Below are 55136 nucleotides of genomic sequence, written 5' to 3' on the forward strand. Positions count from 1 at the left end.
AGCCAGGACGGCCAGCAGGGCCTTGCCCGCGAACTGGCGCGCATGAACCTGCCCGCCAACATCTATACCCAGTGGTACTGGAAGGTCGACCTGCACAACCTGTTCCACTTCCTGCGCCTGCGCGCCGACGCCCACGCCCAGTACGAGATCCGCGTCTACGCCGAGGCGATCTGCGACGTGGTGAAGGACTGGGTCCCCTACGCCTGGGCCGCGTTCGAGGATTACCGCCTGGGCGGCGTGACGCTGTCGGGCAAGGCCGTTGACTGCCTGCGGCGGATGCTTTCGGGGGAAGAGGTCACGCAGGAGACCAGCGGCATGAGCAAGGGCGAGTGGCGGGAGTTCATGGGGGTGGTGAGGGGGTAGATGAAGACCATCTTCACACAAAGACATGGGGTAAGGTGTAAGCTGTTCGGGGAGGCACACCACTATGGCTAAGGGGCGTTCAGTCAGACTCTATCTTGTCGATGGGACTGCAACGGGCATTCTGACTGCTGAAATAATGAATTGGACCGGCCACGTCTTGGCAGCCCCTAGGACCAGAATTGAAGATGCTCTCTCCAGGAGCGAGTTGCGGAGAACCGGTGTATACTTCCTCTTTGGACCTGATGAGGAAGTGTCAGACGTAAACCGTGTCTACGTTGGTGAAGGTGATGAGATTGCAAAGAGAATTTATCAACATAACAAGGAGAAAGTCTTTTGGGAGAGGTTTATTGCTGTCACCAGCAAGGATATGAACCTCACCAAAGCTCATGTCCGGTACCTGGAGGGAAGACTCTTGCAACTTGTGCAGGAAGCAAAAAAGGCAAAACTAGCAAATAAGGACCTGCCGCAATTCGACCTCCTTCCGGAGGCTGACAAGGCGGATATGGAGGCGTTTCTTGAGGAGATCCAGCTTGTGCTTCCAGTTATTGGAGCGGACTTTCTTCGCCGACCCACGGTCAACGTCAAGCCGAAGTCCATTTCGGATTCCGCTCCAGCTAGCTTAGAGAGCCAGAATCAGGAGGGCAACGAACACGTACTCTTCGTGCTTTCAAACTCAAATGCTGGTATCGAGGCGACTGCAAGAGAGATATCCGGGGAGTTCGTCGTGCTTTCAGGGTCTCGTGGTTCGCTCAAGGAGAAGTCTTCATTTCACGATCGTATCAAGGCTATTAGAGACGAAGCACTTGAGACGGGGAGAGCGCGAAAGATTAATGATAGAAACTTTGTTCTTGATGAGGATATCTCTTTCTCTAGTCCAAGTGCGGCTTCAGTCTTTTTGTTCGGGACATCAAGAAATGGAAGAGCAGATTGGATTGTGAGCGGAAACAACAAGAATTACGGGACGTGGAAAGAGGAGGTGATCGACGAGCGGGCTAAACACATGGTGCTGCAGTTGTAGTCAAAGCACGCACCCCACGCCGGATCACCCGTAGGGCGGGGTTCACCCCGCCGAACCCGGCCGCGGATGGCGGGGTGAACCCCGCCCTACCGCGCTGACGCAGGCGCTTCATTCGTTACGCCCCACGCCCCCACCATCCCGCCACCCCCGCGCCACCCCCTCTCCCTATCCCCGCCACAATCCCGCGCCATGGTTTTCGTCGTGTGAGTGGTCCTAGGGGTCGTGCAAATGCGAGTGTTGTCCGCCGTCGTTTCATTCCTTGCGTTCAATGCCCTCGGCGTTCTGCTGATGCAGTCCGAGCCGGGGCATGAACCTGCGCTTCTGTCTGCGATCCTCGGGTCGTGGATGGACCTTGCGCAGGTCGTCAAGACATATGGATATCAGCCCGTGGGCCTTAGCTTCATGGCGTTGGGCCTTTACATCGCGCTGGTCTGCCTTGTCCTGTCGCAGCCCCGCGGCCGCTGGTGGCCCGAGCGTCTGCGCGACGTCTCCTCGCGCCGTGCCGTGCCCCCCGACCCGCTGGGCGGTACCCGGGGCTGATCCGGGCCCGATCCGGGACTTTGCGCGCACCAGGTCCGCCACCGGACAGGGCACGCGGCCCGTCCCGCGACAAGTTTATCCACGGGCCGTCATGATCCTGTTACATTCAGGGTCATGCGCCGCCTTGCCCTGATTCCCCTTGGCCTTCTCGCCCTGTCTGTGCTTCTGGCTGCCCCGGCGGCGGCCGAAAGCCCGATCGCCGAGGTGGTCTGCGCCCCCTCGGCCGAGATGCGCGACCGGCTGACCCGCGACTATGGCGCCAGCCTGTCGGGGCAGGGCCTGCGCGACCATGACAGCGTGATGGAGCTTTGGTCCTCGGCCCGGGGCGACTGGACGCTGGTCGTGGCCTACGCCAGCGGTCTGCGCTGCATCGTCGCCATGGGCGAGGCCTGGGATACGATCCCGGCCCGCGACCCCGCCTGACTCAGCCCGCCTGACGCACCCCGCCTGACACGCCCGGCCAGCAAAGCGGCGCCCGACGCGCCATGCGGCGCCCCGTCGGGGATGGGCGAGGTCAGGGCAGGGAAAAGTCGCAGGGGAAAGCAGACGTGCCCTCGGCTGGGGCGACAGGGCCAAGGGTGCGGCGCACGGGGCGCGCTGGTCCCCCAGGGGGCGGGGCGCCCGCGGGGGGCGCACCCGCATGGGGCGTCAGAGCAGCTTCAGATCGCCCGCGGACTTGCGTCCGTCGCGGCCCTCGATCATTTCGAAGCTGATCTTCTGGTTGTCGGCAAGTCCGGTGAGCCCGGCCCGCTCGACCGCCGAGATGTGGACGAAAATGTCCTTGCCGCCGTCATCGGGTGCGATGAAGCCATAGCCTTTGGTGGTGTTGAACCATTTTACGGTTCCGGTGGGCATAGGCCCTCTCCTTTCGATCGTCATCCGCGAAAACTGCACGCGGACTTCTGCAGCCACGTCTTCCAAGTTACGGCCGCATTCCCGAAGAAGCAGAGCGACTTGAATGTATTGGCGTGAAAATACTTGGCGCGGCCGCGAAAAAAAACAAGCCGTCGCTGCGGGGCCCGCGCATTTCGGCGCGCGGCTGCGCGTTCAGGCGGCAGCGCTGCGTGATCTTTGCCCGTCCTCGCGCCGGGACCCTGCCGTGAGACGGGCCAGAAGCCGGTCGGCCGAGAGCGGCCCCGCGCCCTTCAGCACCAGCGTGAGCAGAAGGAACACCCAGAGCGCACGTTGATCGGCGACGATGGCATCGGCGGCGCGGTCGAACCAGCCGCCGATGTCCGCGCCGCCAAGTCCGTGGCCGGTGATGTCGACCCAGGTCTGCACCGCCACGAACCCGATCATCCCAAGCGCGGCAAGGCGCGTGAGAAGGCCAAGGACGATCAGCAGCGGCAACAGGAACTCGGCCCAGGTCCCCGCGACCGCGATCGCCCAATGCCCGACCCCAAGCTGCGAGACGTCATATCCCGCCGCCTCGACCGCGCGGGGAAAGATCTGGATGTAGGCCCCGTCCGAGGGGCGAAGAAAGCCAAGCACCCCATCGCCCAGCTTGGTGCGCGCCGCGTTCCAGAAATAGATCAGCAGGACCCCGGCGAAGGTCAGGCGCGCCAGAGTGGGGATCAGCGCCGTCGACACCGCGTCAAGGCGCGCGGCGACCGACTGGTGGGCGGCGACAAGGGCGTTCATGGGGCGGTCTCCTCGAGGGCGGCGAAAGCGCCCGCCGTGATGAGGCGGGCTAGGGTGTCGGCGGGGTCGAAGCCGTCGCCGCCGGCCTCGATCGCCGCGCCCAGGGCGGCACCCTCGGCAAGGTCGCGGACAAGGGCAGCGCCCCCGTCGGGCAAAAGCGTCTGCACCGGGTCGAAGCCCGGGCGTGTGATCAGCACGGTCTCGGCCCCGGGGGCGGGTTTCGGGGCGCCGGGCACCATGTTGCGCGCCCAGATGCCGTGGATCGGCCAGGGCGAGGCGACCACGCGCACCGCCGGATGCAGCCGCGGGCGCGCGGACAGCAGGCGGTCGGGCGAAAGCGCGGTGAAGGCTTCGGGCCCCAGCGTGTCGGCATCGGCGGCGTGGTAGCTTTCGCGCAAGCACAGCTCGAGCCGGGCGATGTCCGGCAGATAGGGCAGGTGCGCAAGCTGCGGCAGGGCGGCCAGGAAGCCCGGCATTTCAGCCCCGTAAAACATCAGCACGGGCGAAGACGGCGGATGGGCGCGCAGGAACAGACCGGCAAGGCCGCGAAAGTTCGCCTCGCCCAGCAGCTTCGCCAGAACCGGAAAGGCGGTCGTCAGCGCCTCGGTCAGGCTGACGGCCACGTTGTTGCGATAGACCGAAAAGCGCCGGCCCGCGGGCGCCCCGTCCGGGGCCAGAAGCCCCTCCGGCACCGCGCGCGCAGGGTCGAGAAGCGCCGTGGCGAAGGCGGATTGACCGGCGCTCATGCCAGGGCCCCGGCCGGCGCGGGGCCTGCAAGAACCCGCCCGGCGCGGGCCGCCTCGGCCCGCAGGGTCGGCCAGTCGGGCACGTCGTTGTCCCATTCGATCAGCGTGGGTTTCCGCCCGCCGAGCGCGATCGTGTGGGCATAAAGCGCCCAGACCGGGTCGGCGACCGCGCGCCCGTGGCTGTCGATCAGCAGCGGCGCGCCCACGTCGTCGGCGTCTTCGTCGTGGCCGCCCAGGTGAATCTCGCCCACGGCGTCAAGCGGGAAGGCGTCGATATAGGCGACAGGGTCGACCTGCTGGTTGGTGGCCGACACGAAGACGTTGTTGACGTCAAGCAGCAGGCCGCAGCCGGTGCGGCGGACAAGCTCGGTCAGGAAGTCGACCTCGGCCATCTCGGTCTCGGCGAAGGCAAGGTAGGTCGACGGGTTTTCAAGCAGCATCCGCCGTCCCAGCGCCTCCTGGACCTGGTCGATGTGGTCGGCCACGCGCGCCAGCGTGCGGGCGGTGTAGGGCAGGGGCAGAAGGTCGTTCAGGAAGCCTGTATCGTGGGTCGACCAGGCAAGATGTTCGGAAAAGCTGGCCGGTTTGAGCCAGCGCACGAGGCGCGCAAGCCGGTCCAGGTGTCCGGGGTCGAGCGGCCGCTCTCCCCCGATCGACAGGCCCACGCCGTGGACCGAGATCGGGAAGCGGTCGCACAGCGCACGAAGCTGTGCGATCGGCCGGCCGCCGTCGCCCATGTAGTTCTCGGCGTGGATCTCGAGCCAACCGACGGCGCCGGGGTCTTCGAGGATCGCCGCGAAATGCTGCGGCTTGTAGCCGACGCCGGGGGCGGTCGGCAGGGACGGGCCGGGGATGTGGCTTGTGTCGAGCATGGGCACCACCGAAGGCAGGGGGCGTCCCCGGTCGCGCGTCGACCGGGGACTGGGGCAGGTTTACGCGGGCAGGTCGCGGTCAAGGGCCTCGAGCGACCCCATGCGGCCGTCCGGCAGCTCGATCTCGGTGCAGGTGCCGGCATCGACCAGCGTCCAGGCGTTGCCCTGGTAGTCGACGGTCGAGGTGCCGGCGCAGGTGGTGCCGGGGCCGGCGGCGCAGTCGTTCTGGCCGGCAAGCGAGACACCGAAGCACTTTTCCTTTTCCTGGGCATGGGCCGGAACGGACAGGCTGGCGGCAAGGGCGGCGGCGACGGCGCCGGCAACGGCAAGGGTCTTGGCGTGGTTCGACATCAGTTCAGTTTCCTCTGTTCATGATCCATAGCCGCCGGCATTGCGGCGACTGGTCGCAGTGGTAGTCAGGTCATTTGATCAAATGCCAGTCACGGGCGCGTGCTTGACGCACCCGTGTCCTGTTGAAACATCGCAATAAATTCGGTTGACGCAAGGGAACCGGATCGCCGGCCCCCGTAGGTCAGCGCAGGTCGGGAGGGGTCGCCTCGGCGGCGAGTTCGCCCACGACCGCGTCGAGCGGGCGGGTGGACGTGTCCTTCTCGCCCAGGCGGCGGACCGAGACGGTGCGGTCCTCGACCTCGCGGTTGCCGATCGCCAGGATCACCGGAACCTTGCCCACCGAATGTTCGCGGACCTTGTAGTTGATCTTTTCGTTCCGCGTGTCGGCCTCGGCCCGGACCCCCGCCGCGACCAGCCGGTCCACAACCTCGTGGACGAAGGCATCCGCGTCCGACACGATCGAGGCCACGACGACTTGCCGCGGCGCCAGCCAGAATGGCAGCTTGCCCGCGTGTTCCTCGATCAGGATGCCGATGAACCGCTCGAACGAGCCCAGCGTCGCGCGGTGCAGCATGACCGGGCGATGCCGTTCGCCGTCCGCGCCAATGTAACTTGCGTCAAGCCGTTCGGGCAGGACGAAGTCGACCTGAAGCGTGCCGCACTGCCAGTCACGCCCGATCGCGTCCGTCAGCACAAACTCAAGCTTCGGTCCGTAGAACGCCCCTTCGCCGGGATTGAGCGCATAGTCGTAGCCCGCCGCGCGGGTGGCGTTCGCAAGCGCCGCCTCGGCCTTGTCCCAGACCTCGTCCGATCCGGCCCGCGCCTCGGGCCGGTCCGAGAACTTGATCTTGAAGTCCGAGAAGCCGAGGTCGCGGTAGATCTCCGACAGAAAGCCGATGAAGCGCTTCGTCTCGCCCTCGATCTGGTCTTCGGTGCAGAAGATGTGGGCATCGTCCTGCGTGAAGCCGCGCACGCGCATAATCCCGTGCAGCGCGCCCGAGGGTTCATAGCGGTTGCACGATCCGAACTCGGCCATGCGCAGCGGCAGGTCGCGATAGCTTTTCAGGCCCACGTTGAAGATCTGCACGTGGCAGGGGCAGTTCATCGGCTTCAGCGCGTTGATCGTCTTTTCGCGGGCATGTTCCTCGTCGACTTCGACGATGAACATGTTTTCCTGGTAATTGGCCCAGTGGCCCGATTTCTCCCACAGGACGCGGTTGACGACCTGGGGGGTGTTGACCTCGACATAGCCGCCCGCGCGCTGCTTGCGGCGCATGTAGTCCTGCAGTGTCGTGTAGATCGCCCAGCCGTTCGGGTGCCAGAAGATCTGCCCCGGCGCCTCTTCCTGCATGTGGAAAAGGTCCATCTCGCGCCCGAGCCGGCGATGGTCGCGCTTCTCGGCTTCCTCGAGGAAGGTGAGGTAGGCCTTCAGGTCGTCGCGGTTGCGGAAGGCCACGCCGTAGATGCGCTGAAGCATCGGACGGTTCGAATCGCCGCGCCAGTAGGCCCCTGCCACCTTCATCAGGCGGAAGGCGTCGGCCGGCACCTGGCCCGTGTTCTGAAGATGCGGCCCCCGGCACAGATCCTGCCAGTGCCCGTGCCAGTACATGCGCAGCGGCTGATCGCCCGGGATCGCCTCGATCAGTTCGACCTTGTAGGGTTCGCCGTTGGCCTCGTAGAAACGGACCGCGCGCTCGCGGTCCCAGATCTCGGTGGTGACGGGGTCGCGGCGGTTGATGATCTCCTTCATCTTCGCCTCGATCGCGCCAAGATCCTCGGGCGTGAAGGGCTCGGCCCGGTCGAAATCGTAATACCAGCCGTTGTCGATCACGGGTCCGATCGTGACCTTCACCTCGGGCCAGATCTCCTGCACGGCGCGGGCCATGATGTGGGCCAGGTCGTGCCGGATCAGCTCGAGCGCCGGCGCCTCGTCCTGCATCGTGTGGATCGCGATCGAGGCATCGCCGGGGATCGGCCACTGCAGATCCCAATGCGCGCCGTTCACGGTCGCGCTGATCGCCTTCTTGCCCAGCGAGGTCGAGATGCCGGCGGCCACCTCGGCCGGCGTGACGCCCGCCTTGAAGCTGCGCGCATTGCCATCGGGGAAGGTCAGGGAAATATCGGCCATCGGCCAGTCTCCTCGTCGGTTTGGCGCCCACGGAACGCCCGGCTGCGGGTATGTCTTGGCGCGGGTTTGTCGCATGCTCTGTCGGCTGTCAAGGACACCGCGCCCGGGTCGCGGTTGCCGACAGGCGCGCGCACGGCCTAGTCTGGGCCCATACCCCGGAGGCCGGAATGTCCTATTCTCTCCTGCGCCGCGTCGCCCTTGCCGCCGCCATGGCCGCGCTGGCCGCCTGCGCGTCCTTCGAACCCGTGTCGCGTCAGGACGGAACGGCGTCGCGTCCGCCCTCGGAGTTCCAGACGCGGCTCGATGCGCTGGGCATTCCCCTCGACCTGCCCGAGGGCAGGGCCATCCTTGTCAACGTCCCGGCCTTCGAGCTGATCGCCTTCGAGGACGGAACCCCCGTCTTCCGCAGTCGCATCATCGTGGGAACGCGGTGGAACCCGACCCCGCTGATCGACACCTATGTCAGCCGGGTGACCTTCCGCCCCTCGTGGCGGCCGACACCGGCGATGGTCGCCAGCGGCGAATACCGCGACGAGGTCCGCCCGCCGGGCCGCGACAACCCGCTTGGCCTGCTGGCAGTCCGGCTCGAGCCCGGTCTTCTGGTCTATCTGCACGACACGAACCAGCGGCAGCTCTTCGAGCGTGACATGCGCGCGCTGTCGCATGGCTGCATCCGGGTCCAGCGCTGGGACACGCTTGCCGCCTGGGTCCTTGGTCGTGAGGAAAGCTGGGTGCGCACCATGGCCGAGACACCCCCGTCGAAGGACGTTCCCGCCCCGCCGATTCCGGTGCTGATCAGGTATCTTCCAGTCTTCCCGGCCGAGGACGGGACGGTTCTGCGTCACCCCGACATCTACGGCCTCGCGGCCGGATCGGGGGCGCCCAGGGTATCGGGCAAGGACGCCTCGGCTGCCTGTGGCGGGCCGTGATCCTGCGCCGCAATGGCCCTAATCGTCGACCGGCGTCCACGTGGCGTCGGGATCGTAGACCGTGATGCCTTCGGCGATGGCAAGCGTGTCCGCGCCAAGGTCGGCCTGCAGGATTTGGCCGTTCTCGCTGACAAGAAAGCTCATCACGCCGGTTTCGCCGGGGATGGCCGGGACCGCCAGCATCGCGTGTCCCGCAACCATGTTGCCGTTCACGACATAGCTCATCGCGCCCCCGGGGGCGGAAGGCCCCTGACCGTCGAGCAGGCGGAAGTAGTATCCCGAAAGCGGGATCGGCGGCTGATCGCCGTCGGCGTCGGCATAGCCGTCAAGAGATGCCTGGGCGATCCGCACGCCCAGCGGGCTTTCGGCGTCGGCCCAGAACAGGCCGTCACGATCTTCGGCGCTCGAGATGATGTAGCGCGCGAATTCCATCACGCCGTCGCCGTCCCGGTCGGCCAGGCGGAATTCGGCCTGCACGTCGACGTAGGCATCGAGGAGATCGATCACGTCAAGCTCGTTCGCTCCGATTTCACGGGCCGCCAGTTCGGCCGCTCCGGCCTCCATGTCGAAGGACCAGCCGTCGCCGGCCCGCGCGATCGGGATCGGGAAGGGCCAGTCTTCGGCGCCCAGCGACAGGGTATAGCTTCCCTCGTCTTCCGGAACCAGGCGGAACCCCTGGCGGTAGAGGTCAAGAAGCCTCAGGCGATTGGCAAGGTCCTCGGCGCGGTTGCCGGAATACACAAGGTCTTCGGATTCGGGGCCGAAGATCGTCAGGATCTCGTCGCGCGATCCGCTGCGCAGGGCCGAGCCCACGGCCTCGACCGCGTCGAAGGGCGAGGCATAGCGTGCGGGCTCGGCGCCGGCAGCGACGGTGAAGATGGCGATGGCAGCGGCCGACGTGGAAAACAGGGCTGTCCGGGTCATGGTCTTACCTCCGCGTCCGCTTGTGACCACCGCCCCGTTGCGACGCGGCATGCGCCTTCGGGCCGGGTGAGCGCTTGGCCAGCGCGGTTGGCTTCTTCACGGCCGCGGGCCGCTGGACCGATGCGGGCTTCTGAACCGACGCGGGGCGCTTGATTTCGGCCGGGCGGGCGCTGGATGCCGGCGCGGTGTCCCGGGTGCGGGCGATCGCGTCGCGCTTTTCGCCCGAGGGACGCTGCGACGGGCGATCGACCTGCGGCAGCCGCTCGGAACTTCCGCCGCCCGGACGGATGACGGCCGGGCCGGTGGATGCGCCGCCGGGGCGCGAGATATCGGCCGCACCGGTGCGGTCCGAAAGCCGCTCGCGCAGCGCGTCCGAGTTGCTGTCGCCCTTGTTGATCGGCAGCCGGGTTCCGCCCCCTTCGGGATCGCGTCGGTCGGCGATCTTGTCACGCGCGTTCTCCGTGCGGTCCGGATCGGGTTTCCAGCCGCCAAGGTCGATGTTGCCGTCGCCGATCGTCACATCGCCGTCCACATCGATGTCGATATCCGGATCGCGGATGATCGGGCCACCGCCCCAACCGCCGCAGTTGCGGCATCCCCAGTAGTCGTTCCAATCGTCGTCATCGTCGAAGATTGCATCGACCAGAAGGAAGGTTCCGAAGGTCACCGCGCCCACCATCAGTGCATCGTCGAGCGAACTGTCATAAACCACCTGCGGGTCGTATTGCGGCACATAGACCACTTCGGGGTCGGCCGGCTGGATCACCACGGTCTCATCGCTGTCGACCTCGACCACCTGTTCGTCGCTGCTGAGCAGCGCGCCGGTGTTGATCGCCTGAAGGCGCATGGTCTGGACTGCGTCCATGACGCCGTCGGTCTGGGCCTCCATCGCCGCGCCCATGGTCTCGGTCCATTCGATGTGCTCGGCCATGTCGGCGACGACGTCCGGAAAGCCAGTCGCCAGAACCTCGACGCTGGGATCCCAGCCCTGCGCCTCGATCTCGGGGCGAAGCGCCTCGGGATCGGCGCCGTCATTCTGCAGAAGGAAGCGGTCGGCCTTGACGATCTCGAGAGGTTGCGTCGCGGCGACAAGGATTTGGATCAGCAGCGTGTCGGGATAAAGCGCAACCGGGGCGACCAGCGTCTCAAGCTCGGCCTGTGTCAGAAGCTCCGCGTTTTCGGCCTCGGCCGCGCCGGTGGCCTCGGTCTGCCCCCAGGCCGTACCGGCCATCGGCGCGGTGGCCAAGGCCGTCGACAGGAAAAGCGCCAGTCGCTGCATCGGTGATTCCCCCTCTGTGCCGCCTGATCGTGACACGGCTGCCGCCTGTAGACTCCATCATTTGGGGATTTGGCCGCCCCTTGCCGGTTTTCTTTCGCCAAGAGTTGCGGGAATTGCGCTTCCGTCCTGCGCCCACCCATGGCAACCAAGGCAAAACAGGGAGACGCGATGCCAGCCCCAAAGACGTTCGAGACCCCAATGGGACGGCGGCTTGCCTATCACGCGACACCCGGGCAGGGGCCGGGGGTCGTGTTTCTTGGCGGCCTTCGATCGGACATGGAGGGCAGCAAGGCCCTGTTTCTCGAGGACTGGGCGCGCAAGGCGGACCGGGCCTTCCTGCGGTTCGATTACTCCGGCCACGGGCAATCCTCGGGCGAGTTCACCGAAGGCTGTATCGGCGACTGGGCCGAAGACGCGCTGGCCGCGATCTCGGCGCTGACCCGGGGGCCGCAGGTTCTTGTCGGCTCGTCGATGGGGGGCTGGATCTCGCTTCTTGTGGCGCGTTCGGGCAAGGTGCCGCTTGCCGGCCTTGTCGGGATCGCCGCCGCGCCGGATTTCACCGAAGACGGCATGTGGGCCGAATTCACCGACGGCGAACGGCGCGCTCTGATGACCGACGGCCGGGTCGAACGCCCGTCCGAGTATTCGGACGAGCCCTACATCATCACCCGCCGCATGATCGAGGATGGGCGAAGCCATCTGGTCCTGCGCAGCCCGCTTCGGTTCGATATGCCGGTCCGGCTTCTGCAGGGCTCGGCCGATACGGACGTGCTGCCCGCGGTGGGGTTGCGCCTGTTCGATCATCTTGAGGGTCCTGACATCCGCCTGACCCTGGTCAAGGACGCCGATCACCGGTTCTCGACACCGGACTGTCTTCAACTGATCCGCGCCGCCGTCGAGGACGTGCTGGCCCGAGCGGCGGACGGGGCATGAGGCGTTGGCTTTGGCGTTTCGGCGCCTTCGCCGCCGTGCCGGTGATCGCCCTTGTCCTTTGGCCGGCCGAGCCGGTCGACACCGCGATCGAAGCCGATCCGTCGGACATCGCGGCCGTGGGGGCAGGGGGACTCGACGCCTGGCTTGCCGCGGAAGAGGCGCGGTTCGACGACATCACCCCGGGTGTCGAGAAGCGGATCGTCTGGGCCACCGCCCCGGGCGCCGCCACCGACGAAGTCGTGGTCTATATCCACGGCTTCTCGGCCACCTCCGAAGAACTGCGCCCTGTCCCCGACCGGGTCGCCCAGGCGCTGGGGGCGAACCTGTTGTTCTGGCGGCTGGCCGGGCATGGGCGCGGCGGCGACGCCATGGCCGAGCCGCGTGCCGGGGACTGGATCGAGGACATGGCCGAGGCGCTGGCCGTCGCCGATCTGTTGGGGGACCGCGTCACGGTCATCGCCACCTCGACCGGCGGAACGTTGGCCGCCATCGCCGCGACGCTGCCCGAGACGCGCGGGGCCTTCGACCGCCTCGTGATGGTCTCGCCGAACTTCCGGATCGCCGCGCCCGTCGCGCGCGTCCTGACATGGCCGGCGGTCCGGCACTGGGGGCCGCTCGTCGTCGGGGCCGAACGTCGGTTCGAGTCGCTGAATGCGGCGCATGGACGCTACTGGACCACGCGCTATCCCACGGTGGCGACGGTTCCGATGGGGGCGCTTGTCGCCCACGCCCGTGCCCTTGACTATTCGGTGGTCGCGATCCCCGCGCTCTTCGTCTTTTCGGACGCCGACCGCGTCGTGTCGGCCGCGGCCACGCGCGAGGTTGCCGCGCGTTGGGGGGGCGACGTCACGCTTGCGCCGCAGGTTCCCGGGCCGGGGGACGACCCCTTCGCCCACGTCCTCGCGGGCGACATCCTGAGCCCGTCGCTGACGCCGGGTGTCAGCGCGCTGATCCTCGACTGGATCGCCGCGCACTGACGACGGCGCTTCCGACAGCACCCGCGACTTGACCCGTGTCAAGGTGGGCGGGGGACTGGCAGTCCAGACTGTGCGGGCAAAGAACAGGAGAACATCCCATGTCGCATGTGCCGCACGATCTTGCCACCGATTTTCCCGAGCATGCCCAGCGTATCCACGAGCTCAAGATCGGCAACACGCACTTCGCCCGGCTTCTTGGCGAATACGAAGAGGTGAACGGCGCCGTCCACCGGGCCGAGACGAATGTCGAACCGATGTCGCCCGATGCCGAGACCGAGCTGCGCAAGACGCGCGCCGCGTTGAAGGACGAGCTTTACCGGATGCTCACGGCGCCGGCCTGAGGGGGCTCTGCCCCCGCCGCCCCGCCGGCGGCGGGGCGCCTCCCCCGGAGTATTTCCACAAGAGAAGACCTGCGGGTCATCCGGTGACCTCGTAGGGCAGGATGCCGCGCCGGTCGGGGTCGATCGTCAGCCGACGCTCGAGCGGCGGCACCGATCGCTGGTGGCAGCGGGTCCGTTCGCAGATCCGGCAGGAGATGCCGATCGGCTCGAAGGCTTCGGGCGCGGTCAGGTCCATGCCGTCGGCATAGACCAGAGCGGGGGCATGGCTGATCTCGCAGCCCAGCCCGATCGCGAAGCGCCGCACCGGCGCCCGGAACGACCCCGCCGGCTTCGACACGTCGCGGGCGAGGCAGAAATACCGCACGCCGTCCGGCGTCTCGGCCAGCTGGCGCAGGAACTGGCTTGGGGTTTCGAAGGCGCGGTGGACGTTCCAGAGCGGGCAGGCGCCGCCGAAGCGGGCGAACTGAAGGCGTGTGGCGGAGTGCCGCTTGGTGATCGTGCCGGCCTGATCGACGCGGACGAAGAAGAAGGGCACGCCCTTGGCGCCGGGGCGTTGGAGGGTCGACAGGCGGTGCGCCACCTGCTCGACCGAAGCGCCAAAGCGAAAGGACAGCCGTTCAAGGTCGTGGCGCATCTCGCCGGCGGCCTCGAGGAAGGCAGCATAGGGCAGAAGCGCAGCCCCGGCAAAGTAGTTGGCCATCCCGACCTTGGCGATGCCGCGGGCCGCTTCGGACTGGAAACGCGCCAGGTCGAGCGTCGCCTCGATCAGGTCGTTCTGCGCCAGCAGCGCCCACTGGTGCAGAAGCTGGAAGCGCCGTGTCGCCGGGTCGGCGTGCGCCGACAGCGTCAGCGTCTTGGTGACCGGATCATAGGCGCGCAGCGTTTCGGTTTCGGCAAGGCGTAGCGCGATCCCGCGTTCGGCCAGCGCCGCGGTGGCGACTTCGGCCACGGGCCCCTTCTGCGACAGCCGTTCGGCCGCGCGGTCGACGGCATCCACATAGTTGTCGCAGTAATGGAAGAAGTCGCGCACCTCTTCCCACGGGCTTTGCGCCCGGTCGGTCCCCTCGCGCCCCAGCGCCTCGTCAAGGGAGGCAAGCCGTTCGTGGCCCTGCCGGTAGGCGCGGTGAAGCGCCACGAAGGCGCGGGCAAGCGCGGGCGCGTTCGTGGCGGCAAGGCGCAGGTCGGCCAGCGGCGGCGGGGCGTCGCCGAAGACCGGATCGGCCAGCACCTCGCGCATGTCGCTGACCAGCCGCTCGCTGTCGCCCGAGGAAAGCTCGGTCACGTCGAAGCCGAACTCCTGGGCGAGTCCCACCAGCACGGCCGACGACACCGGGCGGTTGTTGTTCTCCATCTGGTTGAGATAGGGAAGCGAGACGCCCAGCGTCTCGGCAAAGGCCTTCTGCGTCAGCCCGAGGCGGGTGCGCAGCTCGCGCAGCCTGGCGCCGGCATAAAGCTTGCGGGGGGGCATTGGCGTCCTTTGCAAAAAGCCATTCGGCGATTTGCAAAGAATGCCCGTGCCCTAACCCTCTGCCAAGTGCCTTTCGCGCCGGATCACGTAACGGATCGCGCCAAGCGACATCAGGCTGGTGATCAGCATCAGAAGCTGAAGCGGCAGACTTGTGGTGCCCCAGTGCAGGACCACGCCCGCCAACACCGACAACGCGGCGCCGCCCCCGATCAGGAAGGCGCTGCCCAGCCCCGAGGCCGTGGCCGCAAGATGCGGCCGGACCGACAGCATGCCGGCGGTCGCATTGGGCATCACCATGCCGTTGCCAAGGCCGACGAAGGTGCAGAAACCGAAGAACACCAGGGCCGATCCGAAGCCCGAGGCGGTGATGGCAACCGCGGTCGACAGACCGATGCTGGTCACCAGCGTGCCATAAAGGATCATGGCATTCACGCCGAAGCGCACCGAATAGCGGCCCGACAGGAAGTTGCCCAGCGCATAGCCGACGGCCGGCGCGCCGAAGCCCACGCCCGCCCAGAAGGCGTCGAGGCCATAGACATCGCTCGCCACGTAGGGGGCGCCGCCGAGGAAGGCGAAGAAGGCGCCCGACGCGAAGGCGGCGGCCAGCACATAGCCCCAGAAACGGCGCGCCGTCAGAAGCTCGGGGTAGTCGCGGATCTGGGCGCGGAAACTCGTGGCGCGGCCTTCGGGGGCGGTTTCGCCGAGGTCGACCCACGACAGCGCCAGGATCAGCAGGCCCGAGACCGCGAGGAAGGCGAAGGTCGCCTGCCAGCCGAACCGTTCGTCGAGCGCGCCGCCGATCATCGGGGCGAACATCGGCACAAGCGACATGCCCATCGTGACGTAGCCGATCATCGAGGCGGCCTCGTTCTGCGGATACATGTCGCGGACGACGGCGCGCGAAAGCACGAAGCCCGCCGCCACCGCGCCCTGCATCATGCGGAAGGCCAGGAAGATCTCGACCGTGGGGGCAAGGATGCAGCCCACCGTCGCCAAGGTGAAGATGGCCAGCGAGGCCAGCACGACCGGGCGGCGGCCATAGCGGTCGGCGAAGGGGCCGATCAGAAGCTGCAGCACCGCCGTTGTCGCGAGGTAAAGCGATACCGACAACTGCATCACGCTGTAGGGCGTGTCGAAATGAACGCTCATCGCCGGAAGCGAGGGCAGGAAGGCGCTCATGTTCATGGCGCCGATCCCGGCCAGCAGGACGAGCGTGGTGATGTGCGGCGGGGTGCGGCGGTCGAGAAAGCGGACCGCCCTTGGCGTGTTCATGACGCCGGGTTATCGCCGCCACGCGGGCTTGTCCATGTGCGTCGCCGCACGGGCTTGTCGCCGCGCGTCGCCGCGCGGGGCGTGGGCAGCGTCATCGCATGACCATCTCGACGCGCCGGTTCATCTGTCGCCCCGTCTCGGTGGCGTTCGAGGCCACCGGAGACAGTGCCGCCACGCCCGCGGGCACGATGCGGTCGCGCGCGATGCCCCGTGCGGCAAGCGCCTCGACCACGGCTTCGGCGCGTTCGCGCGACAGGACGAGGTTGGCCTCGAAGCTGCCGACATTGTCGGTATGTCCGACGATATAGACGCCGATCTCGGGCGCGTCGAAGAGAAGCTTCGCCATTTCGTCCAGCGCCGGCGCGCTTTCGGGCGTGAGGACCGAGGTGCCGAAGTCGAAATAGATGTTGTCGAGCGCGATCCGGCCGGTGTCGTCAAGCGCCGTGCGCATGGCGGCGGCGTCGATCATCCGCGCCTCCATCGCCCGCGTCTGCACGATGTCGAGGTGAAGGATCGCGCGCTCGAAGGTTTCGGGGAAACGCTTGAAATTGTTGCGCGCCACATAAAGCCCCAGGGACGTCGAGCCGTCCGCCGACCGGGCTGCCAGGTAGTGGTCGTCGGACAGACCGGTGAAGGCATAGCGGCTGAGATCGCCCAGCGTCTCGAGCCGCCGGTCCTGTGTCCAGAGGATGCGGCTGCCCATCGCCTCGTTGCGGCCGCAGTCCGCACCCGAACACTCGAACAGAACGGTGAAGCCCGCAGCCGTCAGCGCGTCGCGGTAGTTGCGGACCACCTCGAGCGGACTGCGGCCTTCGGGCGCGGCGTAGAGGCGGCGCAGATACCGGCCTTCGAGGCGTTCCTCGCGTTCGCCGCGCCAGACGTCACCGTCCTTCACGGCCGGGCCGGTGGGAAGGGCGAAGGCCGCGAAGGCCTGTTCGTCGCCGCCGATCAGGCAAGCGCCCTCATAGACCGGCAGGCCGTCGGCCGGACCAAGGGAAATGGCCGGACATTCGGTCTGGGCAAGCGCGGTCTGGGCAAGCGCCGTCTGGGCAAGCGCGGGCAGGGCGAGACATGCGGCAACGGCAGCAATCATGAAGCGTTGAGGCATCGCGGCGGACTCCGGCCAATCGGTTGTTTGCGGAATTACGGCGGAGGGAGCGCGTCGTGGTCAAGTGAAAACACAAGCCGGAAGTATCTGCAAATTAGCGATCATTACTTTGCAGAACTTTGCAAATTCGCGAGAAAGTCCTTCCCGATCTGCGCGGCGCGGGCTAGCCAGCCAGCAGGACCCGGGGAGGGGTACGGACCCGCGAGGAGGACGCCATGAAGATCCTGCAGGAACTCGAGCGGCGGCGGGCGGCCGCCCGTCTTGGCGGCGGCGAAAGGCGCATTGCTGCGCAGCATGCCAAGGGCAAGCTCACCGCGCGCGAACGGATCGAGCTTCTGCTTGACGAAGGGTCGTTCGAGGAATTCGACATGTTCGTCACGCACCGCACGACCGACTTCGGGATGGCCGACCAGAGGCATCCGGGCGACGGCGTGGTCACGGGGTGGGGCACGATCAACGGCCGCATGGTCTATGTGTTCAGCCAGGACTTCACGGTGCTTGGCGGCTCGGTCAGCGAAACCCACGCCGCCAAGATCTGCAAGATCATGGACATGGCGATGCAGAACGGCGCCCCGGTGATCGGCCTCAACGACTCGGGCGGCGCCCGCATCCAGGAAGGCGTGGGCAGCCTTGCCGCTTATGGCGAGGTCTTCCAGCGCAACATCGAAGCCTCGGGCGTGGTGCCCCAGATCAGCGTGATCATGGGGCCCTGCGCGGGCGGTGCGGTCTATTCGCCCGCGATGACCGACTTCATCTTCATGGTGAAGGACAGCTCGTACATGTTCGTGACCGGGCCCGACGTGGTGAAGACCGTGACCAACGAGGTCGTCACCGCCGAGGAACTGGGCGGCGCATCGACCCACACGCGCAAGTCCTCGGTCGCCGACGCGGCCTTCGAGAATGACGTCGAGGCGCTGATGGAAGTGCGGCGCCTGGTGGACTTCCTACCGCTGAACAACCGCCAGAAGCCGCCCAAGCGCCCCTTCCACGACAATCCCGAGCGGATCGAGGAAAGCCTCGATACGCTCATCCCGACGAACCCCAACCAGCCCTACGACATGAAGGAACTGATCCTGAAGGTCGCCGACGAAGGGGACTTCTTCGAGATCCAGGAGGGCTACGCGCGCAACATCATCACCGGGTTCATCCGGCTCGAGGGATCGACCGTCGGGGTCGTCGCCAACCAGCCGATGGTGCTGGCCGGCGTCCTTGACATCGACAGCGCGCGCAAGGCCGCGCGCTTCGTGCGCTTCTGCGACGCCTTCGAGATCCCGATCCTCACCTTCGTCGACGTGCCGGGGTTCCTGCCCGGAACGACGCAGGAATACGGCGGGGTCATCAAGCACGGCGCCAAGCTGCTGTTCGCCTATGGCGAGGCCACGGTGCCCAAGGTGACGGTGATCACCCGCAAGGCCTATGGCGGGGCCTATGTGGTGATGGCCTCGAAGCATCTGCGCGCCGACATCAACTATGCCTGGCCCACCTCGGAGATCGCCGTGATGGGGTCGAAGGGCGCGGTCGAGATCCTCTTCCGGTCCGAACTGGACGACCCCGAGAAGATCGCCGAGCGCACGGCCTATTACGAAAACAACTTCTCCAACCCCTTCCGCGCGGCCGAGCGCGGCTTCATCGACGAGGTCATTCAGCCTCGCTCGACCCGCCGCCGGGTGGCGCGCGCCTTTGCCGCGCTCAAGGCCAAACAGCGGCAGATGCCGTGGAAGAAGCACGACAACATCCCGCTATGAAAGGCTGCGTGATCATCCGATCCGGCACGGGGTCCAGGAAGCGTGTCTTTGTTGCCGCGCCTGACGTTTCATTTGCGGAATTCGTCTATGATTCCAAGGCGCCATGCGCTAGCTTCGCCGCGGACGCTGCCAAATGCGTCAGTAAACCGGACGAGGGGTGTGCGGGCTGGCCTTGCCAGACGACCGCCCGTAACGAACAGAGGAGCCTGAAATGTCGACGAGCGCCAAAGCAATTATCGCGATGTTCCTTTTCACGGTGGTCGCGGCTTGCGCCCAGCAGGAAGAGGTTGTCGTTGTCGAGCCCGCGCCGATCGTGGAAGAGCCGACCAGCAACAAGTTCTGATCTGGTCCGCGTCACGGCGCCTGAAGGCGCCGGGCGCGTCACCACGAGCTTGCGCGCCCGGAATTCGCAGGTCGAATTCCGGGCGTTTGCGTCTGGAGACCGGCCATGCTGAAGCATCGCGGGTTTCCCGGACGCCTTCCCGGGACTGACTTCCAGTTCACCATCCGCCGCGCCAACCCGAAGGGCGCCACGCCGATCATCCGCCGCGACCGGCATGCGGACCGCAGGCCGGCCGACCGGCGCGCCGATCTGGCTTTCGTGGCCGCGCTCTGGGATCATTTCGGGACCGAGCCCTTCGAGCGCGGCAACCTCGATGCGGGCCGGTTGTCCTGGCTGTTCGGGCGCGAGGTCGTCGCGGTCGATGATCCGTTCGACCCGACCGACTACGAGGCACGCCTTCGCATCGACGAAGCCCGCGCCCGGGCAAGCTTTCCCGAGGCCTTCGAGGACGAGGGATCGGCATGATCCTGCCGGGCCCGTGCGATCCACGGCAATTCCCTGCCGGTGCCTGCACGGCGTCGATCTCTCCGTTTGCGCGGGCGCGCCGTTTGGGGGAACCTCGGGCCGAGGCGGTCGTCTTCAGCACCTCGACTGCCTCCAATCGTCAATACCGTTACCCTTCCCCCTACCTGCGGTCTGGTCCCTCCCGGGCCAGGCCGCACCCGTCGTTCCGGCCTATCGCGGCAATTCCGGGACGCTCGGGATTCCCCATCGGCGTTCGATCGTCTATGCTTTGCGGCGCGGCACCCACGTTCCCACAGAGGGACGGCGCCGCGAGGCACAGGCAAGGAGACACGATCACATGCAACGCAAGGCAACAGTCGCGGCGTTCGCCGGACTTCTCGCCCTGTCCGCCTGCGGCGAAACGGTGGGCGAACAGGCGATCATCGGGGCGGCGGCCGGCGTGGGCACGGCCCTTCTCATCGACGGCAACATCGGCGCGGGTGCCCTTCTGGGCGCGGGCGTCAATCTGCTTGTCTGCAGCCAGAGCGGAAGCTGCTGACGCCGAAATCGGGGCGGCGGGCCTGACGGTCCGCGCCGGAACGAAAGCCGCCGCGGGTCCGGCCCGCGGCGGCTTTTCCATTGCCTGCGCCGCGATGCCGCGCGCGGGCCGTCAGGGGGACAGGGATGTTTGACAAGATCCTCATCGCGAACCGGGGCGAAATCGCCTGTCGCGTGATCAAGACCGCGCGGAAGATGGGCATCGCCACGGTCGCGATCTATTCGGACGCCGACGCGAATGCGCTGCACGCGCGCATGGCCGACGAGGCGATTCACATCGGCCCGCCGCCGGCGAATCAATCCTATATCGTCATCGACAAGGTGATGGCCGCGATCCGCGAAAGCGGCGCGCAGGCGGTGCATCCCGGCTATGGCTTCCTGTCCGAGAACCCGAAGTTCGCCGAGGCCCTTGATGCCGCGGGCGTGGCCTTCATCGGCCCGCCGAAGACCGCGATCGAGGCGATGGGCGACAAGATCACCTCGAAGAAGATTGCGGCCGAGGCCGGCGTTTCGACCGTGCCCGGATACATGGGGCTGATCGCCGACGCCGACGAGGCGGTGAAGATCAGCCGCGAGGTCGGCTACCCGGTGATGATCAAGGCCTCGGCTGGCGGCGGCGGCAAGGGCATGCGCATCGCCTGGACCGACGCAGAGGCGCGCGAGGGCTTCCAGTCCTCGAAGAACGAAGCCGCGTCCAGCTTCGGCGACGATCGCATCTTCATCGAGAAGTTCGTGACCCAGCCCCGCCACATCGAAATCCAGGTGCTGGCCGACCGCCACGGCAACTGCGTCTATCTGGGCGAACGGGAATGCTCGATCCAGCGGCGCAACCAGAAGGTCATCGAAGAGGCCCCGTCACCCTTCCTTGACGCCGCCACCCGCAAGGCGATGGGCGAGCAGGCCGTGGCCCTGGCGCAGGCCGTCGGCTATGCCAGCGCAGGCACGGTCGAGTTCATCGTCGATGGCGACCGGAACTTCTATTTCCTCGAGATGAACACCCGCCTTCAGGTCGAGCATCCGGTGACCGAGCTGATCACCGGCATCGACCTTGTCGAGCAGATGATCCGGGTGGCCGCGGGCGAGCGTCTGCCGTTCGCCCAGGACGACATCCGCCTGCATGGCTGGGCGATCGAAAGCCGGCTTTACGCAGAAGACCCCTATCGCGGCTTCCTGCCGTCGATCGGGCGGCTTTCGCGGTATCGCCCGCCCGCCGAGGTGGCCGAGCCCACGCGCGCCGTGCGCAACGACACGGGCGTCTTCGAGGGCGGCGAGATCAGCATGTTCTACGACCCGATGATCGCCAAGCTGTGCACCTGGGCGCCCGACCGGGCCGGCGCGATCGCCGAGATGCGCAGCGCGCTTGACGCCTTCGAGGTGGAAGGCATCGGGCACAACCTGCCGTTCCTGTCCGCGGTCATGGATCATCCGCGCTTCGTCTCGGGCCAGATCACGACCGCCTTCATCGCCGAGGAATATCCCGACGGCTTCGAAGGGGTCGAGCCTGCGGGCCGGACACTGCACCTGCTGGCCGCGGTCGCGGCCTTCATGAAGATGCGCAAGGAGGAACGCGCCGCGCAGATCTCGGGCGCGATGGAGCACCACAAGCGCACCGTGGGCGGCGACTGGGTGGTCTTCCTGGGGGGGGCGAGGATCCCCGTGACCATCGACGAGACCGGCGAGGGCACCCAGGTCGTGTTCGAGGACGGCACGCACCTGCGCCTGACCTCGGACTGGGTTCCGGGGCGGACCCTGTTCCGGGGGCGGATCGGTGACGAGGAGATCATCGTCAAGACCGAACTGATCGGCGTCGGCGCGCGGCTTCGGTATCGCGGGGCGGACTTCCGTGCGGTCGTGCGCACGCCCCGTCACGCCGAACTTGCGGCGCGCATGCCCGAGAAGGTTCCGCCCGACACCTCGAAGCTGCTTCTCTGCCCGATGCCGGGGCTTGTCGTGCGCATCGATGTCGAAGTCGGGCAGGAGGTGCAGGAAGGTCAGACGCTTTGCACCGTCGAGGCCATGAAGATGGAGAACATCCTGCGCGCCGAGCGCAAGGGCGTGGTGGCGAAGATCCACGCCGGGGCCGGCGACAGCATGGGCGTCGACGACGTGATCATGGAGTTCGAGTGACCGCCGCGGCGATCCCCTACCGCCCTTCGCGGATCTCGCGCCGGCGCAGCGGCATGCTGTCGATCGAGCGGCTGATCTCGCGCACGTCCCAGGGCACGGGCTTGCGCAATTCGATCCGGCCGTCCTTGTCGAGTACGGCCAGCATGAAACCGCGCGGGCGCAGCCTGAGCCGCCACTCCGACCGCGCCTCGGGATCGGCGTCGACGATGATCACAACGTCGCGGATCGCAAGTTCCTCGGGCCGGGCCTGCAGAAGCGTGATCTGGCGCTGGAAGTCGGGGTTGCGCGCGGTCTCGGCGAAGACGACGACCGGGCGCGCAAGCCACAGGAATTCGTCGATGCCGACCTCGGTCGCCTCGAAGATGGTTGTCTTGTCGGCCTCCCAGCGTTCGGCCGCTGTCAGGGCGCTGTCGGTGGCCAGGGCCGCCGCGGGAATCGCAAGCGCGACGAATAGTGCTGCCAGACGTTTCATCCTGCCTCCTTACATCCCGCATATAGGGGGCGGCGCCGGGAAATCGAAGGTCTTTCGGTCGCATGGCGACCCCGTGGCCCGGCATCACCAGCTTCAGACCGAAAGGGCACCGACATGAGCGACTGGAAGGCACTGGCCGAGAAGGAGTTGCGCGGCCGCCCCCTGGGCGATCTTGACTGGCAAACCCTTGAGGGGATTCGCATCAGGCCGCTTTACACCGCGGCCGACCTCGACGGGCTGTCGCATCTGGACGGCCTGCCAGGGTTCGCGCCCTTCACACGCGGCGTGAAGGCCACGATGTACGCCGGGCGGCCCTGGACGATCCGGCAATACGCGGGCTTCTCGACCGCCGAGGAGTCGAACGCCTTCTACCGCAGGGCGCTTGCCGCCGGGCAGCAGGGCGTCAGCGTGGCCTTCGACCTGGCGACCCATCGCGGCTATGACAGCGACCACGAGCGTGTCCTCGGCGATGTGGGCAAGGCCGGCGTCGCCATCGACAGCGTCGAGGACATGAAGATCCTTTTCGACGGAATCCCGCTTGACCAGGTCAGCGTGTCGATGACCATGAACGGCGCCGTGATTCCCGTTCTGGCCAGTTTCATCGTCGCCGGCGAAGAGCAGGGCGTGGCCCGGGCAGAGCTTTCGGGAACGATCCAGAACGACATCCTCAAGGAGTTCATGGTTCGCAACACCTACATCTACCCGCCAGAACCAAGCATGAGGATCGTGGCGGATATCATTGAATTCACGTCGAAAGAGATGCCGAAGTTCAACTCGATCTCGATCTCGGGCTACCACATGCAGGAGGCCGGCGCGAACCTTGTGCAGGAGCTTGCCTTCACGCTGGCCGACGGGCGCGAATATGTACGCGCGGCCATCGCGCGGGGCATGGACGTGGACGCCTTCGCGGGGCGACTGAGCTTCTTCTTCGCGATCGGGATGAACTTCTTCATGGAAGTGGCCAAGCTGCGCGCGGCACGGCTGCTGTGGCACCGGATCATGTCCGAGTTCCAGCCGAAGAAGCCGCAGTCCTCGATGCTGCGCACGCATTGCCAGACAAGCGGCGTGAGCCTGCAGGAACAGGACCCCTACAACAACGTGGTCCGCACCGCCTACGAGGCGATGGCGGCGGCGCTGGGCGGCACGCAGTCGCTGCACACCAACGCGCTGGACGAGGCGATCGCCCTGCCAACTGAATTCTCTGCGCGAATTGCACGCAATACACAGCTGATATTGCAGGAGGAAACGGGAATTACCCATGTCGTCGATCCGCTGGCGGGCTCGTATTACGTGGAAAGCCTGACGGCCGAGTTGGCCGACCGGGCCTGGGCCCTGATCGAGGAGGTCGAGGCCATGGGCGGCATGACCAAGGCCGTGGCAAGCGGCATGCCCAAGCTTCGGATCGAAGAGACGGCGGCCCGGCGGCAGGCGATGATCGACCGTGGTGAAGAGGTGATCGTCGGCGTCAACAAGTACCGCAAGGATCGGGAAGATCCGATCGACATCCTCGAGATCGACAACGCGCAGGTGCGCGCGGCGCAGGTCGCGCGGCTTGAGGCTGTGCGCGCAGGGCGCCACGACGACGCCTGCGCATCGGCCCTGACGGAACTGACGCGGCGGGCGGCCGAGGGCGGCAACCTTCTGGAGGCGGCGGTCGAGGCGGCGCGCGCGCGCGCAACGGTAGGAGAGATTTCGATGGCGATGGAAAAGGTGTTCGGGCGGCATCGCGCCGAGGTGAAGACCCTCGCCGGGGTCTATGGCGCCGCCTACGAGGGCGACGAGGGCTTCGCGGCGATCCAGAAGGATGTCGAGGCCTTCGCCGAAGAGGAAGGCCGCCGGCCGCGAATGCTGGTGGTGAAGATGGGCCAGGACGGCCACGACCGGGGCGCCAAGGTCATCGCCACGGCCTTTGCCGACATCGGCTTCGACGTGGACGTGGGGCCGCTGTTCCAGACGCCCGACGAGGCGGCGCAGGACGCGGTCGACAACGACGTGCACGTCGTCGGCGTTTCGAGCCAGGCCGCCGGCCACAAGACGCTGGCGCCGAAGCTGATCGAGGCGCTGAAGGCGAAGGGGGCGGGGGAGATCATCGTGATCTGCGGCGGCGTCATTCCGCAGCAGGATTACGAGTTCCTGCGCGCGGCGGGCGTCAAGGCGATCTTCGGACCGGGCACCAACATCCCGGCGGCGGCGGCGGATATTCTTCGGCTTATCCGCGCGGCGCGCGCAGCGTGAAGCGCGCCTCCGGCGGGAGTATTTGACAAGAGAAGACGCTGCAGGGGCAGGGCGCGGACATGGGCGGGCTGACGCTTGAGATGCTGGGTGACGGGCCGGTCTACGGGCCGGAAGGCGGCGGCGGCCTGCCCGCGCTTGTCATCCTGCACGGAGCGGAAGGGCCGATGGCGGGCTGGTCGCACCGCTTCGCGGCGATCCTTGCCGCGCAGGGGATGCTGGCTTTGCCGGTCTCCTACGGCGAGGGCACGATCTTCGGCGCGGGGCCGATCCGCGAGGTCGATCTGAGGGGCGTCGTCGCCGCGGGCGCGGCGCTGGCGGGGCATCCGCGCTGCGGCGGGCGCGTTGGGCTTCTGGGCTGGTCGCGGGGCGGCGAGGCGGCGATGCATGTCGCGGCCCTGGGCGCCGAGGCCGCGCCCTTCGCGGCGATCGCGGCCCATGCCCCCGCGGACCGCTGCATCGCAGCCTTCGATCCCGTGTCCTGGCGCCCGGGCCTGACGCCCGATCTGGTCGATCCGGCGGCCCCCCGCGCCTGGGTCTGGCCCGGGCGCGAGGCCGAGCTTGTCCCGGGCAGGGAGATCGCCGTCGAGCGTTTCGCCGGCCCGATGTTCCTGTCCGTCGGCGACGCCGACGAAATCTGGGACCATCGCATGACCCTGAGGCTTGCCGAACGACGCCGGGCCGCGGGCCGTCCGGTCGAGCTTGCCGTCTGGCCGGGGCAGGGGCATGGCCTTGGCTTTGACGTGGAGCCCCGTCTCTGGGCGCGGCTCGGTGCATTCTTCGGCGCGCATCTGACGGGGGCGGCATGACGGTTCTGACGCTTGATCATTTCGCGGTGGCGGGCGAAACGCTTCGGGCGGCGGTCGCCCATGTCGAGGCGGCGCTGGGCGTCGAACTTCAGCCCGGCGGCGTGCATGTCGAGATGGGCACGCACAACCGGCTTCTGTCGCTGGGTCCGGGGCTTTACCTTGAGGCCATCGCAGTCAATCCCGAGGCGGCGCATCCGGCACGGCCGCGCTGGTTCGACCTTGACCGGTTCGCCGGCCCGCCGCGGATCACCAACTGGATCGCCCGGACCGATGACCTGGCCGGTGTCCTCGAGACGGCGCCCGAAGGGATGGGCGTGCCGGTCTCGTTCACGCGGGGCGCCTACCACTGGCAGATGGCGGTGCCGGGCAGCGGGCGGCTTCCGTTCGATGGCGCGGCACCGGCGCTGATCCAGTGGGAGGGGGCGCTTCACCCCGCCGACAAGTTGCCGGACGCGGGGTGCCGTCTGCGCCGGCTGCGCATCGCCCATCCCGAAGCCGGGGCACTTCTGGCGGCCTTTCCCGCGCTTGCGGGCCTCGCGCTGGTCGAGCTTGCCTACGGGCCCGAGGTGCGGATCGAGGCCGAGATCCACACGCCATCAGGGCTTCGGGTGCTCGCATGACACCGCGCGCCGCGGATGCCGGGGACGCGGCGGCGATCGCGGAGATCTGGAACGCGATCATTCGTGACACGCTTGTGACCTTCAACCCGATCGAGAAGTCCCGGACCGAGGTCGAGGCGCTGATCGCGGCGCGGATCGGGGCGGCAGGCGGGACCTTCGTGGCCGAGATCGGCGGCCGCGTGGCGGGGTTCGCGAGCTACGCCCAGTTTCGCGGCGGCGCGGGATATGCCCGCACGATGGAGCACACGATCCTTCTGGCGCCGGAGGCGCGGGGACAGGGATTTGGCCGGGGCCTGATGGCGGCGGTCATGGAGGACGCACGCGCCAAGGGCGTGCATTCGCTTTTCGCCGGCGTGAGCGGCGCCAACCCCGAAGGCCGTGCCTTCCACTGCGCGTTGGGGTTCCAGGAGGTCGCCGTGCTGCGCGAGGTGGGCTGGAAATGGGGCCGCTGGCATGACCTCCACCTGATGCAGAAACGGCTGTAATCCCCGCCGCGGCGCGGCTAGGCTTCGGATCATGTCGATCTGGACACGCATAGCCGACGCCCTGTCCGCGCTGGTCTCGGGCGAGACGCTGGCGGCCGTGTTCGACAAGCTCCGCACCCCGCCCGAGCGCACCGTCGCCTTCGCCATCGCGGTGATCGCTCTGGGGGCGAAGATGGCCAAGGCCGACGGGCTTGTGACGCGGAACGAGGTGTCGGCCTTCCGCGAGGTCTTCGAGATCCCGGCCGGCGAAGAGGCGAATGCGGCGCGCGTCTTCAATCTGGCCCGGCAGGACGTGGCCGGCTTCGAGGAATACGCCGGGCGCATCGCGGGGATGTACGGCGAAGGCGACAAGGCGCTGTGCCACATCGTCGAAGGGCTGTTTCACATCGCGGTGGCCGATGGCGACTATCACCCGAACGAAGACACCTTCCTGCAGCGGGTGGCCGAGATCTTCGGCCTGACCGAGCGCGAGTTCCGCGCGATCCGGACGCGCTTCGTTCCGAACACCCCGCCCGACCCCTGGGCCGTGCTGGGCGTGGAACCGGGAACCCCGCTCGATGAGGTGCGCGCCGCCTGGCGGGCGCTTGTGCGCGACGGCCACCCCGATCAACTCGTGGCGCGCGGCCTGCCCGAAGAGGCGGTGAAACTGGCCCAGGCGCGGCTTCAGGCGATCAACGCCGCCTGGGACGAGATCGCGGCGGGCCGGGCCTGAGCGAATGCGGCTGGCCACCTATAACGTCGAGTGGTTCGCCAATCTCTTCGACGACGACGGATTGCTTCAGGCCGATCACGGCTGGTCGGGCCGGCAGGATGTGCGCCGGCGCGACCAGGCCGAGGCGCTTGGCATCGTCTTCACCGCCCTCGACGCCGATGCGGTCATGGTGATCGAGGCCCCCGACGGCAGCCGGCGGCGGTCCGGCACCAAGGCGCTCGAAAGCTTCGCGGCGGCGTTCGGTCTGCGACAGCGCCGGGCCGTGATGGGGTTCCTGAGCGACACCCAGCAGGAGATCGCGCTTCTTTTCGACCCCGACAGGCTGTCGGCGCATCACGACCCGCGCGGCGGCACGCCCGGAGAAGGCGGCGTTCCGCGCTTCGACGAAAGCTTTCGGATCGACCTTGACATCGACGCCAAGCCCGAACGGGTGAAGTGGTCGAAGCCGCCGCTGGAACTGGCGGTGACGACCCAGACCGGCACGACGCTGCGGATGATCGGGGTGCACGCCAAGTCGAAGGCGCCGCACGGCGCCCAGGGCAAGGAAGCCATCATGCGCGCGGCGATCGAGAATCGCCGCAAGCAATTGGCCCAGTGCATCTGGCTGCGTCTTCGTGTGGAAGAGCATCTTGCCGCCGCCGAGCCGCTGATCGTCATGGGCGACTTCAACGACGGTCCCGGACTTGACGAATACGAAAAGCTCTTCGGGCGGTCGGGCGTCGAGGTGGTGATGGGCGAAGACGGAAAGGAACAGCTTCACGATCCCCACGCCCGAGAGGCGATGACCCGGCACTTCAGCGCGCCTGCGACCGCGCGCTTCTTTCTTGCCGACGAGGGGCGATGGCTGTCCGCGCTTCTCGACTATATCATGGTATCTCCCGATCTTCTGGACAGGCAGCCCGCCTGGCGGATCTGGCATCCCTTCGACGATCCGGCCTGTTACCGCACGCCGGAACTGCGCGAGGCGCTTCTGACCGCGTCCGACCATTTTCCGGTGACGCTGGATATCGACCTCTGAGGCTTAAAGACGCCGGCCCGATCGCCTATATTGGCGGGATGAGACAGCTTGTCATGATGACGGCCCTCTGGCTGGCCGCCGTTCCCGCCGCCGCGCAGGACAGCGACATCGACGAGGGCAGGGACCTTCTTTCCGAAGGCACGCGCCTTCTGTTGCGCGGCCTCCTGGCCGAGATGGAACCCGCCCTGCGCGGGCTTCAGGGCGCGCTTCGCGACCTCGACGCCTATCACGCACCCGAGATCCTGCCCAACGGCGACATCATCATCCGGCGCAAGACCCCGGAAGAACGCGCGGTGCCCGCGCCCGACCCCACGCCAGACGGCGCCGACGGGATCGAGCTTTAGGCGACCTTCGTCGTCACCTGCGTGGCGCCCAGCGACTGGGCGAGCGAATTGAAGCGGGCTTCCACCACCTCGCCCCAAAGCGGGGCCGAGTTGGCGGTCAGCCGCAGTTCCAGCACCTTCTTTTTGGGCATCCAGGACAGCTCGCCCAGGTGATTGGTCGAACTGGCCGAGAACATCGCCCCGAAGCGCATCGCCTTGCCAAGGATCTCGGCCTCGCGCAGGTCGGTTTCGGTCAGCAGGCCGAACAGCGGCTCGAAGCGTGATCCGGCGCGGCTGTTCTTGTAGCGGTGCAGAAGGGCGAGGCCGATGAAGATGCGTTCCTGGTGTGTCAGCCCGCCCAGGTTCGCCCGTGTCGCGTTGTCGAAGCAGACCTCGTGGCGATAGTCGGGATGCGCGCGCCAGCTGACGTCGTGCAGCAGGCAGGCGGCCTTGATGATGCGGCGGCGCTCGTCGTCTGCGCGCGGGAAAAGCGGCAGGATGAACTGGTAAAGGCGCTTGCCGAAGCCTGGAATCCGGGCGTCCTTGGCTTCGGCGAAGCGGCAGGCCTCGATCAGCGGGTCGCGGTCGCGAAGCTCTTTCGGCATCTGTTCGTAGAGCATCCCTTCGCGGATGCCATAGCTCGACAGCGCGATGTCGTGCGGCTTGAACGCCTTGACCAGTTCCTTCAGGACAAGGCTTGCGATCGGCACAAGCTCGATCCGCTCGCTGGACAGGCCAAGGCGCAGGCGCAGCTCGTCGATGTTGCTGTCGGCGATGTAGGAGACGGTCTTGGTGACGTCGGCGCGGCTCATCCGGTATTCGTGCAGGACCGACAGCGGATAGTTCCGCCGATCCATGTCGATCCGGCCGATGGCGCGCCAGGATCCGCCGACCAGGAACAAGCGGTCGGGCTGGGGTCCCATCCTGTCCTTCAGTTCGGCCACGCGCTGCGCGATCACCTTGCGCAACGCCTTCTTGCCGCCGGGAAGCGAGCGCAGCAAAAGCGGCCCAAGGCGCGAGGTCACCCGCTTGCCGACGCGGCCGTCGTGAAGCTCGGCCAGTTCCATGGACGACCCGCCGATGTCGCAGACAAGGCCATAGGCCCCGGGCCAGCCCAGAAGGACGCCCTGCGCCGAAAGCCGCGCCTCTTCCTCGCCGTCGATGACGTACAGCCGAAGACCCGTGGTCGCCTCGACCTCGGTGCGGAAGGCTTCGCCGTCTGCGGCCTCGCGCACGGCGGCGGTGGCCACCGCCGTCAGCGGGGCGATTCCCATTCCTTCCGCCAGCGTCTGGAAGCGTCTCAGGGCGGCCAGCGCGCGCACCTTGCCTTCGGGGTTCAGCTGGCCGGTCTCGGCCAGCCCGCGGCCCAGGGCGCACATGATCTTTTCATTGTAGAAATAGGCTGGGCTGCGCGCCGCGCCGTCGAACACCACAAGCCGGACCGAGTTCGATCCAACATCGACGACGCCCACGCGCGACAGTGACCTTGCGGCCATGTCCCGGAAGAGCGGGCGACCGAACGGGCCCCAGTCGTCTTCTGCGGCCTCTCCGCGTCCGTCCATTCGTTTCCCCCCGGATGGCGGCTTGGGTATCGGGCGGCAGACTGCATCGCCCGGCCGGACAGGTCAATCGTCGCCGTGGGCCAGTTGTGGCACATCCGCCGCCCCGGCCGACCCGCGCCCGGAAAGCGACGGGTTTTCCATGAAGAAGCGATGGCAGTTGAACGGCGTGCCGTCGGTCGTCGTGCCCGGGCGGCTGTAGCTGCCATCGGGCGCCAGCACCCAGCTTTGCGCCACGTCGGCAAGGTTGGCCGCCATGATCTGGCTCATGATCTGGGCCTTGACGGTGTTGTTGTGGATCTCGACCAGGGTCTCGACCCGGCGCGACAGGTTGCGATCCATCCAGTCGGCCGACGAGATGTAGACCCGCGCCTTCTTCGACGGCAGCCCGTGCCCGTCGCCGAAGCAGACGATGCGCGAATGCTCCAGGAAGCGGCCGACGATCGACTTGACGCGGATGTTCTCGCTCAGGCCCTTGATGCCGGGGCGCAGGCCGCAGATGCCGCGCACGACTAGGTTGATCTTCACGCCGGCCTGGCTGGCAAGGTAAAGCGCGTCGATCACGTCGGGTTCGATCAGCGCGTTCATCTTGGCCCAGATTTCGGCCTTGCGGCCCTGAAGGGCGTGGTCGGCCTCGGTCGCGATCCGGTCGAGCAGCGTGGACTTGAGGTTCAGCGGCGAGATCGCAAGGTTTTCAAGCCCGTCGGGCTGGGCGTAGCCCGACAGGTAGTTGAAGACCTTTGTCGCGTCGCGCCCCAGCGAGGCGTCGCAGGTGAAGAAGCTGAGGTCGGTATAGATGCGCGCCGTGATCGGGTGGTAGTTCCCGGTTCCGTAATGCGTGTAGGTGACAAGCTTGCCGCCCTCGCGCCGCACGACGGTCGAGATCTTGGCGTGCGTCTTGAGGTTGATGAAGCCATAGACGACATGCGCGCCCGCGCGTTCCAGCCGCCGCGACTGCCGGATGTTCGCGGCCTCGTCGAAGCGCGCCTTGAGTTCGACCAGTGCGGTCACCGACTTGCCGTCCTCGGCCGCCTCGCACAGCGCCTCGACGATGGGGCTGCGGTTCGAGGTGCGATAGAGCGTCTGCTTGATCGCCAGAACGTTCGGGTCGCGCGCGGCCTGCTGGAGGAAGCGCACCACCATGTCGAACGTCTCGTAGGGGTGGTGAAGCAGCATGTCCTTCTGGCGGATCGCCGCGAACATGTCGCCGTCGTGGTCCTGCACGCGCTCGGGCACGCGGGGCGTGAACGAGGGCCACAGAAGATCGGGACGGCTGTCCAGCACAAGTTCGCCCAGGTCGGCCATGCCGATCAGGCCGTCGATCGGGATCACCTCGTCCTCGGTGACCTCGAGTTCCTCCATCACCACCGACTTGAGGGCTTCGGGCGCGTCGGCCGAGATCTTCATCCGCACGACCTCGCCCCGGCGGCGGCGCTTCAGCGCGACCTCGAATTCCCGAACCAGGTCTTCGGCTTCTTCCTCGAGCTCGAGGTCGCTGTCGCGCAGGATGCGGAAGCTGCAGAATGCCTTCATCTGGTAGCCGGGGAACAGCCGGTCGAGGTGAAGAAGCAGAAGCTCCTCAAGCGGCAGGAACCGGTGACGGCCGTCCTCGGACGGCAGCGGCACGAAGCGGTCGATCTGGTGCGGGATGGGCAGCAGCGCCAGCAGAAGCCGCTTGTCGTCGCGCCGCTGAAGCTGCAGCGCAAGCGAGAAGCCTTCGTTCGGGATGAACGGGAAGGGGTGCGCGGGGTCGATGGCCAGCGGTGACAGGATCGGGAAGACCTGATCGCGGAAGACATCGTCAAGATAGGTGCGGTCGGCCTTGGTCAGACGCTCGCGTGTCAGAAGGGCGATGCCCTCGCCCTCCATCTCCTTCTTCAGCACCTCCCAGACCCTGAGCTGTTCCTGGATCAGGCGCCGGGCATCGGCATTGATCAGCACTAGCTGTTCGGCCGGGGTGCGCCCGTCGATCGCGGGCGTGGTGTTGCCGGCACGGGCCAGTTCGCGCAGGCCGGCGACCCGGACGGTGTAGAATTCGTCAAGGTTGGTGGCCGAGATCGACAGGAAGCGCAGCCGTTCGAGCAGCGGAACCTTGGGGTTCGACGCCTCTTCGAGAACGCGCCAGTTGAACGCAAGCCACGACAGCTCGCGGTTGAAGAACCGGCTCGGGCCGCCAAGGTCGGCCCCCTCGAGTGCCGCGGGCGCCGGAAAGGGCGAATTCAGGAAATCACTGGTCATCGTGCTAAGATCATTGAACATGGCTGTGGCAGAAAGATGGTGGTCAGTCGCCCGGATTGCCAGTTTCGCCAAGGATTTCCGCAACGAAGGGCCGGGTAATCGCCCGTTTCTGCGCCAGCGCCTTCTGATCGATGCGCGCGACGATCGCCTGCGCCGCGGCGAACGAGCGTTCGATCCGCGACGCGAGGTAGGCGACCACGGCGGGGTCGACGGCAAGCTGCCGGTCGTCGAAGAACTTGAGAAGAAGTCCCGACAAGAGCGTGTCGTCTGGTTCGTTCAGCCGGGCAAGGCCGGCGGCCTGAAGGCGGCTGGCAAGATCGGGCAGCGACAGGCGCCACTGCGCTGGCGCCCTGCGCGCCGTCAGAAGCAGCCAGCCGCCGCTTTCCTGCAGCAGGTTGTGAAGCCCCAGAAGCCGAAGCTCGGTCTCGGGGTCGTCGATCCGGTCGGCATCCTCGATCGCGATGCGGGCCTCGGGCGCGAGTGGCCGTCCAAGCACGCCGGCAAGCGCATCCGTCGCCAGAATCGTGGCCCCGGACTCGGCCGCCCAGACATGCGCTAGGTGGGTCTTGCCCGATCCTGCAGGACCGGTGAGGACCAGCTTGCGCCCGGGCCAGGCCTGCCAGCCCTCGATGCCGCGCACGGCATCCGCGTTGGGCGGCGCCACCAGGAAATCGCTGCGGCCAAGCGCCGCTTTCGCGGGCAGGGAAAACGCCAGTTGCTCGGCCATGGCTAGTCCTGGTCGCCGCCGCCGGACGCGCCGTCTGTTCCGGTGCCCGATCCGGCATCTGTGCCCTGGTATAGCCGTCCGTCGCGGTAACGCTCGAGCGCGAAGCGGGCCAGAACCCCCAGCGCCGCCGAGACCGGAACCGCCACCAGCATGCCGACAAAGCCGAAAAGCGTGCCGAAGGCCGACAGCGCGAAGATCAGCCAGACCGGATGCAGGCCAACCGACTGGCCCACGAGGTTCGGCGACAGGATGTTGCCCTCGACGAACTGGCCGAAAAAGAAGATGCCCGCGACAGCCGCGATCCAGACCCAGTCGCCCCAGAACTGAAACAGCGCCAGCCCGATCGCCAGAATGCCCCCCAGAAGCGCGCCGACATAGGGGATGAAGGTGACAAGTCCGGCCAGTGCGCCGATGACCGCGCCGAAATTCAGCCCCACCAGCATCAGGGCGGCGGCATAGTAGATCCCGAGGATCAGGCAGACCGCGCCCTGTCCCCGGATGAACGCGGCCAAGGTCCGGTCGATCTCGGCGGCAAGATGGCGCACCGTGGGGGCGTGATCGCGCGGTAGAAGGTCATCGACTTTCGCCACCAGCTTGTCCCAGTCGAGCAGCAGGTAGAACGTCACCACCGGCACAAGGACGATCAGCACCAGGACGTTGATCAGGCTCATCGCCGAATTCAGAAGCGTGTCGACGATTTCGCCGCTGCGCGACTGGATCATTTCGCCCAGCGCCACAAGGCTTTGACGCATCTGCGAGTCGGGGTCGAGAAGGGCCGGGAAGCGGGTGGTCAGGAAGGTTTCCAGTTGCCCCAGCAGCTTCGGCATCGCGTCGAAAAGTCCGATCGCCTGTTCGACCAGGGTCGGGATCACCAGAAGCGCAAGGACCAGAAAGACGATCACCGCGAAGAAGGTGATCGTGATGGTGGACCAGATCCGTGAAAAGCCGTGACGTTCCAGCCAGTCGGCGATGGGATCAAGCAGATAGGCGATCGCGCCGCCCAGAACGAAGGGCAGGATCACGTCGCCCAGCAGCCACAGGATCGCCACCAACGCCACGGCGGCGACGATCCAGTACCTGATCTGCAACTGGACGGGCAGGGCCACGCGGCGCATCCTTCGACTTCGGTCCTGACTGTCTTGACGCATCGGGCGGCGCGGCGCAAGCGGCGGGGCTTGCCGGTCGGGGACCGATCCCCTAGACGAAGCGGGCAACGCCTGATGAATGGACGACCCATGCGCCTTTCCCGCTATTTTCTGCCGGTTCTGAAGGAAACACCCGCCGAGGCCCAGATCGTGAGCCACCGCTACATGCTGCGGGCGGGCATGATCAAGCAGGCCAGCGCCGGCATCTATTCCTGGCTGCCGCTGGGCTACAAGGTGCTGCGCCGGGTCGAGCAGATCGTTCACGAGGAACAGATCCGCGCGGGACACATCCCGATGCTGATGCCGACACTTCAGTCGGCGGACCTGTGGCGCGAAAGCGGGCGCTACGACGACTATGGCGAAGAGATGCTGCGCATCAAGGACCGCCACGACCGGGACATGCTCTACGGGCCAACGAACGAAGAGTTGATCACCGACATCTTCCGGTCGAACGTCACCAGCTACCGCGACCTGCCACTGACGCTCTACCACATCCAGTGGAAGTTCCGCGACGAGATCCGCCCGCGGTTCGGCGTGATGCGCGGCCGCGAGTTCCTGATGAAGGACGGCTACAACTTCGATCTGACGAAGGAAGACGCGCTGCACGCCTACAACCGTCACCTTGTCAGCTACTTGCGCACCTACGAACGGATGGGCCTTCAGGCGATCCCGATGCGCGCCGCCTCGGGGCCGATCGGCGGCGACAACACGCACGAATTCCTGGTGCTGGCCGAGACCGGCGAATCCGAGGTCTTCTACGACAGCGCCGTGACCGACATCCGTCTGGGCGAACGCGAGATCGACTATGACGACAAGGCCCAGTGCCAGGCGATCCTCGAAGAATTCACCGCGCTTTACGCCCGCACCGACGAGACCCATGACGAAGCCGCCTTCGCCGCGATCCCCGAGGCACGGCGGCGGTCCGCGCGCGGGATCGAGGTGGGCCAGATCTTCTATTTCGGCACAAAGTATTCCGAACCCATGGGGGCGATGGTCACCGATGCCGACGGCAACCGCGTGCCGGTGCACATGGGCTCGCACGGGATCGGGGTCAGCCGGCTTCTGGGCGCGATCATCGAGGCCAGCCACGACGAGCGCGGCATCATTTGGCCCGAAGGCGTGACGCCGTTCCATGTCGGCATCGTCAACCTCAAGCAGGGCGACGGGGCGGCGGACGTGGCCTGCGACGGGCTTTATGCCGCGCTCGCCGCGCGCGGTCTCGAGCCGCTTTACGACGACACTGCCGAACGCGCTGGTGCCAAGTTCGCCACGATGGATCTGATCGGCCTGCCCTGGCGGATCACGGTCGGGCCGCGCGGCCTTGCCAACGGGGTGGTCGAACTGACCAGCCGCCGGACCGGCGAAAGCGAAGAGATGAGCCCCGAGGCTGCCGTGGCGAAGGTGGCCGAGATCTATGGCAGGTCGTCCCTCTGATCGGGGCCGCTGCGGCGGCGGACAGGGTCGCGCGATCGTGATGGCCGCCCGTCGCCGCTTTCCGCCCGGCACGCGTGCCGGGCACGTTGTGGATGGGTCGAAAAGCCGCTAGGGCTTGCGTCCAGACGGCTGGAAGGCCCAAGCAGGAAGGTCCCGGATCGTGCAATCCACCCCGCCCTTCGCCCGCCACGAATGGCTGATCGCCTGGCGCTATCTGCGCGCCAAGCGCGCCGACGGCGGGGTCAGCGTGATGACCTGGATCAGTCTGATCGGGATCATGCTGGCGGTTGCCGCACTGATCATCACGCTTGCCGTGCGCGCGGGTTTCCGGGCCGAATTCGTCGACACGATCCTGGGCGCCAACGCCCATGTCACGCTTTATTCGGCGACCTTCGTGACCGAAACCGGGCAAAGCACCCGCGTGCTCGAGGACTATGCCGCGATTGCCGCACGGGTGGCCGAGGTGCCGGGCGTCACCCGCGTCGCGCCGCTGGTGAAGGGCCAGGTCATGGCCACGGCCGGGCGGCAGAACACCGGCGTTGAGGTCTTCGGCATCGCTGCCGGGGATCTGGCCACGATCCCGCGCATCGCCGCTGCCACGGATGTGCAGGGCAGCCTCGCGGACTTCGAGCGTGGCGTGGCCATCGGCTCGGGCGTGGCGCGGGCGCTGGGCGTGGGCGTGGGCGACACGGTGCGGCTGATCTCGCCCGACGGGGTTCGCACCGCCTTCGGCACGAGCCCGCGCGTGTCGGACTATTCGGTGGTCTTCATCTTCACCTCGGGCCGCTTCGACATCGACCGGACGCGGCTTTACATGCCCTTCGCCGAGGCGCAGGTCTATTTCAACCGCGAAGGCGTGGCCGACGAGCTTGAGATCATGGTCGCCGAGCCCGAGCGCGTCGAGGAACTTGGCCCCGCCCTGATCGAGGCCGGCGGCGAGCGCACGCTTCTGTGGACCTGGAAGGACAGCGCCGGAGCCTATCTGCGCGCGCTCGAGGTCGAGGACACGGTGATGTTCGTGCTGATGAGCGTGCTTGTCCTGATCGCCTCGATGAACATCATCTCGGGCCTCGTGATGCTGGTGAAGAACAAGGGGCGCGACATCGGCATCCTGCGCACGATGGGGCTGACCGAAGGCTCGGTGATGCGCGTCTTCTTCATCTGCGGGGCGCTTGTGGGGCTGATCGGCACGACGCTGGGCGTGATCCTGGGCTGTCTGTTCGCCTATTACTTCGACCCGATCCTGGCCTTCGTGAACGGCGCGTCGGGCGGCGGGGTCTGGGACGCCAGCGTGCGGGGCATCTATCGCCTTCCGGCGCGGCTTGAACTGGGAGATGTGCTGTCGGCGGTGGGGCTGTCGCTGGGCCTCTCGTTCGTCGTCACGCTGTTTCCGGCGCGTCGGGCGGCGCGCATGAACCCGGTCGAGGCGCTGCGCTATGAGTGACGTGGCACTTCAGCTTCGCGGGATCGCCAAGGCCTATCTTCGCGGCACCCCGGCCGAGGTCACCGTGCTGAAGGGCGCGGACCTGACGCTTCATCGGGGCGAGATCGTGGCCCTTGTGGCGCCCTCGGGCGCGGGCAAGTCGACGCTACTGCACATCGCGGGACTTCTCGACACGGCCGATGCCGGGACGGTGACGATCGGCGGAACGGACTATACCGCGGCCTCGGACCGGCGCCGGACCGAGGCCCGGCGCCGCGAGGTGGGTTTCGTCTATCAGTTCCACCACCTTCTGCCCGAGTTCACCGCAGCCGAGAACGTGGTGCTGCCGCAACTCGCCAACGGGGCCTCGGGCGCCAGCGCGCGGGCGCGCGCGGACGAGCTTCTGGCGCGTGTCGGGCTCGAGGCGCGCGCCGATCATCGGCCGGCGGCCCTGTCGGGGGGCGAACAGCAGCGCGTGGCCTTCTGCCGGGCGCTGGCCAATGCGCCGCGCGTCCTTCTGGCGGACGAGCCCACCGGAAATCTTGATCCCGCAACCTCGGAACGGGTGTTCGGCGTGCTGATGGCGCTGGTGCGCGAAACCGGGATGGCGGCGCTGATCGCCACCCACAACCCCGAACTTGCCGCGCGCATGGACCGCACATTGCACCTTCAGGGCGGAGCGCTGGTCTGACCGGCTGATACAGATCAAGGCCGTCGGTTCGGGACTGGGGCAGTGTGCCCATGATCACAGGGAGACGCGACATGACCCACCTTCCCGTTCTGGTCCTTGGCACCGCTCTGGCCGTGGCGCTTGGGACGACGGCGCCCGCGCAGGATGCCGAAAGCGGCGCGGTGCTGTTTCTCGATCACTGCGCGACCTGTCACGGCGTCGCCGCCGAGGGCGACGGCCCGATGACGGCGATCCTGTCGGTGCAGCCGCCCGACCTGACGCAACTGGCGCGGGCCGAGGGCGGAACCTTCCCGCTGGAACGCGTGGTGCGGCGCATCGACGGGCGCGACGAGGTGCTGGCCCACGGCGGTCCGATGCCGGTCTTTGGAATGATCCTGGGCACCGAAAGCGGCCTGATCGACGCCTTCGACGGCACGCCCGTCTTCACGACGCAGGCCGTGGTCGACATCGCGGCCTGGCTCCAGACGGTGCAGAAATAGCCGCCTAGCGCGCGTCGGCGACGTCGCTTTCGGGCAAGGTTCCCGAGATTTCGAGGATCAGCTTGCGGATCACCGCTTCGCCGAAGCTGTCGCGGTCTTCGGCCGCGACGACGAAGGCGCCCGGGCCGCCGATGATCAGGCTTTCATAACGCCGCATCAGGTCGTCGTCGGATGGGCCGTTGCAGGTGCGGCAGTAAAGGGCCAGCCCGTTGATCACGATGCCCGCCGCCAGAACCTCGGCGCGCGCGTCCTCGATCGAGGGTCCGTTCCAGTTGTTCGCGCTGTCGCCCGAGAAGTCGATGACCTTGCGCCAGCCCTCGATGTCGTTCTCCTCGATCAGGCGCTTGCCGGTCAGAAGGGCCGACCCGATCGCATTGCGGCCGAAGGCACGGCGCGGCGGGACCATCAGCGCCTCGGCGAAGGCGGTGGCGGTGTCCGGACCGTCCACGACCGTCCAGGGGACGACGACCGACTCGGCCCCCGCCGCCGCCCATTCGACATAGGTGACCGCGATGCGGCCATAGGCGGTAGCGGCGATCGTCTCAAGCACGCGGGGGTCGGTGATCGCCTGCGCATAGCCCTGCCGCTGGAACAGGATCTCGGCCATGTCGATCGAGCCCGAGGAATCGGCCAGCAGCACGAGTTCAAGCTCGACATCTTCGGCCAGCGCCGGACCGGCGAAGAGGCAAAGCGCGAGGGCGGCAAGAAGCGGGCGCATGGGCAATAAAGCTAGTCCACGCCGGGCGGCGGGCAACCTTCCGTCACTTGCCTGTCTGCGTCCCCCCGGCGCCTGCGGTCCGGCCCTTGACCCATTCGCGTCCGGTCTGGAACAGGACATAAAGCGCGGGGATCAGGAACACGCCGACAAGCGCGGCCGCCAGCATGCCCCCGAAGACGCCGGTTCCGATGCCCCGGCGGCTCAGCATCGAGGCCCCGGTCGCGGTCACCAGCGGAATGAGGCCTGCGATGAAGGCGAAGCTTGTCATCATGATCGCCCGGAACCGGGATCGCGCGCCTTCGATCGCAGCTTCGGTGATGTCCATGCCCTGTTCGCGCCGGGCCTTGGCGAACTCGACGATCAGGATCGCGTTCTTGGCCGCCAGCGCGATCAGCACCACAAGCCCGATCTGGCCGTAGATGTCGAAGGGCAGTCCGGCAATCAGCAGCGCCAGCATCGCCCCAGCGACCCCCACGCTGACCGACAGGAGCACCGGGATCGGGATGGTCCAGCTTTCGTAAAGCCCGACAAGGAAGAGATAGGCGAACAGCAGCGCCAGCGCGAGGATCGCCACGGTCTGACCCGAGGCCTCGATCTCTTGCAGGGCGGTGCCGGTCCACTGGTAGGTATAGCCCGGCGGCAGGGTGACGGCCGAGATCTCTTCCATGGCACGGATCGCCTCGCCCGAGGCGACGTCCGGCGCGGGCCCGCCCATCATGGTGATCGCGCGATAGTTGTTGTAACGCACCAGTGTCTGCGGACCGACTATGTACTCGGCCCGCATGACCGAGCGGATCGGCACCATCTCGCCCGCCGCGTTGCGCACATGGATGCGGTTGAGCGCCTCGATCGACGCGCGGTCGGGTTCCTGCGCCTGTAGCGTCACCTGCCAGGACCGGCCGAACAGCGTGAAATCGTTGACGTAGACAGACCCCAGCGTGCCCTGCAGGGCCGAGAACAGCTCGCTGACCGACACGCCCAGCGTCTGCAGGCGGTCGCGGTCGATGTCGAGGAAAAGCTGCGGCGTCGAGGCCGAGAACGTGGTGTAGGTCGGGCCAAGCCTTGGGTCCTGTGCGGCCGCGACGGTCAGGCCGCCGGCGACCGAGGCGATGTCGGCGGCCGGACGCCCCTGGGTGTCGAGCAGCATGAACTCGAAACCCGACCCGGTGCCAAGGCCCATGATCGGCGGCAGGTTGAAGGCGAAGACCTGCGCCTCGCGCAGGGCCGCGGCCTCGGCATTGGTCGCGCGGATAGCGTTGAAGACGCTGGTCGCGGGGTCCGTGCGCTCGGCGAAGGGGGCCATCTTGCCGATCAGGAACGCGCTTGACGATTTCGCCGCCCCGTCGAGAAAGCTGAAGCCGCCCACCGACACCACGCTTTCGACGCCGGGCATCCCGGCGACGATGTCTTCGACGGTGGCCAGCGCCTCGGCCGTGCGGTTGACCGAGGCACCCTCGGGCAGGCGCACCTCGGCGAAGAAGGCGCCCTGGTCCTCGGACGGAAGAAAGCCCGTGGGCACGACCGAAAAGAGGTAGCCCGCGCTGCCGATCGCGGCGACCAGCAGGGCACCGCCCAGAACCGCCCGCCGCGCGATCGCGCCCGCAACGCGGACATAGCCGTCCCGCGTCCGGTCGATCCCGTTCGAGATGCGTCCCATGATCCCACGGCGCGGCCCGTGATGCGGCTTGAGAAGGATCGCGCAAAGCGCCGGCGACAGCGTCAGAGCGTTGATCGCCGAGATCACCATCGACACCGACACCGCCACGGCGAACTGCTGGAACAGCTGGCCCGAAATGCCGGGGATGAAGGCCACCGGCACGAAGACCGACAGCAGGACGAGGGCCGTGGCGATCACGGCGCCGGTGATTTCCCGCATCGCCTGCCGGGCGGCGTCGGCGGGGGAGATGCCGGGATTTTCCTCCATGATCCGTTCGACGTTCTCGACCACGATGATCGCGTCGTCGACGACGATGCCGATGGCCAGGACCAGCGCCAGAAGCGAGACGGTGTTGATGGTGAAGCCCATGGCGGCCATGACCGCGAAGGTGGCCACAAGCGACACGGGCACCGCGATCAGCGGGATGATGGTGGCGCGCAGGCTGCCAAGGAAGAGGAAGACCACGATCACCACAAGGACGAAGGCCTCGAGCAGGGTCTTCTGCACCTCGTGCACGCTGTCCTCGATGAATTCGGTCGTATCGAAGGTGACGGCGTAATCGAGCCCCTGGGGAAAGCTTTCGGCCAGACGCTCGACCGTTTCCACCACGCCTTCGCGGGCGGTCAGGGCGTTGGCGCCGGGCGCCTGGTAGACCGCGATCATCGCGGTGTCTTGCCCGTTGAAACGGGCAAAGCTGTCGTAGTCGTCGGCGCCCAACTCGACGCGGGCCACGTCGCGGATGCGCAGGAAGGACCCGTCGGGATTGGCGCGGATCACCACGTTCTCGAATTCGGCGACGTCGGTCAGACGGCCCTGGGTCTGCAGGTTGACCTGGAACAGCGGATCGTCGGTCATCGGCTGCGCGCCGATCCGGCCGATCGCGGCCTGCACGTTCTGCGCGCGCAGCGCCGTCACCACGTCGTTCGGTGTCAGGCCCAGTTGCGTCAGCCGGTTGACGTCCAGCATCACCCGCATGGCATAGTCGCGCGCCCCGAAGATGCGCGCGTCGCCCACGCCCGGAACGCGCTTGACCGCGTCCAGCAGGTTGATCGTTGCGTAGTTCGACAGAAACAGGGAATCGAGGCTTTCGTCGGGCGAATAGAGGTTCAGCACCAGAAGCATGCTGGTCGAGGACTTGCGCACGCTGACCCCGGTGCGCTTGACCTCTTCAGGCAGGCGCGCCTCGGCCAGCGACACGCGGTTCTGCACGTTCACGGTGGCGATGTCGGGGTCGGTGCCCACCGCGAAGGTCACGGCCAGCGAATAGGTCCCGTCGGCCGACGAGTTCGACTTCATGTAGATCATGTCGTCGACGCCGTTGACCTGCGCCTCGATCGCCTGGGCGACGGTGGTCTCGACCGTCTCGGCGCTGGCGCCGGGAAAGCTTGCGGTCACGTTCACGACCGGCGGCACGATGTCGGGGAACTGCTCGACCGGCAGGCGGGCAAGCGAAATGACGCCGGCCAGCACCATCACGATCGAGATGACGGCCGCCAGACGCGGCCGGTCGATGAAAAGGCCCGAGATCATGCGCTTACCCGTCGGTCGCGGGGGCGGCGTCGACGGTCACGCCGGGCCGCACCTTGTTGAGGCCCTCGGTCACGACCAGTTCGCCTTCCTCGAGGCCCGAGGCGATGGCGACGACCCCGCGCGCGCTGGGCCCGGTCTCGACGCGCCGCTGGCTTACGGTGCCCGTGCCGTCGACGACCATGACGAAGGGGCCGGCAAGGTCGCGCTGGATCGCCTGCGCCGGCACGGCGACGCGCAGGTCGCCCCCGGTCGCGGCCAACACGACCTGAACTAGTGCCCCGTCCAGAAGACGCCCGTCTGGATTGGCGAATTCGGCGCGCACCAGAACGGTATCGGTGCCCTGCGCCACGCGTGCGTCGATGAAGTCGAGCGTCCCGGGTTCCGGGTGAAACGCGCCGTTCGACAACTGGATCGTCACGCTGCCCACGCCGCTGACCTCGCCGGCGGCGACCCTGTCGTTGTAGTCCAGCAGGATCCCGGTCGAGACGGGGAACTCCACGAAGATGGGATCAAGCTTGGTCAGCGTCACCAGGGGGCCGGAGTCCGGTCCGACCAGGGCCCCCACGTCATAGGCGGTCAGCCCCAGGATGCCATCGAAGGGTGCGGTGATCCGGGTGTAGGACAGATTGAGGTCGGCCTGCGTACGTGCGGCCTGAAGCTGGGAAAGCGCGCCCTCGGCGCGGGCAAGGCTGGCGTCGGCGCGGTCGAGATCGGCTTGCGAGAGCGTTCCCCGGTCGACAAGGGTCTTGGTGCGCTCGCGTTCAAGCGAGGCAAGCTTGCGCTCGGCCTCGGCGGCCATGATCCGCGCGTCGATCTCGGCCACGGCGGCGCGGTAGCCGGCATCCTCGATGACGAAAAGCACATCGCCGGCGGCGGCACGCGCGCCCTCGCGGAAGGGGATCTCTTCGATGAAGCCCGAGACGCGAGCGCGCAGGTCGACCCGTTCCGAGGCGACCAGCCTGCCCGAGAACGACGCGCTTTGCTCGAAATCGAGCATCGTTGCGGGGGCGACCACGACGGCGGGGCGGGGCGCCCCTTCCTGCGCGGCGACGGACACCGGAACGAACAGGGCGGCGGCAACAAGGGCCGCGAGTGGCAGGCGCGGAACGGCAGGCATTCGATGGCCTCGGTGAGGGTGCGTTTCGCGGCACCTTGGCCCGTCCGGTCGGACGTTCCAAGAGAAAGTTTGAGTGATCCGGTTTGACGGGGTGGATTGCAACGCGGCCCGCGATCTGGGATCGAAGGGCCATGCGATCGCTCTTCGTGCACCAGAACTTCCCGGCGCAGTTCCGCCACGTCCTGCGCAGCCTTGTCGCGCGGCCCGGGGCGCAGACCGTCTTCGTGACGCAGACCGGCAAGCCCTCGATGCCCGGGGTGACCAAGGTCGAATACACGCCCCATCGCAAGGTCGCCAAGGGCATCCACGCTTATCTCGGTAGCACCGAGGCGGCGGTCATCAATGCGCAGGGCGTGGCGCGGGCCGCGCTGGCGCTGAAGGGCAAGGGCTTTGTCCCCGATGTCATGGTCGGCCACCCGGGCTGGGGCGAGACACTTTTCCTGAAGGACGTCTTCCCGGACGCGCCGCTGATTTCCTATTGCGAGTTCTACTATCGCGGGCGCGGCTCGGACGTGGGGTTCGACCCCGAGTTCTCGGACAGCTTTGACGCGGTCTGCAGGGCGCGCGTCCGGGCGGCGCCGCATCTTGCCGCGCTCGAGGCCGCCGATCTGGGCGTGGCGCCGACGCAGTGGCAGAAGTCGCAGTTCCCCTCGGCCTATCTCGACCGGATCGACGTGATCCACGAAGGCGTCGACACCGACCTTGTGCGGCCTGCGCCGGATGTCTCGATCACGCTGTCGAACGGCACGCGACTGACGCGGGCAGACGAGGTCGTCACCTATGTCGCGCGCAACCTTGAGCCCTATCGCGGCTTTCATTCCTTCATGCGCGCCTTGCCACACCTGCTTGAGGCCCGGCCCGAGGCGCAGGTCCTGATCGTGGGGGGCGACGAGGTGAGCTATGGCCGCTCGGCGCCCGAGGGCGGGACCTGGCGCCAGCACATGTTGGCCGAACTGGGCGGGCTTCCCGACCGGGTGCACTTCCTGGGCAAGCTGCCCTACGCGCAATATGTGGCCGTCCTGCAGCTGTCGCGGGTCCACGTCTACCTGACCTATCCCTTCGTCCTGTCGTGGTCGGCGATCGAGGCGATGTCGGCCGGCTGCGTGGTGCTGGGGTCGGACACCGCCCCGGTGCGCGAGGTGATCGAGGACGGGCGCAACGGCCTTCTGGTGGATTTCTTCGACGCAAGGGCCATCGCCGCGCGCGCAGCCGAAGTGCTGGCCAACCCCGCAAAGTTCGCCAGTTTGGGCGGCGCGGCGCGCCAGACCGCGGTCGAGGGCTTCCGCGTGGCCGACGGCTGCAGCCGCTGGATCGCGCATATGGAGCGGCTGGCGCGGCGCTGAGGGCCCCACGCCGCGCCCGGTGGCGGGCTCAGGCCATCTTGCGCGCCGCGTTCAGCGCAAAGCCCATGGCGATCAGCGACACGCCGTTCGAGATCAGGTCGATCCCCAGCAGAAGCCCAAGGATCACGGCGGCCGATTGCGGGAAGTTGGCGAAGACCATCACTGCCAGCACCACCGAAACCACGCCCGACAGCAGGATCAGCCAGAAGAACCGCCGCTCTTCAAGCGAGAAGGCGATGATGATCTTGAAGACGCCCGCGGCCAGAAAGAGGATGCCCACCAGCGTCGTCAGCGCCAGCATGCCCGCGAGCGGGTGCTGAAGGATCGAGACGCCAAGAAAGACGGCCAGCGCGCCCAGAAGCACGTTGCCGATCTTGGCCAGTGCCCCTTCGGCGCCGAAGGCGGCGACGATTTCCACGATGCCCACGAAGATGAACACCCAGGCCGCGATCGTGGTCGCCGCCATGCTGGCGACGAAGGGGTTGGCCAGCGCGAGGATGCCCCCCGCGATGGACACGAGGCCGATGACGACCCAGAGAAGCGACTTGCCCATGACGGGACCTTTCGTTCGTTTCGCCGCGCCGAGCCTGCGCCTTTTCCGGGCGTCTGGCAACGCCGGGGCAGGCAGGCCTGTCCCGCGGCTGCGTGACTGGGGCGGTCGACGGCCCCTGCCCATATCCGCTAGGATGACGCCGATGGACGGGGAAGGAATGGCACCATGCTTTTCAGGCGGTTCGGTCTTGCGGCCATTGCGGCGCTTGTGGCCGGAACGGGCTTTGCGATGGACGGCGTAAGCGTCACCGCGACCTATCGCGAACGCATCGCGATGCCCCCCGGCACCGTGTTCGAGGCCCGGCTCGAGGATGTCTCGCGCGCGGACGCGCCCTCGATCCTGATCGGCGCGGTCCGCATCGAGGATGCGGGCAACCCGCCCTACGCGGTGACGATCGACGTCGATCCGGCCGCGATCGACGAACGCTTCACCTACGCGGTCCGCGCCAGCCTGACGCACGAAGGGCGGCTTCTGTTCACCACAGATACCCATGTTCCGGTCCTGACGCGCGGCGCGCCGGACGCGGCCGAAATCGTCATGGTGCGCGTCGCCTCGTCCGAGGCAGCAGCAGCCGCGCCGCTTCACGGCCTTGACCTGCCGGCAAGTTTTACCGGCGATCTTCCCTGCGCCGATTGCGAGGCGATCCGCCATCACCTCGACCTCTGGCCCGACCAGGGCTTTCACTTGCGCCGCGTATGGATCGGCGGCGCGGCACCCCTGGTGCGCGACCACGTCGGGCACTGGTCGCTTGATCCGGCGCGCAATGCGCTCGTGTTGTGGACGGGCGGCGACGCGCGCCTCGAGTTCGCGATCACCGACGCCGGCGCGCTGCGGCTTCTGGACCAGGACGGGCAGCCCATCGTGTCGGACCTGCCGTACGAGCTGACCAGCCTGGGACGTCTCGACCCGATCGACATTGCCTTGCCGATGATCGGCGCGTTCACCCATTTCGCGGACGCCGCCAGCTTCGTCGACTGCCGCTCGGGGCGCCGGTTTCCGGTGGCGATGGAGGGCGACTACCTTGCGCTTGAACGCGCCTACATGGACGCGCGGGCCGAGCCCATGGCCCCGGTCGTCGCCACGATCGACGGGCAAGTGACCATCCGCGAGGGGATGGAGGGCGGTCCGGTCCAGACCGTGACGGTGGATCGCTTCGACGCGCTCTGGCCCGGGCTGTCCTGCGAACGGGCGCGGGCCGACGCAAGCTTCGACAACACCTATTGGCGCATCCACTGGCTTGACGGCACGACGCTCGACGGCGTTCCGGGCACGCGCGAGCCGCATGTCGTGTTCCGTCCCGATGCCTACGGTGCCACCGTGGGCTGCAACCGGATCAACGGCGGGTACGAGCGGACCGGCGAGACGGGCCTGCGCCTTCTGCCCGGCGCGATGACGCGGATGGCCTGCCCGCCGCCTCTGGACGAATGGGAGCGCCGCCTTGTCGAGGTCTTCGGGCGCGTGACGAGCCTTCGCATCCTGGGCCCGACGCTGGCCCTTCTGGACGACGACGGCGCGGTGATCGCGCGCCTCGAGGCGGTCTATCTGCCCTAGGGGGCAGGCCGGGATGCCTCAGGGAAGGGCCGGAAAACAGCCGGGATAGCCGAAGCCCCAGCGCCAGGGCAGCCCTGAACAGGGCGCGCCGCCGAACCGGACGGCGTTGAACATCGCCTCGCCGATGGCGCGGTAGGCAAGGCGGACCTGCTCTGGCGCGACCTCGTAGCGGGCGGCAAGCGCCTCGACGCGCGCCTCGCCGCCCGCGACCACGCAGGCGCGCAGGGCCTCGTCCGCGGCAAGCCGCGCGTCAAAGCTTTCGTCGGCCCCGGTCGTCGCGGTCGCCTTGGCGGCGTCGTGGTAGAGCCGGTCGTGGGCCACGCAGCAATCTTCCCAAGGGGGGCGGCCTTCATGCGCTTCGGCGAAGCCCGGAAAGATGTCGGCGACCACCGCCCAGGTCGTGGACAGCCCGCCGCTGCACCCATCGGTGACGAAGGGCGCAAGCGTCGCGCCGGGCGTGGCGATTTCGGACATGAGGGCGCGGTGGCCGGGCAATTCCAGCGTCCGGCGCAGGGCGGACAGGGCGCCGTCGCCATCGGTGTCCTGGGCATGGGCGGCGCCCGCGGCCACCAGCGCCAGGATCAGCGCGGCAATCCCGGCCCGTGGGCTCACGGCCGCAACTCTTCGGGCGGATCGAGGTCGAAGGCCACACCCACGCGGTCCCCCAGCGCGATCAGAAGCCGCGCCGCGGTGGGCAGGGTCGCGCGATAGTCGATGACCGCGCGCGCGAGTCCGGGATCGTCGGTGATCAACCCGTCCACGCCAAGCGAGATCATCCGCATCATGCCCATCGGGTCGTTGACCGTCCAGGCATAGACGTCCTTGCCCGCCGCGTCCGCGCGCGCCACCAGCTGGGTCGAGACCTGCGCCGCGTTGACGGCCAGGAAATCGCCGTCGAGCCCGGCAAGGTCGCCCACCGCGGTTGCCGCCAGAACGCCGGCCCGCCAGTCGGGGCGCAGGGTCCGCATCTTCTGAACCGCCGGATACTTCAGCGACATTGTGGCGATGTCGCCGGCCATGCCGGCCGCTTCCACCAGCGCGATCACCCGGTTCTCTAGATCGACGTCGTGGCCGTAGTATTTCAGTTCGATGATCACCCCCGCGCGTCCCTTGGCAGCCGCAAGGACGTCGCTCAGCAGCGGCGCGCGCTCATCTCCGTAGGCCGGATCGAACCAGCTGCCGATGTCGATCGCGGCTACATCGGCCATGGTGGCGTCCCAGACCTTGGTGGGCACGCCGGCCGATTTCATGAAATCGCTGTCATGGGCGACGATGATCTGTCCGTCCGCGGTTTCCTGCACGTCGATCTCGACCCAGTCGGCACCGTCCTCGATCGCCTTCAGGACGGCGGACATGGTGTTCTCGGGGCGCAGGCCCGCCGCGCCGCGATGACCGATGACCGCGACCTCTTCCTGGCCGTCGACGGTTTCCAGCAAAAGGCCGCCCGCGCCGATGCTGGTCAGCGAAAGCAACCCGACCGCGGCAAGGGTGAGGTTCGCCCGCGACAGAAGCGGCACGGGGCCGGCGGGCACCTGCGCCGCGGCGGCGCGCGGCGTCCGGCCTTCGAGGGCGCGGGTGAATTCGTCGTTCAGCAGATCGGCAAGCGCGCCGTTCGCCACGGCGTTCAGAAAGGCGTTGGCCGCCGACCAGACAAGGCCCACCAGGATCAGCGATCCGGCCACGAAGCGCAGCCGGTCGCCCAGAAGGTCCGGCAGTTCGGCCGCAACGATGCCGGCGAAGAAGCCGACGACCGCCGCTGCCGCCATGCGCAGCGCCAGCCACCACGCCAGATGCCCCAGCAGCTCGAGCCTGTGCCCGTCCATGCGCCGCCGGCTTTCCTGGAAGGCGCGGCGCGTGGGCAGGGCGTCGAAGACGGTCAGGTGGAGCGCCACCGCCCAGCCGGTGAGGCGCTCGGCAAGCAGCAGGACAAGGGCGATCACCACAAGGCCGATCAGCCCGACCGCGGCAAGAAAGGCGGGCGGGCGATTGGTGAGGTAGTAGTTGATGTCATAGTCGCGCAACAGCGCCGCCGCGATCAGCGCGGCCACGATCAGGAATGGCAGGGCAAGAAGCAGCACGCGCAGAAGCAGCGCCAGCGCGAAGCGCGCGAGGCGGGGCAGGGCGCCGGGAACGAAGGTCGCCGCCGCCTGCAGCGACCGCAGCGGATGGCGCGCGCCCTGGCGCAGGATCGCCGTCATCACCGCGACGTCGAGCACCGCCGCGACGATCAGAAGCGAGATCACCGCAAGCGCCCCGATTGCCCCGGCCGGGGTCAGAAGAAAGCGCGCGATATCCTGGTCGGTCAGCGCGCTCTGATCCGAGAAGGACAGCGAAACCGCCAGCAGAAGCCCGATCACCGGCACCAGCGTCGCCGTGGTGACCAGCCGGATGAAAAGGTGAACGGCAAGGAAGGGCGGCCAGAGCCGCAGGGCCTCGCGGTAGCTGTTCAGTGTCTCTCGCAGCATCTGGCGCGCGGCCCCCTTCGTTTCTGCCGAAAGGTTAGACGTCCCCGCCCCTGCTTGTCACCGTCCGATCGTCGGTCAATTGCCGGTCGCGGCCAGCACGACCGTGATCGGGATCGCGGCGCCGAGACCCGCGATCAGAAGCCCGGCAAGGGCGAAAAGGCCGTCGCGGGCCAGGAGGGACAGGCAGAAGAAGACCACCGCGGTGGCGAGGATCGAGGACGAGAACGGCACAAGCTCGAGGAACGGCATGAGCGCGCCGCAAAGCACGCAGGCGATCTGCGGCAAAAGCGCCAGAGGTGGCACGACAAGGAATTGCAGGCGCCGGTCGGCGCGCGCGTCGATCCAGGCCGCGGGGCCCTCGAGCCGCCGCAGCCCGGCGACAAGGCGGGCGCTGGTGATCCGCCGGCGCATCAGGAATTCCGGCAACCACAGGTGCGAGCGGAAGGGAACGATCATCTGGATCGCGATAATGGCGATGATCGTCCCGCAGACCGTCGACAAGAGCGGAATGCCGGAAAGCGGCGACACAACGATCAGCGCCGGCACGAGCAGGGCGGGAACGAACGAGGTCGCGCCGAAACCCTCGACGATCTCGCGCACGCTGACCGTGGGGTTGTGCGCCAGCGTGGCCACATGTTCGATGACGCCAACAAGGGTGGTATCGCCCGTGTCGCGAATGTCCCGAGGGTTGGTCATGTCCGTTTGCGCGTCCCTGTGGCGCGAGGCTCAGGTGAAGATCTTGCCGGGGTTCAGGATTCCGTCGGGATCGAGCGCCGCCTTGATCCGGGCCATCACGCCGACGGCAGGGCCAAGCTCGGCGCGCAGGTAGGGGCGCTTGCCCTGGCCAATGCCATGCTCGCCGGTGCAGGTGCCGCCCATGGAGAGGGCAAGTTCGTTGAGCCAGCCCACGAAGTCTTCGGCCTTGGCGATCTCGGCCGGGTTGTCCATGTCGATCAATGGCAGGACATGGAAGTTGCCGTCGCCGACATGCCCGACCATCGGGGCGATCAGCCCAAGCGCGTCAATGCGCGCGCGCGCCGCGGTGACGCAGTCGGCCAGCCGCGAGATCGGGACGCAGACGTCGGTCGAGATGCCGCGCGCGCCCGGGCGCAGCTGAAGCGCGGCCCAGTAGGCGTCGTGACGCGCCTGCCAGAGGCGGGTGCGGTCCTCGGGGCGGGTGGTCCATTCGAAGCCGGTTCCGCCGGCCTCGGCCGCGATCTCGCCGAAGAGGGCGGCCTGTTCGGCGACCGAGGCCTCGGTCCCGTGGAATTCCAGCAGCAGCAGCGGCGTCTCGGGCAGGGCCAGCTTCGAATAGGCGTTGACCGCGCGGACCTGGAGGGCATCCAGAAGCTCGATCCGGGCCATGGGAAGGCTGCTCTGGATCGCCGCGATCACCGCATCGCAGGCGGCGCCGACCGAGGGAAACGAGCATCGGGCCGAGGACATCGCCTCGGGGATGCCCTGCAGCTTCAGCGTGAGTTCGGTGATGATCCCCAACGTGCCTTCCGAGCCCACGAAAAGCCGCGTCAGGTCGTAGCCGGCCGAGGATTTGCGCGCCCGCGTGCCGGTCCGGATCCGGGTTCCGTCGGCCATCACCGCCTCGAGCGCCAGCACGTTGTCCTTCATGGTGCCATAGCGCACCGCGTTTGTGCCCGACGCGCGGGTGGCCGCCATGCCGCCAAGGCTTGCGTCGGCGCCGGGGTCGATGGGGAAGAACAGGCCCGTGTCGCGCAGGTGATCGTTCAGCTGCTTGCGCGTGACGCCGGGCTGCACCGTGCAGTCGAGATCGGCCGCGTGCACGTCTAGGACACGGTTCATCCGCGACAGGTCGATCGAGATGCCGCCCGAGGGGGCGTTCACCTGACCCTCGAGCGAGGTGCCCGTGCCGAAGGCGATCACCGGCACGCGGTGGTCGGCGCAGGCGCGCACGATATCGGCCACCTCGTCGGCGCTGTCGGGGAAGGCGACGGCGTCCGGCATCTGGTTGGGCAGCCAGGTCGTGGTGTGGCCATGCTGTTCGCGGATCGATCGACCCGACTGCAGCCGTTCCCCCAGCCTTTGACGCAGGATCGCGACGGTGGTGGCGATGCCGTCCTCGTTGCGTGCGGGTTCCGACGGTGCGGTCATCGGGTCTCCTTCCTGCGCGCGAGATAGGGGGCGCGGGGGGGCTCTGGCAAGGGGCGCATCCCGGCGGACGCCGAAAACCGCCCGCCGCGATGTCACACGCGCGATACAGATTTCGGTTATCCACAGGGCGAAACGGTCATGAATTGAGCAACTGACCCATGTCGCTTCTGCCCCCGCTTCGCCTGACCCGCGCCCGCGTCCTTCGCGACGGCGAGATGCAGGACCGCTCGGTCGCGATCGCGGACGGGCGGATCACCAAGGGTCCGCTGCCCGAGGTCGACCTGAGCGGCTACCTGATCCTGCCGGGCATCGTCGATCTGCACAGCGACGCACTGGAACGCCATCTGCTCCCGCGCCCGCCGGCGGCCTTCCCCGCCGCCGCCGCCCTTGCCGCCGCCGAACGCGAGGCCGCGGCCGCCGGCGTGACGACCGTCTGGCTGGCGCAGGGCTGGTCGTGGGAAGGCGGCATCCGGGCGCCGGAGGCCGCCGAACGGGTGCTGCAGGCGCATCAGGATCACCGGGCGCAGGCGGTGGTGGACCTCAGGGTGCAACTGCGCTGCGAGACGCATCTGGTCGATGGCGCACCACGGCTTCTGGCGGCGGTGCGGCGGTATGGGATCGACTATGTCACCTTCAACGATCATGTCGCCGAGGTGATCGACGCAGGCCGCGAGGCGCCGGCCCGGGTCGCCGCGCGGGCCGAGCGTCTGGGCGTGGCGGCGGAAGAGTATCTTGCGGCAGCCGGGGCGGCGCGTGTGCGCGCCGCCGAGGTGCCGCGCCACCTGTGTCGTCTGGCCGAGGCTTTCGACCGGATGGGCGTGGTCTATGCCAGCCACGACGATCCCGACGGCGAGACGCGCGAACGCTTCGCCATGATCGGCGCCAAGCTGGCCGAGTTTCCCGCCACCCGCCGCGCGGCCGCCACCGCGCGGGCGATGGGCGACCCGGTGATCCTTGGCGCGCCGAACGTCCTGCGCGGGCGCAGCCATTCGGGCCGCGTCTCGGCGCTCGATCTGCTGCGCGACAGGCTTTGCGACGCGCTGGCGTCCGACTACCACCCGCCTTCGCTGGCGGCCGCGGCGTGGAAGCTGGTGGACAGCGGCCGGATGGGGCTTCCGCAGGCCTGGACCCTTCTGTCCCGCAACCCGGCGCGGGTCCTGCGCCTTCCCGACCGGGGCGAGATCGCCACGGGCCGCCGCGCGGACCTCGTGATCGTGAACGAACGAACCCGGGCGATCGAGGCGACGATCGCGGGCGGGCGGCTGGCCTATCTGGCCGGCGAGGCCGGACGGCGGTTCCTGTCGGCGCCGGCTGCCTTCCGCCTTGCGGCGGAATAGGCGCCTATCGCATGCCTCCGGGCGCCAGGCCAAGGTCGTCGATCAGGCGCGGGATCGCCTCGCGGAAGCGGAAGAAGCCCGCCGTGGCATGGGGCCAGGCCGCAGCGTCATAGGGGCGCAGCACCCGGACGACATCAAGTCCCCGGCCGCGGGCCTCGGCCAGAAGCGGCGCAAGCCGGTCCGCCGCCGGACCCGTGGGAACATGGGGCAGGACGATCTGGTCGAGGTTCTGCGCCCGGGCCCAGTCCGACAGCGCCGATGGCTCGGCGGCCTCCAGCACCGTCACCTCGCCCAGTTGCGCGGCATGACGGGACAGCGCGTCGGCGATGGCGCCCCTGGTGAAGCTTTCCACCCGAGGCGCGACCGCCAGCGGTGACCGTGACCCGACGCCGGGAACGACCAGCGTCGCGGCCACCTGAAGGCCCGCCACGGCGAAGCCGGGCGAGAGGTCGTCCTCGGTCAGCACGATCCCGGTGCGGCGCGCGGGGTCGGGCCAGCCGCCTGGGGCGATCGGCTGCCGGGGCGGCGGCGGCGGGCCCTCGAGCGGTCGCGGCGCCTCGTCGAGTTGCCCGCGCGGGTCGAACCGCCCGCCGGTATGGCGGGCGATGTTCTCGGCCCGGGCGATGTAATGCTTGCCCGGCGTCTGCAGCCCGGCCACCCAGCGCCAGCTCAGCGTGTTCGAGGCGGCGTCGCCGTCCAGAAGGTGGCGCAGGAAGAAATCCGCGCCCAGAACCCAGGGAAGCCGAAGCGTGAAGATCCAGATCGACGCGGTCCACATCCGCGCGTGGTTGTGCAGATAGCCGGTCTCGACCAGCTCGCGCGCCCAATGGTCGAAACAGTCGATCCCGGTCTCGCCCCGGCACGCGGCCTCCCAGTCGCGGCGAAGCCCGCCCTCGGTCGCGATCCGGTCGAGGGCGCGGGAAAGCTCGGCCCGGTAGGCCGTCCATACGCCCGGCCGCATCTCGAGCCAGCCTTTCCAGTAGGTGCGCCAGAACACCTCCTGAACGAATTTCTCGGCCGCGGCGGGCGAATGCCGGCCAAGGACGGCCCTCAGGACCTCGTCCTCCGAGATCAGTCGATGTCGGATATAGGGCGACAGGACCGACACATCCGGATGGCCCGGGCGGTCGTGGTTGCGCCCGGCCGCATAGGCGCGGCCCGCGCGGGGCACGAAATCGCGCAGGCGGCGCAGTCCCTCGTCGCGACGGGGCGGATGGTCAGGCGGATGGTCGGGCCGTGTCATGCGCGGACGGTATGCCGCCCGGCCCGGGTTTCAAGGCGGCGACACGGCCGGACCGAATTCGCGCCTGCTGCCCTTGCAGCCCTCCGGGCGCGAAACTAAGACTCTGGCAACACTCCTTGGTTACGACCTTCCCCCGAGCACGAGGCAGCCCCAATGCACGATCCCATCGACACCTACATGAACCTCGTCCCTATGGTGGTCGAGCAGACGAGCCGGGGCGAGCGCGCCTATGACATCTTCTCGCGCCTTCTGAAGGAACGCATCATCTTCGTCAGCGGCCCCGTGCACGACGGGATGAGCCAGCTGGTGGTGGCCCAGCTTCTGCACCTCGAGGCCGAGAACCCGTCGAAGGAAATCTCGATGTACATCAACAGCCCCGGCGGCGTGGTGACCTCGGGTCTGTCGATCTACGACACCATGCAGTACATCCGTCCCAAGGTCTCGACGCTGGTCATCGGCCAGGCGGCCTCGATGGGGTCGCTGCTGCTGGCGGCGGGCGAGTCCGGCATGCGCTTTTCGCTTCCCAACAGCCGGATCATGGTCCACCAGCCCTCGGGCGGCTACCAGGGGCAGGCCTCGGACATCATGATCCACGCCCAGGAGACGCAGAAGCTGAAGGACCGGCTGAACCAGATCTACGTCAAGCATACCGGGCGAACCTTGAAAGAGGTCGAGAAGGCGCTTGACCGCGACAACTTCATGTCCCCCGAGGAAGCGAAGGACTGGGGCCTGATCGACCAGATCGTCGACAGCCGCACGCCGGCAACAGACGGCAAATCGTGATCGGCGGGGCGGCGAATTTGGCGTTGTGCCTCGGAATCGTCTGCCCTAGGCTTTGGACACTGACGATGGGTCCGCCGAACGCGGCGGTCCTGCCGGAACACCACAGGCCGGTGGCCGCAGGGGTATAGCGATGGCGACGAATTCAGGCGACGGCAAGAACACGCTCTACTGTTCGTTCTGCGGCAAGAGCCAGCACGAGGTCCGCAAGCTGATCGCGGGACCGACGGTGTTCATCTGC

Annotated in this window: 54 protein-coding genes (2 of these 54 cut by a window edge); 29 read left to right on the forward strand and 25 right to left on the reverse strand. The window is 67.7% G+C overall.

Going from position 1 to position 55136, the window contains the following annotated elements; all coding sequences use genetic code 11:
* From thyX to ACRDNQ_RS12615, 4 genes are all read left to right on the forward strand, one after another.
* On the forward strand, positions 1-363 hold the final stretch of the coding sequence (gene thyX / locus ACRDNQ_RS12600; protein ID WP_431829001.1) for an FAD-dependent thymidylate synthase. It extends 546 nt beyond the left edge of the window; only the last 363 of its 909 coding nucleotides appear in the window; its start codon lies beyond the left edge, outside the window; the stop codon is at positions 361-363.
* Between the two features lie 64 nt (positions 364-427).
* Positions 428-1381: a GIY-YIG nuclease family protein gene (locus tag ACRDNQ_RS12605; RefSeq protein WP_431829002.1), complete on the forward strand. Its 954-nt coding sequence runs from the start codon at positions 428-430 to the stop codon at positions 1379-1381.
* A gap of 228 nt (positions 1382-1609) precedes the next feature.
* Positions 1610-1921, forward strand: coding sequence for a hypothetical protein (locus ACRDNQ_RS12610; RefSeq protein ID WP_431829003.1), 312 nt, complete (start codon positions 1610-1612; stop codon positions 1919-1921).
* Positions 1922-2035: 114 nt separating this feature from the next.
* Positions 2036-2344, forward strand: a complete 309-nt coding sequence (locus ACRDNQ_RS12615) for a hypothetical protein (RefSeq protein ID WP_431829004.1) — start codon at positions 2036-2038, stop codon at positions 2342-2344.
* A 225-nt stretch (positions 2345-2569) separates the two neighbouring features.
* Here ACRDNQ_RS12615 and ACRDNQ_RS12620 read toward each other — a convergent pair whose 3' ends face one another.
* The 6 genes from ACRDNQ_RS12620 to thrS all read right to left on the reverse strand — a co-directional run bounded on the left by ACRDNQ_RS12620 (position 2570) and on the right by thrS (position 7659).
* Entirely contained in the window at positions 2570-2776 is a 207-nt protein-coding gene (locus ACRDNQ_RS12620; protein WP_431829005.1) for a cold-shock protein, read from the reverse strand.
* Between the two features lie 192 nt (positions 2777-2968).
* A complete protein-coding gene (locus ACRDNQ_RS12625; protein ID WP_431829006.1) occupies positions 2969-3562 on the reverse strand; it encodes a DoxX family membrane protein in 594 nt (197 codons plus the stop codon).
* Entirely contained in the window at positions 3559-4308 is a 750-nt protein-coding gene (locus tag ACRDNQ_RS12630) for an HvfC/BufC N-terminal domain-containing protein (protein WP_431829007.1), read from the reverse strand. Before ACRDNQ_RS12630 ends, ACRDNQ_RS12625 begins: the two co-directional genes overlap by 4 nt.
* Positions 4305-5180, reverse strand: a complete 876-nt coding sequence (gene bufB / locus ACRDNQ_RS12635) for an MNIO family bufferin maturase (RefSeq protein ID WP_431829008.1) — start codon at positions 5178-5180, stop codon at positions 4305-4307. The genes ACRDNQ_RS12630 and bufB overlap by 4 nt, the downstream gene beginning before the upstream one ends.
* A gap of 60 nt (positions 5181-5240) precedes the next feature.
* Entirely contained in the window at positions 5241-5531 is a 291-nt protein-coding gene (locus ACRDNQ_RS12640; RefSeq protein WP_431829009.1) for a BufA1 family periplasmic bufferin-type metallophore, read from the reverse strand.
* Between the two features lie 181 nt (positions 5532-5712).
* Entirely contained in the window at positions 5713-7659 is a 1947-nt protein-coding gene (gene thrS, locus ACRDNQ_RS12645) for a threonine--tRNA ligase (protein WP_431829010.1), read from the reverse strand.
* A gap of 167 nt (positions 7660-7826) precedes the next feature.
* On the opposite strand from thrS, the gene ACRDNQ_RS12650 reads away from it, so the two are divergent.
* Positions 7827-8588: a L,D-transpeptidase family protein gene (locus ACRDNQ_RS12650; protein WP_431829011.1), complete on the forward strand. Its 762-nt coding sequence runs from the start codon at positions 7827-7829 to the stop codon at positions 8586-8588.
* An 18-nt stretch (positions 8589-8606) separates the two neighbouring features.
* Here ACRDNQ_RS12650 and ACRDNQ_RS12655 read toward each other — a convergent pair whose 3' ends face one another.
* Complete coding sequence (locus tag ACRDNQ_RS12655) at positions 8607-9512, reverse strand: DUF2950 family protein (RefSeq protein WP_431829012.1); 906 nt, start codon at positions 9510-9512, stop codon at positions 8607-8609.
* Between the two features lie 4 nt (positions 9513-9516).
* Positions 9517-10791, reverse strand: coding sequence for a DUF3300 domain-containing protein (locus ACRDNQ_RS12660; RefSeq protein ID WP_431829013.1), 1275 nt, complete (start codon positions 10789-10791; stop codon positions 9517-9519).
* A gap of 168 nt (positions 10792-10959) precedes the next feature.
* Here ACRDNQ_RS12660 and ACRDNQ_RS12665 point away from each other — a divergent pair, with 168 nt between their 5' ends.
* The 3 genes from ACRDNQ_RS12665 (at position 10960) to ACRDNQ_RS12675 (ending at position 13042) form a co-directional block, all read left to right on the forward strand.
* Positions 10960-11724 (forward strand): alpha/beta hydrolase, encoded by a 765-nt coding sequence (locus tag ACRDNQ_RS12665; protein WP_431829014.1) that lies wholly within the window; start codon positions 10960-10962, stop codon positions 11722-11724.
* Positions 11721-12701 (forward strand): alpha/beta hydrolase, encoded by a 981-nt coding sequence (locus tag ACRDNQ_RS12670; RefSeq protein ID WP_431829015.1) that lies wholly within the window; start codon positions 11721-11723, stop codon positions 12699-12701. The genes ACRDNQ_RS12665 and ACRDNQ_RS12670 overlap by 4 nt, the downstream gene beginning before the upstream one ends.
* Before the next feature lie 98 nt (positions 12702-12799).
* Entirely contained in the window at positions 12800-13042 is a 243-nt protein-coding gene (locus ACRDNQ_RS12675) for a YdcH family protein (RefSeq protein WP_431829016.1), read from the forward strand.
* 76 nt (positions 13043-13118) lie between these two features.
* Here the strand turns inward: ACRDNQ_RS12675 and ACRDNQ_RS12680 are convergent, their stop codons facing one another.
* The 3 genes from ACRDNQ_RS12680 to ACRDNQ_RS12690 form a co-directional block, all read right to left on the reverse strand.
* The gene (locus ACRDNQ_RS12680; protein ID WP_431829017.1) at positions 13119-14510 is read right to left on the reverse strand and encodes a helix-turn-helix domain-containing protein; all 1392 of its coding nucleotides are present in this window, start codon (positions 14508-14510) and stop codon (positions 13119-13121) included.
* Positions 14511-14561: 51 nt separating this feature from the next.
* Complete coding sequence (locus ACRDNQ_RS12685; RefSeq protein WP_431829018.1) at positions 14562-15782, reverse strand: multidrug effflux MFS transporter; 1221 nt, start codon at positions 15780-15782, stop codon at positions 14562-14564.
* 91 nt (positions 15783-15873) lie between these two features.
* The gene (locus ACRDNQ_RS12690; protein WP_431829019.1) at positions 15874-16890 is read right to left on the reverse strand and encodes an OmpA family protein; all 1017 of its coding nucleotides are present in this window, start codon (positions 16888-16890) and stop codon (positions 15874-15876) included.
* Positions 16891-17105: 215 nt separating this feature from the next.
* On the opposite strand from ACRDNQ_RS12690, the gene ACRDNQ_RS12695 reads away from it, so the two are divergent.
* The 5 genes from ACRDNQ_RS12695 (at position 17106) to ACRDNQ_RS12715 (ending at position 22107) form a co-directional block, all read left to right on the forward strand.
* On the forward strand, positions 17106-18635 hold the full coding sequence (locus tag ACRDNQ_RS12695; RefSeq protein WP_431829020.1) for an acyl-CoA carboxylase subunit beta: 1530 nt from the start codon (positions 17106-17108) through the stop codon (positions 18633-18635).
* 211 nt (positions 18636-18846) lie between these two features.
* Positions 18847-18978, forward strand: a complete 132-nt coding sequence (locus ACRDNQ_RS12700) for a hypothetical protein (RefSeq protein WP_431829021.1) — start codon at positions 18847-18849, stop codon at positions 18976-18978.
* Between the two features lie 105 nt (positions 18979-19083).
* The gene (locus ACRDNQ_RS12705) at positions 19084-19443 is read left to right on the forward strand and encodes a hypothetical protein (protein WP_431829022.1); all 360 of its coding nucleotides are present in this window, start codon (positions 19084-19086) and stop codon (positions 19441-19443) included.
* Between the two features lie 337 nt (positions 19444-19780).
* Positions 19781-19981, forward strand: coding sequence for a hypothetical protein (locus ACRDNQ_RS12710; protein WP_431829023.1), 201 nt, complete (start codon positions 19781-19783; stop codon positions 19979-19981).
* A gap of 125 nt (positions 19982-20106) precedes the next feature.
* Positions 20107-22107, forward strand: coding sequence for an acetyl-CoA carboxylase biotin carboxylase subunit (locus ACRDNQ_RS12715; protein WP_431829024.1), 2001 nt, complete (start codon positions 20107-20109; stop codon positions 22105-22107).
* Between the two features lie 16 nt (positions 22108-22123).
* Here the strand turns inward: ACRDNQ_RS12715 and ACRDNQ_RS12720 are convergent, their stop codons facing one another.
* Entirely contained in the window at positions 22124-22579 is a 456-nt protein-coding gene (locus ACRDNQ_RS12720; protein WP_431829025.1) for a DUF4174 domain-containing protein, read from the reverse strand.
* Positions 22580-22693: 114 nt separating this feature from the next.
* Between ACRDNQ_RS12720 and scpA the strand changes: the two genes are divergently transcribed.
* The 7 genes from scpA to ACRDNQ_RS12755 are packed head-to-tail and all read left to right on the forward strand — an operon-like array spanning position 22694 to position 28799.
* On the forward strand, positions 22694-24814 hold the full coding sequence (gene scpA, locus ACRDNQ_RS12725) for a methylmalonyl-CoA mutase (protein ID WP_431829026.1): 2121 nt from the start codon (positions 22694-22696) through the stop codon (positions 24812-24814).
* Between the two features lie 59 nt (positions 24815-24873).
* Complete coding sequence (locus ACRDNQ_RS12730; protein WP_431829027.1) at positions 24874-25620, forward strand: alpha/beta hydrolase family protein; 747 nt, start codon at positions 24874-24876, stop codon at positions 25618-25620.
* 5 nt (positions 25621-25625) lie between these two features.
* The gene (locus ACRDNQ_RS12735) at positions 25626-26240 is read left to right on the forward strand and encodes a VOC family protein (protein WP_431829122.1); all 615 of its coding nucleotides are present in this window, start codon (positions 25626-25628) and stop codon (positions 26238-26240) included.
* Positions 26237-26725: a GNAT family N-acetyltransferase gene (locus ACRDNQ_RS12740; RefSeq protein ID WP_431829028.1), complete on the forward strand. Its 489-nt coding sequence runs from the start codon at positions 26237-26239 to the stop codon at positions 26723-26725. The genes ACRDNQ_RS12735 and ACRDNQ_RS12740 overlap by 4 nt, the downstream gene beginning before the upstream one ends.
* A gap of 31 nt (positions 26726-26756) precedes the next feature.
* Positions 26757-27437 (forward strand): TerB family tellurite resistance protein, encoded by a 681-nt coding sequence (locus ACRDNQ_RS12745; RefSeq protein ID WP_431829029.1) that lies wholly within the window; start codon positions 26757-26759, stop codon positions 27435-27437.
* Positions 27438-27441: 4 nt separating this feature from the next.
* Positions 27442-28455 carry an endonuclease/exonuclease/phosphatase family protein gene (locus ACRDNQ_RS12750; RefSeq protein ID WP_431829030.1) on the forward strand — a complete coding sequence of 338 codons (1014 nt, stop codon included), beginning with the start codon at positions 27442-27444 and terminating at the stop codon, positions 28453-28455.
* A 38-nt stretch (positions 28456-28493) separates the two neighbouring features.
* Complete coding sequence (locus tag ACRDNQ_RS12755) at positions 28494-28799, forward strand: AAA+ family ATPase (protein ID WP_431829031.1); 306 nt, start codon at positions 28494-28496, stop codon at positions 28797-28799.
* Here the strand turns inward: ACRDNQ_RS12755 and ACRDNQ_RS12760 are convergent.
* The 4 genes from ACRDNQ_RS12760 to ACRDNQ_RS12775 all read right to left on the reverse strand — a co-directional run bounded on the left by ACRDNQ_RS12760 (position 28796) and on the right by ACRDNQ_RS12775 (position 34408).
* Complete coding sequence (locus tag ACRDNQ_RS12760) at positions 28796-30340, reverse strand: Ppx/GppA family phosphatase (RefSeq protein ID WP_431829032.1); 1545 nt, start codon at positions 30338-30340, stop codon at positions 28796-28798. The genes ACRDNQ_RS12755 and ACRDNQ_RS12760 overlap by 4 nt on opposite strands.
* Positions 30341-30403: 63 nt before the next feature.
* A complete protein-coding gene (locus tag ACRDNQ_RS12765; RefSeq protein WP_431829033.1) occupies positions 30404-32575 on the reverse strand; it encodes an RNA degradosome polyphosphate kinase in 2172 nt (723 codons plus the stop codon).
* Positions 32576-32618: 43 nt separating this feature from the next.
* The gene (locus tag ACRDNQ_RS12770) at positions 32619-33302 is read right to left on the reverse strand and encodes an HdaA/DnaA family protein (protein ID WP_431829034.1); all 684 of its coding nucleotides are present in this window, start codon (positions 33300-33302) and stop codon (positions 32619-32621) included.
* A 2-nt stretch (positions 33303-33304) separates the two neighbouring features.
* Positions 33305-34408, reverse strand: a complete 1104-nt coding sequence (locus tag ACRDNQ_RS12775) for an AI-2E family transporter (protein WP_431829035.1) — start codon at positions 34406-34408, stop codon at positions 33305-33307.
* Positions 34409-34537: 129 nt separating this feature from the next.
* Between ACRDNQ_RS12775 and proS the strand changes: the two genes are divergently transcribed.
* The 4 genes from proS to ACRDNQ_RS12795 all read left to right on the forward strand — a co-directional run bounded on the left by proS (position 34538) and on the right by ACRDNQ_RS12795 (position 38474).
* Positions 34538-35881, forward strand: a complete 1344-nt coding sequence (gene proS / locus ACRDNQ_RS12780) for a proline--tRNA ligase (protein WP_431829036.1) — start codon at positions 34538-34540, stop codon at positions 35879-35881.
* Between the two features lie 157 nt (positions 35882-36038).
* Positions 36039-37325 carry a lipoprotein-releasing ABC transporter permease subunit gene (locus ACRDNQ_RS12785; RefSeq protein WP_431829123.1) on the forward strand — a complete coding sequence of 429 codons (1287 nt, stop codon included), beginning with the start codon at positions 36039-36041 and terminating at the stop codon, positions 37323-37325.
* Positions 37318-37995, forward strand: coding sequence for an ABC transporter ATP-binding protein (locus ACRDNQ_RS12790; protein WP_431829037.1), 678 nt, complete (start codon positions 37318-37320; stop codon positions 37993-37995). Before ACRDNQ_RS12785 ends, ACRDNQ_RS12790 begins: the two co-directional genes overlap by 8 nt.
* 71 nt (positions 37996-38066) lie before the next feature.
* Positions 38067-38474: a c-type cytochrome gene (locus ACRDNQ_RS12795; protein WP_431829038.1), complete on the forward strand. Its 408-nt coding sequence runs from the start codon at positions 38067-38069 to the stop codon at positions 38472-38474.
* A gap of 4 nt (positions 38475-38478) precedes the next feature.
* On the opposite strand, the gene ACRDNQ_RS12800 is transcribed toward ACRDNQ_RS12795, so the two are convergent.
* Genes ACRDNQ_RS12800 through ACRDNQ_RS12810 form a run of 3 tightly spaced genes read right to left on the reverse strand, consistent with a single transcriptional unit; the run spans position 38479 to position 43496 of the window.
* Positions 38479-39192, reverse strand: a complete 714-nt coding sequence (locus ACRDNQ_RS12800) for a DUF1194 domain-containing protein (protein ID WP_431829039.1) — start codon at positions 39190-39192, stop codon at positions 38479-38481.
* A gap of 43 nt (positions 39193-39235) precedes the next feature.
* Positions 39236-42379: an efflux RND transporter permease subunit gene (locus ACRDNQ_RS12805; protein ID WP_431829040.1), complete on the reverse strand. Its 3144-nt coding sequence runs from the start codon at positions 42377-42379 to the stop codon at positions 39236-39238.
* A 4-nt stretch (positions 42380-42383) separates the two neighbouring features.
* On the reverse strand, positions 42384-43496 hold the full coding sequence (locus tag ACRDNQ_RS12810; protein ID WP_431829041.1) for an efflux RND transporter periplasmic adaptor subunit: 1113 nt from the start codon (positions 43494-43496) through the stop codon (positions 42384-42386).
* A 131-nt stretch (positions 43497-43627) separates the two neighbouring features.
* On the opposite strand from ACRDNQ_RS12810, the gene ACRDNQ_RS12815 reads away from it, so the two are divergent.
* Positions 43628-44839 (forward strand): glycosyltransferase family 4 protein, encoded by a 1212-nt coding sequence (locus ACRDNQ_RS12815; protein ID WP_431829042.1) that lies wholly within the window; start codon positions 43628-43630, stop codon positions 44837-44839.
* Between the two features lie 28 nt (positions 44840-44867).
* Here ACRDNQ_RS12815 and ACRDNQ_RS12820 read toward each other — a convergent pair whose 3' ends face one another.
* The gene (locus tag ACRDNQ_RS12820) at positions 44868-45392 is read right to left on the reverse strand and encodes an HdeD family acid-resistance protein (protein WP_431829043.1); all 525 of its coding nucleotides are present in this window, start codon (positions 45390-45392) and stop codon (positions 44868-44870) included.
* Positions 45393-45557: 165 nt separating this feature from the next.
* Here ACRDNQ_RS12820 and ACRDNQ_RS12825 point away from each other — a divergent pair, with 165 nt between their 5' ends.
* Positions 45558-46943, forward strand: coding sequence for a YbaY family lipoprotein (locus tag ACRDNQ_RS12825; RefSeq protein WP_431829044.1), 1386 nt, complete (start codon positions 45558-45560; stop codon positions 46941-46943).
* Positions 46944-46961: 18 nt separating this feature from the next.
* Here the strand turns inward: ACRDNQ_RS12825 and ACRDNQ_RS12830 are convergent, their stop codons facing one another.
* The 4 genes from ACRDNQ_RS12830 to ACRDNQ_RS12845 form a co-directional block, all read right to left on the reverse strand.
* A complete protein-coding gene (locus tag ACRDNQ_RS12830) occupies positions 46962-47555 on the reverse strand; it encodes a hypothetical protein (protein WP_431829045.1) in 594 nt (197 codons plus the stop codon).
* Entirely contained in the window at positions 47552-49408 is a 1857-nt protein-coding gene (locus tag ACRDNQ_RS12835) for a glycerophosphodiester phosphodiesterase family protein (RefSeq protein ID WP_431829046.1), read from the reverse strand. Before ACRDNQ_RS12835 ends, ACRDNQ_RS12830 begins: the two co-directional genes overlap by 4 nt.
* A gap of 75 nt (positions 49409-49483) precedes the next feature.
* Entirely contained in the window at positions 49484-50104 is a 621-nt protein-coding gene (locus ACRDNQ_RS12840) for an exopolysaccharide biosynthesis protein (RefSeq protein ID WP_431829047.1), read from the reverse strand.
* Positions 50105-50134: 30 nt separating this feature from the next.
* On the reverse strand, positions 50135-51535 hold the full coding sequence (locus ACRDNQ_RS12845) for an FAD-binding oxidoreductase (protein ID WP_431829048.1): 1401 nt from the start codon (positions 51533-51535) through the stop codon (positions 50135-50137).
* Positions 51536-51693: 158 nt separating this feature from the next.
* Here ACRDNQ_RS12845 and ACRDNQ_RS12850 point away from each other — a divergent pair, with 158 nt between their 5' ends.
* The gene (locus tag ACRDNQ_RS12850; RefSeq protein ID WP_431829049.1) at positions 51694-52872 is read left to right on the forward strand and encodes an alpha-D-ribose 1-methylphosphonate 5-triphosphate diphosphatase; all 1179 of its coding nucleotides are present in this window, start codon (positions 51694-51696) and stop codon (positions 52870-52872) included.
* A 4-nt stretch (positions 52873-52876) separates the two neighbouring features.
* On the opposite strand, the gene ACRDNQ_RS12855 is transcribed toward ACRDNQ_RS12850, so the two are convergent.
* Complete coding sequence (locus tag ACRDNQ_RS12855; protein ID WP_431829050.1) at positions 52877-54115, reverse strand: FAD-binding domain-containing protein; 1239 nt, start codon at positions 54113-54115, stop codon at positions 52877-52879.
* A gap of 153 nt (positions 54116-54268) precedes the next feature.
* Between ACRDNQ_RS12855 and ACRDNQ_RS12860 the strand changes: the two genes are divergently transcribed.
* Both ACRDNQ_RS12860 and clpX read left to right on the forward strand, forming a co-directional pair.
* On the forward strand, positions 54269-54898 hold the full coding sequence (locus ACRDNQ_RS12860; protein ID WP_431829051.1) for an ATP-dependent Clp protease proteolytic subunit: 630 nt from the start codon (positions 54269-54271) through the stop codon (positions 54896-54898).
* Between the two features lie 130 nt (positions 54899-55028).
* Positions 55029-55136, forward strand: partial view of an ATP-dependent Clp protease ATP-binding subunit ClpX gene (gene clpX, locus ACRDNQ_RS12865; RefSeq protein ID WP_431829052.1) — the 5' portion only. It continues 1155 nt past the right edge of the window; the window shows 108 of its 1263 coding nt (coding positions 1-108); its start codon is at positions 55029-55031; its stop codon lies beyond the right edge, outside the window.

It is taken from the genome of Saliniferula longa (assembly GCF_050789285.1).
In the GTDB taxonomy this organism is placed as follows: domain Bacteria; phylum Pseudomonadota; class Alphaproteobacteria; order Rhodobacterales; family Rhodobacteraceae; genus CAVPWP01.

Coding starts and splice junctions, on each gene's coding strand:
- ACRDNQ_RS12605 (WP_431829002.1), top strand. CDS start 428: ATGGCTAAGGGGCGTTCAGTCAGACTCTATCTTGTCGATGGGACTGCA.
- ACRDNQ_RS12610 (WP_431829003.1), top strand. CDS start 1,610: ATGCGAGTGTTGTCCGCCGTCGTTTCATTCCTTGCGTTCAATGCCCTC.
- ACRDNQ_RS12615 (WP_431829004.1), top strand. CDS start 2,036: ATGCGCCGCCTTGCCCTGATTCCCCTTGGCCTTCTCGCCCTGTCTGTG.
- ACRDNQ_RS12620 (WP_431829005.1), bottom strand. CDS start 2,776: ATGCCCACCGGAACCGTAAAATGGTTCAACACCACCAAAGGCTATGGC.
- ACRDNQ_RS12625 (WP_431829006.1), bottom strand. CDS start 3,562: ATGAACGCCCTTGTCGCCGCCCACCAGTCGGTCGCCGCGCGCCTTGAC.
- ACRDNQ_RS12630 (WP_431829007.1), bottom strand. CDS start 4,308: ATGAGCGCCGGTCAATCCGCCTTCGCCACGGCGCTTCTCGACCCTGCG.
- bufB (WP_431829008.1), bottom strand. CDS start 5,180: ATGCTCGACACAAGCCACATCCCCGGCCCGTCCCTGCCGACCGCCCCC.
- ACRDNQ_RS12640 (WP_431829009.1), bottom strand. CDS start 5,531: ATGTCGAACCACGCCAAGACCCTTGCCGTTGCCGGCGCCGTCGCCGCC.
- thrS (WP_431829010.1), bottom strand. CDS start 7,659: ATGGCCGATATTTCCCTGACCTTCCCCGATGGCAATGCGCGCAGCTTC.
- ACRDNQ_RS12650 (WP_431829011.1), top strand. CDS start 7,827: ATGTCCTATTCTCTCCTGCGCCGCGTCGCCCTTGCCGCCGCCATGGCC.
- ACRDNQ_RS12655 (WP_431829012.1), bottom strand. CDS start 9,512: ATGACCCGGACAGCCCTGTTTTCCACGTCGGCCGCTGCCATCGCCATC.
- ACRDNQ_RS12660 (WP_431829013.1), bottom strand. CDS start 10,791: ATGCAGCGACTGGCGCTTTTCCTGTCGACGGCCTTGGCCACCGCGCCG.
- ACRDNQ_RS12665 (WP_431829014.1), top strand. CDS start 10,960: ATGCCAGCCCCAAAGACGTTCGAGACCCCAATGGGACGGCGGCTTGCC.
- ACRDNQ_RS12670 (WP_431829015.1), top strand. CDS start 11,721: ATGAGGCGTTGGCTTTGGCGTTTCGGCGCCTTCGCCGCCGTGCCGGTG.
- ACRDNQ_RS12675 (WP_431829016.1), top strand. CDS start 12,800: ATGTCGCATGTGCCGCACGATCTTGCCACCGATTTTCCCGAGCATGCC.
- ACRDNQ_RS12680 (WP_431829017.1), bottom strand. CDS start 14,510: ATGCCCCCCCGCAAGCTTTATGCCGGCGCCAGGCTGCGCGAGCTGCGC.
- ACRDNQ_RS12685 (WP_431829018.1), bottom strand. CDS start 15,782: ATGAACACGCCAAGGGCGGTCCGCTTTCTCGACCGCCGCACCCCGCCG.
- ACRDNQ_RS12690 (WP_431829019.1), bottom strand. CDS start 16,890: ATGCCTCAACGCTTCATGATTGCTGCCGTTGCCGCATGTCTCGCCCTG.
- ACRDNQ_RS12695 (WP_431829020.1), top strand. CDS start 17,106: ATGAAGATCCTGCAGGAACTCGAGCGGCGGCGGGCGGCCGCCCGTCTT.
- ACRDNQ_RS12700 (WP_431829021.1), top strand. CDS start 18,847: ATGTCGACGAGCGCCAAAGCAATTATCGCGATGTTCCTTTTCACGGTG.
- ACRDNQ_RS12705 (WP_431829022.1), top strand. CDS start 19,084: ATGCTGAAGCATCGCGGGTTTCCCGGACGCCTTCCCGGGACTGACTTC.
- ACRDNQ_RS12710 (WP_431829023.1), top strand. CDS start 19,781: ATGCAACGCAAGGCAACAGTCGCGGCGTTCGCCGGACTTCTCGCCCTG.
- ACRDNQ_RS12715 (WP_431829024.1), top strand. CDS start 20,107: ATGTTTGACAAGATCCTCATCGCGAACCGGGGCGAAATCGCCTGTCGC.
- ACRDNQ_RS12720 (WP_431829025.1), bottom strand. CDS start 22,579: ATGAAACGTCTGGCAGCACTATTCGTCGCGCTTGCGATTCCCGCGGCG.
- scpA (WP_431829026.1), top strand. CDS start 22,694: ATGAGCGACTGGAAGGCACTGGCCGAGAAGGAGTTGCGCGGCCGCCCC.
- ACRDNQ_RS12730 (WP_431829027.1), top strand. CDS start 24,874: ATGGGCGGGCTGACGCTTGAGATGCTGGGTGACGGGCCGGTCTACGGG.
- ACRDNQ_RS12740 (WP_431829028.1), top strand. CDS start 26,237: ATGACACCGCGCGCCGCGGATGCCGGGGACGCGGCGGCGATCGCGGAG.
- ACRDNQ_RS12745 (WP_431829029.1), top strand. CDS start 26,757: ATGTCGATCTGGACACGCATAGCCGACGCCCTGTCCGCGCTGGTCTCG.
- ACRDNQ_RS12750 (WP_431829030.1), top strand. CDS start 27,442: ATGCGGCTGGCCACCTATAACGTCGAGTGGTTCGCCAATCTCTTCGAC.
- ACRDNQ_RS12755 (WP_431829031.1), top strand. CDS start 28,494: ATGAGACAGCTTGTCATGATGACGGCCCTCTGGCTGGCCGCCGTTCCC.
- ACRDNQ_RS12760 (WP_431829032.1), bottom strand. CDS start 30,340: ATGGACGGACGCGGAGAGGCCGCAGAAGACGACTGGGGCCCGTTCGGT.
- ACRDNQ_RS12765 (WP_431829033.1), bottom strand. CDS start 32,575: ATGACCAGTGATTTCCTGAATTCGCCCTTTCCGGCGCCCGCGGCACTC.
- ACRDNQ_RS12770 (WP_431829034.1), bottom strand. CDS start 33,302: ATGGCCGAGCAACTGGCGTTTTCCCTGCCCGCGAAAGCGGCGCTTGGC.
- proS (WP_431829036.1), top strand. CDS start 34,538: ATGCGCCTTTCCCGCTATTTTCTGCCGGTTCTGAAGGAAACACCCGCC.
- ACRDNQ_RS12790 (WP_431829037.1), top strand. CDS start 37,318: ATGAGTGACGTGGCACTTCAGCTTCGCGGGATCGCCAAGGCCTATCTT.
- ACRDNQ_RS12795 (WP_431829038.1), top strand. CDS start 38,067: ATGACCCACCTTCCCGTTCTGGTCCTTGGCACCGCTCTGGCCGTGGCG.
- ACRDNQ_RS12800 (WP_431829039.1), bottom strand. CDS start 39,192: ATGCGCCCGCTTCTTGCCGCCCTCGCGCTTTGCCTCTTCGCCGGTCCG.
- ACRDNQ_RS12805 (WP_431829040.1), bottom strand. CDS start 42,379: ATGATCTCGGGCCTTTTCATCGACCGGCCGCGTCTGGCGGCCGTCATC.
- ACRDNQ_RS12810 (WP_431829041.1), bottom strand. CDS start 43,496: ATGCCTGCCGTTCCGCGCCTGCCACTCGCGGCCCTTGTTGCCGCCGCC.
- ACRDNQ_RS12815 (WP_431829042.1), top strand. CDS start 43,628: ATGCGATCGCTCTTCGTGCACCAGAACTTCCCGGCGCAGTTCCGCCAC.
- ACRDNQ_RS12820 (WP_431829043.1), bottom strand. CDS start 45,392: ATGGGCAAGTCGCTTCTCTGGGTCGTCATCGGCCTCGTGTCCATCGCG.
- ACRDNQ_RS12825 (WP_431829044.1), top strand. CDS start 45,558: ATGCTTTTCAGGCGGTTCGGTCTTGCGGCCATTGCGGCGCTTGTGGCC.
- ACRDNQ_RS12835 (WP_431829046.1), bottom strand. CDS start 49,408: ATGCTGCGAGAGACACTGAACAGCTACCGCGAGGCCCTGCGGCTCTGG.
- ACRDNQ_RS12840 (WP_431829047.1), bottom strand. CDS start 50,104: ATGACCAACCCTCGGGACATTCGCGACACGGGCGATACCACCCTTGTT.
- ACRDNQ_RS12845 (WP_431829048.1), bottom strand. CDS start 51,535: ATGACCGCACCGTCGGAACCCGCACGCAACGAGGACGGCATCGCCACC.
- ACRDNQ_RS12850 (WP_431829049.1), top strand. CDS start 51,694: ATGTCGCTTCTGCCCCCGCTTCGCCTGACCCGCGCCCGCGTCCTTCGC.
- ACRDNQ_RS12855 (WP_431829050.1), bottom strand. CDS start 54,115: ATGACACGGCCCGACCATCCGCCTGACCATCCGCCCCGTCGCGACGAG.
- ACRDNQ_RS12860 (WP_431829051.1), top strand. CDS start 54,269: ATGCACGATCCCATCGACACCTACATGAACCTCGTCCCTATGGTGGTC.